This window comes from Armatimonadota bacterium, from assembly GCA_037138755.1.
Lineage (GTDB): Bacteria > Armatimonadota > Fimbriimonadia > Fimbriimonadales > Fimbriimonadaceae > Fimbriimonas.
Map to the genome: position 1 here is coordinate 286,575 of JBAXHT010000001.1, position 57,671 is coordinate 344,245.

General features: G+C 52.9%; 51 protein-coding genes and 3 tRNA genes (1 of these 54 only partly in view). 22 read left to right on the forward strand and 32 right to left on the reverse strand.

What is annotated here, in order from left to right:
- Together rpsB and WCK51_01310 are read right to left on the reverse strand one after the other, a co-directional pair.
- Window positions 1–22: the 5' end (the start) of a 30S ribosomal protein S2 gene (gene rpsB, locus WCK51_01305; protein MEI7575502.1), read on the reverse strand. Its footprint begins 794 nt before the window's first position; only the first 22 of its 816 coding nucleotides appear in the window; the start codon lies at window positions 20–22; its stop codon lies off the left edge, out of view.
- A 572-nt stretch (window positions 23–594) separates the two neighbouring features.
- Window positions 595–942 (reverse strand): hypothetical protein, encoded by a 348-nt coding sequence (locus WCK51_01310; protein MEI7575503.1) that lies wholly within the window; start codon window positions 940–942, stop codon window positions 595–597.
- Between the two features lie 90 nt (window positions 943–1,032).
- Between WCK51_01310 and WCK51_01315 the strand changes: the two genes are divergently transcribed.
- Window positions 1,033–2,022 (forward strand): hypothetical protein, encoded by a 990-nt coding sequence (locus WCK51_01315; GenBank protein MEI7575504.1) that lies wholly within the window; start codon window positions 1,033–1,035, stop codon window positions 2,020–2,022.
- An 18-nt stretch (window positions 2,023–2,040) separates the two neighbouring features.
- Here the strand turns inward: WCK51_01315 and WCK51_01320 are convergent, their stop codons facing one another.
- The 5 genes from WCK51_01320 to WCK51_01340 form a co-directional block, all read right to left on the reverse strand.
- The gene (locus tag WCK51_01320) at window positions 2,041–3,108 is read right to left on the reverse strand and encodes an aminotransferase class I/II-fold pyridoxal phosphate-dependent enzyme (protein ID MEI7575505.1); all 1,068 of its coding nucleotides are present in this window, start codon (window positions 3,106–3,108) and stop codon (window positions 2,041–2,043) included.
- 70 nt (window positions 3,109–3,178) lie between these two features.
- A complete protein-coding gene (locus WCK51_01325) occupies window positions 3,179–3,619 on the reverse strand; it encodes a hypothetical protein (GenBank protein MEI7575506.1) in 441 nt (146 codons plus the stop codon).
- 32 nt (window positions 3,620–3,651) lie between these two features.
- Window positions 3,652–4,548: a DM13 domain-containing protein gene (locus tag WCK51_01330; protein ID MEI7575507.1), complete on the reverse strand. Its 897-nt coding sequence runs from the start codon at window positions 4,546–4,548 to the stop codon at window positions 3,652–3,654.
- Between the two features lie 73 nt (window positions 4,549–4,621).
- Window positions 4,622–5,110, reverse strand: coding sequence for a hypothetical protein (locus WCK51_01335; GenBank protein ID MEI7575508.1), 489 nt, complete (start codon window positions 5,108–5,110; stop codon window positions 4,622–4,624).
- The gene (locus WCK51_01340) at window positions 5,107–6,975 is read right to left on the reverse strand and encodes an ABC transporter ATP-binding protein (protein MEI7575509.1); all 1,869 of its coding nucleotides are present in this window, start codon (window positions 6,973–6,975) and stop codon (window positions 5,107–5,109) included. The genes WCK51_01335 and WCK51_01340 overlap by 4 nt, the downstream gene beginning before the upstream one ends.
- A 47-nt stretch (window positions 6,976–7,022) precedes the next feature.
- Here WCK51_01340 and WCK51_01345 point away from each other — a divergent pair, with 47 nt between their 5' ends.
- Window positions 7,023–7,994 carry a family 10 glycosylhydrolase gene (locus WCK51_01345; protein MEI7575510.1) on the forward strand — a complete coding sequence of 324 codons (972 nt, stop codon included), beginning with the start codon at window positions 7,023–7,025 and terminating at the stop codon, window positions 7,992–7,994.
- Here the strand turns inward: WCK51_01345 and WCK51_01350 are convergent.
- Window positions 7,981–8,808: an AraC family transcriptional regulator gene (locus WCK51_01350; GenBank protein MEI7575511.1), complete on the reverse strand. Its 828-nt coding sequence runs from the start codon at window positions 8,806–8,808 to the stop codon at window positions 7,981–7,983. The two genes, WCK51_01345 and WCK51_01350, sit on opposite strands and share 14 nt — an antisense overlap.
- Window positions 8,809–8,883: 75 nt before the next feature.
- On the opposite strand from WCK51_01350, the gene WCK51_01355 reads away from it, so the two are divergent.
- Window positions 8,884–9,699, forward strand: a complete 816-nt coding sequence (locus tag WCK51_01355) for a phytanoyl-CoA dioxygenase family protein (GenBank protein ID MEI7575512.1) — start codon at window positions 8,884–8,886, stop codon at window positions 9,697–9,699.
- On the opposite strand, the gene WCK51_01360 is transcribed toward WCK51_01355, so the two are convergent.
- Window positions 9,683–10,306 (reverse strand): YciI family protein, encoded by a 624-nt coding sequence (locus tag WCK51_01360; GenBank protein MEI7575513.1) that lies wholly within the window; start codon window positions 10,304–10,306, stop codon window positions 9,683–9,685. The genes WCK51_01355 and WCK51_01360 overlap by 17 nt on opposite strands.
- Window positions 10,307–10,358: 52 nt before the next feature.
- Here WCK51_01360 and WCK51_01365 point away from each other — a divergent pair.
- The 5 genes from WCK51_01365 to WCK51_01385 all read left to right on the forward strand — a co-directional run bounded on the left by WCK51_01365 (window position 10,359) and on the right by WCK51_01385 (window position 13,858).
- Window positions 10,359–10,433: transfer RNA gene (locus WCK51_01365), tRNA-Thr, on the forward strand.
- Window positions 10,434–10,440: 7 nt separating this feature from the next.
- Window positions 10,441–10,517 (forward strand) — tRNA-Pro (locus tag WCK51_01370).
- An 85-nt stretch (window positions 10,518–10,602) separates the two neighbouring features.
- Complete coding sequence (locus WCK51_01375) at window positions 10,603–11,817, forward strand: glycoside hydrolase family 2 TIM barrel-domain containing protein (protein ID MEI7575514.1); 1,215 nt, start codon at window positions 10,603–10,605, stop codon at window positions 11,815–11,817.
- Between the two features lie 41 nt (window positions 11,818–11,858).
- Complete coding sequence (locus WCK51_01380; protein ID MEI7575515.1) at window positions 11,859–13,343, forward strand: helicase HerA-like domain-containing protein; 1,485 nt, start codon at window positions 11,859–11,861, stop codon at window positions 13,341–13,343.
- On the forward strand, window positions 13,340–13,858 hold the full coding sequence (locus WCK51_01385; GenBank protein MEI7575516.1) for a DinB family protein: 519 nt from the start codon (window positions 13,340–13,342) through the stop codon (window positions 13,856–13,858). Before WCK51_01380 ends, WCK51_01385 begins: the two co-directional genes overlap by 4 nt.
- Here WCK51_01385 and WCK51_01390 read toward each other — a convergent pair.
- From WCK51_01390 to WCK51_01440, 11 genes are all read right to left on the reverse strand, one after another.
- A complete protein-coding gene (locus tag WCK51_01390) occupies window positions 13,855–15,036 on the reverse strand; it encodes a sigma-70 family RNA polymerase sigma factor (protein ID MEI7575517.1) in 1,182 nt (393 codons plus the stop codon). The two genes, WCK51_01385 and WCK51_01390, sit on opposite strands and share 4 nt — an antisense overlap.
- Before the next feature lie 7 nt (window positions 15,037–15,043).
- Window positions 15,044–15,733, reverse strand: coding sequence for a prepilin-type N-terminal cleavage/methylation domain-containing protein (locus tag WCK51_01395; protein ID MEI7575518.1), 690 nt, complete (start codon window positions 15,731–15,733; stop codon window positions 15,044–15,046).
- Window positions 15,730–16,272 (reverse strand): hypothetical protein, encoded by a 543-nt coding sequence (locus WCK51_01400; protein MEI7575519.1) that lies wholly within the window; start codon window positions 16,270–16,272, stop codon window positions 15,730–15,732. Before WCK51_01400 ends, WCK51_01395 begins: the two co-directional genes overlap by 4 nt.
- Before the next feature lie 673 nt (window positions 16,273–16,945).
- Window positions 16,946–17,281, reverse strand: a complete 336-nt coding sequence (locus WCK51_01405) for a barstar family protein (protein ID MEI7575520.1) — start codon at window positions 17,279–17,281, stop codon at window positions 16,946–16,948.
- A complete protein-coding gene (locus WCK51_01410) occupies window positions 17,278–17,769 on the reverse strand; it encodes a ribonuclease domain-containing protein (protein ID MEI7575521.1) in 492 nt (163 codons plus the stop codon). Before WCK51_01410 ends, WCK51_01405 begins: the two co-directional genes overlap by 4 nt.
- A 24-nt stretch (window positions 17,770–17,793) precedes the next feature.
- Window positions 17,794–18,369 (reverse strand): hypothetical protein, encoded by a 576-nt coding sequence (locus tag WCK51_01415; protein MEI7575522.1) that lies wholly within the window; start codon window positions 18,367–18,369, stop codon window positions 17,794–17,796.
- Window positions 18,369–18,818: a hypothetical protein gene (locus WCK51_01420; protein ID MEI7575523.1), complete on the reverse strand. Its 450-nt coding sequence runs from the start codon at window positions 18,816–18,818 to the stop codon at window positions 18,369–18,371. The genes WCK51_01415 and WCK51_01420 overlap by 1 nt, the downstream gene beginning before the upstream one ends.
- Before the next feature lie 34 nt (window positions 18,819–18,852).
- Window positions 18,853–19,899 (reverse strand): acyl-CoA dehydrogenase family protein, encoded by a 1,047-nt coding sequence (locus tag WCK51_01425; GenBank protein MEI7575524.1) that lies wholly within the window; start codon window positions 19,897–19,899, stop codon window positions 18,853–18,855.
- Window positions 19,899–21,968 (reverse strand): glycine--tRNA ligase subunit beta, encoded by a 2,070-nt coding sequence (glyS, locus tag WCK51_01430; protein MEI7575525.1) that lies wholly within the window; start codon window positions 21,966–21,968, stop codon window positions 19,899–19,901. The genes WCK51_01425 and glyS overlap by 1 nt, the downstream gene beginning before the upstream one ends.
- Window positions 21,969–22,021: 53 nt before the next feature.
- Window positions 22,022–24,202: a right-handed parallel beta-helix repeat-containing protein gene (locus WCK51_01435; GenBank protein MEI7575526.1), complete on the reverse strand. Its 2,181-nt coding sequence runs from the start codon at window positions 24,200–24,202 to the stop codon at window positions 22,022–22,024.
- On the reverse strand, window positions 24,199–24,693 hold the full coding sequence (locus WCK51_01440) for a hypothetical protein (GenBank protein ID MEI7575527.1): 495 nt from the start codon (window positions 24,691–24,693) through the stop codon (window positions 24,199–24,201). Before WCK51_01440 ends, WCK51_01435 begins: the two co-directional genes overlap by 4 nt.
- Window positions 24,694–24,726: 33 nt before the next feature.
- Here WCK51_01440 and WCK51_01445 point away from each other — a divergent pair, with 33 nt between their 5' ends.
- The 3 genes from WCK51_01445 to WCK51_01455 all read left to right on the forward strand — a co-directional run bounded on the left by WCK51_01445 (window position 24,727) and on the right by WCK51_01455 (window position 27,056).
- On the forward strand, window positions 24,727–25,464 hold the full coding sequence (locus WCK51_01445; GenBank protein MEI7575528.1) for a methyltransferase domain-containing protein: 738 nt from the start codon (window positions 24,727–24,729) through the stop codon (window positions 25,462–25,464).
- A 92-nt stretch (window positions 25,465–25,556) separates the two neighbouring features.
- Window positions 25,557–26,939, forward strand: coding sequence for a hypothetical protein (locus WCK51_01450; protein ID MEI7575529.1), 1,383 nt, complete (start codon window positions 25,557–25,559; stop codon window positions 26,937–26,939).
- Window positions 26,940–26,970: 31 nt separating this feature from the next.
- A tRNA-Leu gene (locus WCK51_01455) sits at window positions 26,971–27,056 on the forward strand.
- Between the two features lie 183 nt (window positions 27,057–27,239).
- Here WCK51_01455 and WCK51_01460 read toward each other — a convergent pair.
- From WCK51_01460 to WCK51_01480, 5 genes are all read right to left on the reverse strand, one after another.
- Window positions 27,240–28,415: a tyrosine-type recombinase/integrase gene (locus WCK51_01460; protein MEI7575530.1), complete on the reverse strand. Its 1,176-nt coding sequence runs from the start codon at window positions 28,413–28,415 to the stop codon at window positions 27,240–27,242.
- Window positions 28,416–28,420: 5 nt separating this feature from the next.
- Window positions 28,421–28,633 carry a helix-turn-helix domain-containing protein gene (locus tag WCK51_01465; protein ID MEI7575531.1) on the reverse strand — a complete coding sequence of 71 codons (213 nt, stop codon included), beginning with the start codon at window positions 28,631–28,633 and terminating at the stop codon, window positions 28,421–28,423.
- A complete protein-coding gene (locus tag WCK51_01470; protein ID MEI7575532.1) occupies window positions 28,630–28,893 on the reverse strand; it encodes a hypothetical protein in 264 nt (87 codons plus the stop codon). Before WCK51_01470 ends, WCK51_01465 begins: the two co-directional genes overlap by 4 nt.
- A 147-nt stretch (window positions 28,894–29,040) precedes the next feature.
- Entirely contained in the window at window positions 29,041–29,712 is a 672-nt protein-coding gene (locus WCK51_01475; GenBank protein ID MEI7575533.1) for a replication-relaxation family protein, read from the reverse strand.
- A complete protein-coding gene (locus tag WCK51_01480; GenBank protein ID MEI7575534.1) occupies window positions 29,709–31,082 on the reverse strand; it encodes a type IV secretion system DNA-binding domain-containing protein in 1,374 nt (457 codons plus the stop codon). Before WCK51_01480 ends, WCK51_01475 begins: the two co-directional genes overlap by 4 nt.
- Window positions 31,083–31,100: 18 nt before the next feature.
- On the opposite strand from WCK51_01480, the gene WCK51_01485 reads away from it, so the two are divergent.
- Window positions 31,101–32,240, forward strand: coding sequence for a hypothetical protein (locus WCK51_01485; protein ID MEI7575535.1), 1,140 nt, complete (start codon window positions 31,101–31,103; stop codon window positions 32,238–32,240).
- A gap of 245 nt (window positions 32,241–32,485) precedes the next feature.
- Here WCK51_01485 and WCK51_01490 read toward each other — a convergent pair whose 3' ends face one another.
- Window positions 32,486–32,734 (reverse strand): helix-turn-helix transcriptional regulator, encoded by a 249-nt coding sequence (locus WCK51_01490; GenBank protein MEI7575536.1) that lies wholly within the window; start codon window positions 32,732–32,734, stop codon window positions 32,486–32,488.
- 139 nt (window positions 32,735–32,873) lie between these two features.
- On the opposite strand from WCK51_01490, the gene WCK51_01495 reads away from it, so the two are divergent.
- The gene (locus tag WCK51_01495) at window positions 32,874–33,815 is read left to right on the forward strand and encodes a hypothetical protein (protein MEI7575537.1); all 942 of its coding nucleotides are present in this window, start codon (window positions 32,874–32,876) and stop codon (window positions 33,813–33,815) included.
- A 10-nt stretch (window positions 33,816–33,825) separates the two neighbouring features.
- Complete coding sequence (locus WCK51_01500) at window positions 33,826–34,965, forward strand: serine hydrolase (GenBank protein ID MEI7575538.1); 1,140 nt, start codon at window positions 33,826–33,828, stop codon at window positions 34,963–34,965.
- A 306-nt stretch (window positions 34,966–35,271) separates the two neighbouring features.
- Here the strand turns inward: WCK51_01500 and WCK51_01505 are convergent, their stop codons facing one another.
- The 3 genes from WCK51_01505 to WCK51_01515 are packed head-to-tail and all read right to left on the reverse strand — an operon-like array spanning window position 35,272 to window position 36,603.
- Window positions 35,272–35,676 (reverse strand): hypothetical protein, encoded by a 405-nt coding sequence (locus tag WCK51_01505; GenBank protein ID MEI7575539.1) that lies wholly within the window; start codon window positions 35,674–35,676, stop codon window positions 35,272–35,274.
- Window positions 35,663–36,178: a restriction endonuclease gene (locus WCK51_01510; protein ID MEI7575540.1), complete on the reverse strand. Its 516-nt coding sequence runs from the start codon at window positions 36,176–36,178 to the stop codon at window positions 35,663–35,665. The genes WCK51_01505 and WCK51_01510 overlap by 14 nt, the downstream gene beginning before the upstream one ends.
- The gene (locus WCK51_01515) at window positions 36,175–36,603 is read right to left on the reverse strand and encodes a helix-turn-helix transcriptional regulator (GenBank protein ID MEI7575541.1); all 429 of its coding nucleotides are present in this window, start codon (window positions 36,601–36,603) and stop codon (window positions 36,175–36,177) included. Before WCK51_01515 ends, WCK51_01510 begins: the two co-directional genes overlap by 4 nt.
- A gap of 254 nt (window positions 36,604–36,857) precedes the next feature.
- Here WCK51_01515 and WCK51_01520 point away from each other — a divergent pair, with 254 nt between their 5' ends.
- Complete coding sequence (locus WCK51_01520) at window positions 36,858–38,561, forward strand: recombinase family protein (protein MEI7575542.1); 1,704 nt, start codon at window positions 36,858–36,860, stop codon at window positions 38,559–38,561.
- A gap of 140 nt (window positions 38,562–38,701) precedes the next feature.
- On the opposite strand, the gene WCK51_01525 is transcribed toward WCK51_01520, so the two are convergent.
- Window positions 38,702–39,571, reverse strand: a complete 870-nt coding sequence (locus WCK51_01525; protein ID MEI7575543.1) for a hypothetical protein — start codon at window positions 39,569–39,571, stop codon at window positions 38,702–38,704.
- Window positions 39,572–40,395: 824 nt separating this feature from the next.
- Here WCK51_01525 and WCK51_01530 point away from each other — a divergent pair.
- Window positions 40,396–41,283, forward strand: a complete 888-nt coding sequence (locus WCK51_01530) for a zincin-like metallopeptidase domain-containing protein (protein MEI7575544.1) — start codon at window positions 40,396–40,398, stop codon at window positions 41,281–41,283.
- Window positions 41,284–41,649: 366 nt separating this feature from the next.
- On the opposite strand, the gene WCK51_01535 is transcribed toward WCK51_01530, so the two are convergent.
- On the reverse strand, window positions 41,650–42,183 hold the full coding sequence (locus tag WCK51_01535) for a hypothetical protein (GenBank protein MEI7575545.1): 534 nt from the start codon (window positions 42,181–42,183) through the stop codon (window positions 41,650–41,652).
- A 499-nt stretch (window positions 42,184–42,682) separates the two neighbouring features.
- On the opposite strand from WCK51_01535, the gene WCK51_01540 reads away from it, so the two are divergent.
- The 6 genes from WCK51_01540 (at window position 42,683) to WCK51_01565 (ending at window position 55,925) form a co-directional block, all read left to right on the forward strand.
- Complete coding sequence (locus WCK51_01540) at window positions 42,683–45,769, forward strand: glycosyltransferase (protein MEI7575546.1); 3,087 nt, start codon at window positions 42,683–42,685, stop codon at window positions 45,767–45,769.
- A 648-nt stretch (window positions 45,770–46,417) separates the two neighbouring features.
- On the forward strand, window positions 46,418–46,840 hold the full coding sequence (locus WCK51_01545; GenBank protein MEI7575547.1) for a Hint domain-containing protein: 423 nt from the start codon (window positions 46,418–46,420) through the stop codon (window positions 46,838–46,840).
- Window positions 46,837–50,571, forward strand: a complete 3,735-nt coding sequence (locus WCK51_01550) for a hypothetical protein (protein MEI7575548.1) — start codon at window positions 46,837–46,839, stop codon at window positions 50,569–50,571. Before WCK51_01545 ends, WCK51_01550 begins: the two co-directional genes overlap by 4 nt.
- A 2,618-nt stretch (window positions 50,572–53,189) precedes the next feature.
- Window positions 53,190–54,743, forward strand: coding sequence for an RHS repeat-associated core domain-containing protein (locus WCK51_01555; protein MEI7575549.1), 1,554 nt, complete (start codon window positions 53,190–53,192; stop codon window positions 54,741–54,743).
- A complete protein-coding gene (locus tag WCK51_01560) occupies window positions 54,740–55,255 on the forward strand; it encodes a hypothetical protein (protein MEI7575550.1) in 516 nt (171 codons plus the stop codon). Before WCK51_01555 ends, WCK51_01560 begins: the two co-directional genes overlap by 4 nt.
- A 322-nt stretch (window positions 55,256–55,577) precedes the next feature.
- Window positions 55,578–55,925: a hypothetical protein gene (locus tag WCK51_01565; GenBank protein MEI7575551.1), complete on the forward strand. Its 348-nt coding sequence runs from the start codon at window positions 55,578–55,580 to the stop codon at window positions 55,923–55,925.
- Here the strand turns inward: WCK51_01565 and WCK51_01570 are convergent.
- The gene (locus WCK51_01570) at window positions 55,897–56,760 is read right to left on the reverse strand and encodes a PEP-CTERM sorting domain-containing protein (protein MEI7575552.1); all 864 of its coding nucleotides are present in this window, start codon (window positions 56,758–56,760) and stop codon (window positions 55,897–55,899) included. The two genes, WCK51_01565 and WCK51_01570, sit on opposite strands and share 29 nt — an antisense overlap.
- Between the last annotated feature and the right edge of the window lie 911 nt (window positions 56,761–57,671).

The window sequence follows — 57,671 nt, forward strand, 5'->3', positions numbered from 1 at the left end:
TCATGCTCAGTTCAACTGCCATATTTGTTTCCAGGTTTCATCCTCCGAAGCCGCCTCCCGATGCGTCGGGCCCCTGTTGCGTTGTGTCGATCCCGTTCAATACGAGAACCTGGCGCAAGGCGAACTTCGTGTGAAATTCGAGTCGTAGTATACCTGGCGGGTTTGAAAGAGGGTTTTGAAGAGCGGCTTTGACGGTTGCGCCCTTTGGAATGGGTTGGGCGCGAGTAGGGTTTGATTGGCAGTTTAGGTTCAACAGGTGGTGGATTTTTGTGGGGCGGGAGAGATATTGCCACATTGGGGTCGTGTGCTGCGTACATCACTTATTAGGCGAAGAAGTTGGGGGGTGTGTCAACCACTTGGTTTGGAGTTTGGACGTCATGTAATGTGGTCTAAGTTTTTGCCTGCGGGGTCGCGGATCCTGAGGCACCAAATAGCTCATCATATCCGATAGCTCACGTTCTATCCTGCGGAACCGAGGATCCCGAGATATCAAAGAGCCGTCGCAACCTAGTTTGGGGCGGGTGTGCCCATCACGTGATCATTGGGAAGAGCGACTTTGCCGACTAAAACTTCCGATGAATTGCCTTGATTCACCTAGGAACTCGGATTCACGTTACTCGGAACGGCGGTTTCTCCAACAACTTCGGACGAACACCCGGAGATCGCGACGGCAGCGATTCCGGCAGTTACGAGTCGGGGTAGCCAACCGTCCTTTGAGAGGACGCCTTTCGCGGGGTGCACGGTGAGGCGCAGGCAAACCCGCTGCATTGAACTCGTTGCTCGGTCAAGCTCCGAGGAGGTCATGCTCTCGCTGTTTCGTACCTGATGCTCGCACTTCTCACAGAATCGACTCCGCTCATCACCGGGCATCTGAGACCAGTTTTCTGAACAAGGAGTAGCGATGTGAATCGGAGTAAGTGAGCTGAATCGACTGATATCCATGAAGAATGGTGACACCACAGGGGGAGATCGTTCAATTGATTGAAGAATTTCATTCTCCACTGATTATCTTAGGAGCAAAATGGAAGCGAAGTGCTGATCGACGCCGTACTATCGATGACAATCCGCCCGCTCCTGCTGGCCCACGTTATGCCGTGGTTCGAGAAGGACGGCTGGCATTGGAAGATGAACGAGCCGTTGCCAGAAGGGCGTGTGGCATCACACTACTCACCCTTGATTGGCGCCTACGATTCGGCGGATCGCAAGGTCGTTGACTTCCAGGTTCAGCTCATGAAGCTGTCTGGCTTTGATGGGGTCATTGCCGACTGGTACGGAACGCACCGTTGGTACGACTATCCGATGATTCACAGGCGCACGGAGTTGTTGCTTGAGGTCGCCGAGCAGGCGGGGTTGAAGGTTTGCGTGATGTACGAGGACCAGACCGTTAAGAACGCAATTAAAGGGAATCTTGCTGATCCAAAAATGTCCTTGAGCTACGCCACGGCGGATGGAGTGTGGCTCAAGCCATGGGTGGCCAAGAAATCTTGGCTGAAGCTTAAGGGGAAGCCAGTGGTTTTCGTATTTGGTCCGCAGTTCTTCGAGAAGCCCGACTGGGATGCTTTTCTGGAGGCAGCAGGTCTGCCGGTTTTGCTTAGCGAGCACAAGCAAGTGCCGTCAGCTGGTGGGGCTTTTGATTGGCCAATGCCTTCTTTAGGGATGAAGTTCACCGAGGATTATCCGGCACGTGCACAGAACTGGGGCATCAAAGTAGCATCCGCCTTTCCAAGGTTCAAGGACTTTTACGAGCAAGGCGGCGGCGGAAAGACTCATGGCGAGCTACCCGACGACGGAGGCAAGACCTACACCGAGACCCTTTCCAATGGCATCGAGTCAGGGGCGGATGCGGTTCAGGTCGTCACTTGGAACGACTGGGGCGAAGGAACGCAAATCGAACCATCTCGGGAGTATGGATTGCGCGATCTGTTGGCGACTCAAGCCGCTCGCCGAAAACTTGACCCGAGCTTTTCGTACACCAAAGGTGATCTCCTGAAGGCCATGAAAGACTTCGCTCCGAAGAAATGATCGCACGCTTCTAGAGTTTCAGCTTTCCCAGAGTTGGTCGAGAAGCGCAAGTTGCTCGGGAGTGCCGATCGTGATTCGGATACAGCGATCCAGCGGCGGTTGCGACGGCTTCCGGATGAAGACTCCGGCTTCGAGGAGTTGGTTCAGGTGTGCCTCAGCATTTTCCTTGCTGCCGCAATCAAACGTGACGAAGTTTGTGAAGCTTTTCAGCGGGGTCAGTCCACGTCGCACTCCCATTTCGTACAAGGCTTCACGAGATCGAGCGTTCTTCTCGCGGACAAGGATGACGTGCCCAAAGTGCTGGAGCGCCATGAGGCCGGCGGCCTGGGCGACTGAGTTGACTCCGAAGTGGAGACGGATTTTGTCGAGTTCAGCGACATGTTCAGGGTGAGCGATCGCATATCCGAGTCGGAGCCCGGCGAGGCCGTACATCTTGCTGAACGTCCGGAGCCGGATGACCTTCTTGGCCGAGGTATCCAAATCGATAGGCGTCTCGTTAACAAGAAACTCGACATAAGCCTCGTCGAGGAGCAGGTAACAGGTCTCGGGGAGAGCATCGATGAACTGCTTGACGGCGGCTTGGTCATGGAACCAGCCTGAAGGGTTGTCAGGATTCGCGAGATAGACCAACTTCGCCGAAGCTGCGGCACACACCAAACCCTCAAGGTCGGGTTTGTCATCGCGATAAGAGATTCGCTGCAGTGTGGCTCCGCTCCCAAGGACGGCAAAGTCGAAGGTCGGATAGCTTCCTAACGTTGTGACAACAGTATCGCCAGGATCGAGAAAGAGGCGACAGAAGAGGGACAGCAATTCGTCAATCCCGCTCCCAAGGACGATTGATTCGAGGAGAACCCCGTGCTTTTTCGCAAGAGCTCCGCGAAGCTCGAGCGCTCTCGGGTCTGCATAGTTTTGAAGTGATTCGAGGGCGGCCTTCGCACCTTTTGTTGCGAAGCTAGAACTGCCAAAGGGACTCTCGTTCGCACCGAGTCGAAGCAGAAAGGGCTTGCCAAATTTTTCTTCGAGCTCCTCGGGCGCAACAAATGGCACCATCGCCGGGATTGAATCAACGATCTTCGAGTACGGCACGACAACCGGAGAATACAGCAAAACACCCCCCGTCCGAAGACTTAGGGGGTGCTCGTTGGTTTGGTAAGGCTTACTTGATGTCGATCGGCTTGGCGAACTTTGCTTCTCCAAGGTTGACTTCGGCGAAGGAGCACCAGATCTGGACGCTCTTCACGCTCTTGATGTACTTCGGAAGAGTGACTTCGAGGTTGGTCTTGTCTCCGGCAATAGTCAGTCTTTTGAGAAGGAAAGCATTGCCGTCCTTGTCGATCACCTGGAAGTGAGGCGAAGGGGTCTTCGGGATCATGAAGTCTTTGCTGAGACGGAGGACGTTCTTACCCATTTCCTTGCTGAGCGATACAGTTCCGCCGTTGACTTCGATACCTGCGAACTTGCCAGAGGTCATCGCCATCATCATCTTTTCCATCTTCATGTGGTCCTGATTGTGGTTGGCGAATGCGGTGGTTGGGAGAGCAGTGAGCGAAGTAGCGGCAACTGCGACGGCGAGGTTGATGAGAGTGAGTGTTTTCATGTTTGTGTTTTCCTTTGTTGTTGTTTGACTAGTTAAACTGCTTCCGATGCTTTGGGCTTGCGTTCTTGATCTGAACGAAGTTCGGCAAATCCGACGCTGTGGTTGGCTTTGGAGTCCCAAATCGTGACGCTTCGGTAGAGCCAGATGTCGAGGTCCTTGCTGACAGGGAACTGAGCCGTTCCGGTAGCAGGTAGAGCGCCTAGGTCGACCTTTGTTGCGGCCATGATCTTAGCGTCGCTGCTCATTGATTCGAGCTTGAGCAAGACGACTCGAAGGTTTTCGCCCTTCACCTTGACGCCCTTGAGCTTCAGGAAGCGCTTGCCGGAGGACTCGACAAGCGCTGCCGAGCCCTTGGCTCCTTTAAAGTTGCCGCTGGTGACGGTGATGTCGGCGAAGAATCCGACGTTAGACAAGAGTCCCGAGAGGTTTGGCTTGTCGGTGTTGACCTTGTAGCTGGCCCTTGGAGCTAACGAGGCTCCACCAAAGTCAACTCCGAATCGCTTGCACCAGATGGCGACGGCTCCGTACTCTTCAGTCTTGGTTCCAGCGGGAAGCGTGTAATTCTGATTCCCTTGGTTCCCTTTGAGGACGCCGAGGTCGAGGAATCCCGACTTGCCAACACTAGCCTGGTCTGGGTTGGTTCCCTTGACGAGGTAGACGTGAACATCCGGTCCGTTTGAAGTTTCGAAGTCCTTGAGGCTGAGGATGAGCTTGCCATCGACCTCAGAGATTAGGGCTGAGCCTTTAGTCTCGTGAGCATAAGACTCAAATGAGCCTTGGCTAATCAGTTTAGTGTTAGCCGATGAAGCTGTTGGGACTACCTCATTTACTTTCTCGTTGATGAAGAGTTTTTCGGGTCGAAAAGCGAACCATCCTCCGAGGAGAAGCGGGACGCTTGCGGCGATTGCAATACGTTTGATGTTGAGCACGATTGGCTAATGGAAAGCCCCTCTACTTCGTTCCAAAATCGTGAAATTTTTGTTTCTTGAACCTAATCAGCGCTCAGCTCTTGTTCCAAATCGGCGCTGATTTTTCAACATCGCCGGTCAGCTTCTCAATTCGATTCTTCATGAGTGCTGGAGTGATGGCGCGGTTGTCGAGAGCAAACGCCATCATCAGAGTGTCCTTTGCTGTCAGGTATGCCTGAGTTGGCTGAATGCGACCATTCAAGCGCAGCAATTCTTTCGTATCCTGCTTCTCATTCAGCGCTCCCAGGCTGACCGTGAGCCACACAAATTGCTTGCTGGGAGAAATCTCTGCGCCAACTGGTACGTTGAAGCCGGGGGTCTTGATCGTGAACTCGAACTTCTCCTTACCGGCTTCGGCATTGATCTGCTTGAGGTCATGTCCAAGATTTGTGAGCATCACCTTGAGGTCTTCGGCCGAGAGTCGTGACGCCTCATCTCCCTGCGCTCCTGCAAAGCCGGAAGTGAAGAATCCGGTTCCGAGCAGGGCTGCCAGAGCGAAAGGGAATAGAGCGAGTCGTTTCATGCCGTTACAGACGATTCCGACGAGAAGGAGGTTTCGGCTGACCGCATCTCATTCTCGTGGTTGAACTGTTCTGTATAGAGTTTCTCGTACAAGCCTTTCTTGGAGAGCAGTTCCGAGTGCTTGCCTTTTTCGACAATTCTTCCGTCTTCAATGACCAAGATCTGGTCTGCACTGAGAATGGTGCTCAGTCGGTGGGCGATAGCGAAAGTAGTTCGCCCCTTCATGAGTGTGTTCAGTGAAGTTTGGATCAGCCGCTCGGAAGTTGTGTCCAAGGCGCTGGTCGCCTCGTCAAGGATGAGGATTGGAGGGTTCTTGAGGATCGCCCGCGCGATAGCGAGTCGTTGCTTCTCGCCTCCGCTGAGTTTGTAGCCGCGTTCACCCACGATCGTGTCGTATTTTTCATCGAGCGAGTCAATGTGGTCGTGAATCGCGGCTAGTTTGCACGCGTCGATGAGTTCCTGGTCAGTAGCGTCCGGCTTGGCAATCCGCAAGTTCTCTTTGACCGAAGTGTGGACCAAGTAGGTTTCTTGAGTGACCATCCCCACGGCCGCCTTTAGGTCTTCCAGGGCGATATCACGTACATCAATGCCGTCGATTTTGACCGCGCCAGCGTCCACATCGTACAAGCGCGGGATCATGTACGTCACAGTCGTTTTGCCGGCGCCAGAGGGACCGACCAAGGCGATGAGTTGACCAGCTTCGGCCTCAAAGCTAATGTTTTCGAGGGTCCAGTCGCTACTCTCCTGGTCGTACTTGAAGCCGACGTCTTCAAACGATACTTTGCCTGCGATGGAGGCCTTGGGCAGGACGGTCGCGCCTGGCTTCTCTTGGATATCGTGCTTCATATCCAGATATTCAAAGATTCGATCAAATAATGCAAAGGAACCGATCAGCTCGGCCTGCAGGCTCATCAATCCGGTCAGCGGGAAGAACATCCGAGTTTGGAGCCCCGAGAAGGCGACCAACATGCCGACTGAAATGTTCTGGTCGCCCCGTGTGAGCAGCCACCCCGCGAGCCAGAAGATCAGAGCCGGGATGATCTGAGTGATGATCCTGAACATGCCGAAGAAGGCGTACTGGAGAACAGAAGCCTTGACCTGCCAGCCCGCAAGAGCTTGGTTTTCGACATCAAACTTTTCTGCTAGGACATCAGCGCGGCCGATCGTTTTGCCTAGTAGGGCACCGCTGACTGAAAGGTTTTCTTGCATCATCGAATTCAAATCGCTGGTCTTCTCCTGAACTCCTTTGCGGATGTCGCGAGACATTTCGCCAACGAGTTTTCCGAAGAAGCCAATGACCGGGATCAAAGAAATCGCAAGCAGGGTGAGTCGCCAGTCGAGCCAGAACATCGTGATGAGCGATGAGACAACGATAGCGATGTTGCTGAGGGCGTCGACAAACGTGTTGGAAACCACGTTCTGAACCCCTCCAACGTCGGAAATTAGTCGCGTCTGGATATCACCCGTCCGTGCGGACGTGAAGAATCTGAGCGACATTCCTTGGAGGTGCGTGAACAAGTCATTTCGAAGCTGCCGCATGATCTTCTGACCGATGATCACGCTCTGGTAGCCGTAAAGCATGGTCACTCCTGCTGCGAGCAGTGTGATGATGATGGTCAGGATCGAGTAGGTCGTGATGATCCCGAGGTTCTTCTTCTGCAATCCTTCGTCGATAATGATCTTCACGAAGAACGGAGAGACGAGACCCAGTAGCGTTCCGACTGCGACCGTGAAAAGCATCACGGCAGTCTCTTTCTTGTGCGGATTGTAGAGTCCGAAAACCCGCTTCATCGTCACTTTGTCGAGCTTTTTCTGCTCGGCTTTCGCCTCTGCCTTTGTCTCGGCCTTTGTCTCGGGGGAACTCACCCTAATCTTTTACTCCGCTGAGACGTTCGATTGCTCATAATCACCCCATGAAGTTCTGGGTGTGGACGAGTATTGACCGAGAGGCGACGGACGAGGCGCTGGTCGCCAAGTATTCGCAGTTGCGTGCCAACGGGATCACGGGGGTGTTTTTAGCGGAAGGGATCGATGATCGCGAGTTTGAGATCATTCGTTCTTCAGGACTTGAGTTGCACTGTTGGATGATCACCACTAACTGCCGAGAACCCGAGGTTCGGGAAGAGCACCCGGAATGGTACATGGTGTCGCGGTCCGGAAAGTCTTCACTGACGGACCCACCTTATGTGCACTACTACCGGTGGCTGTCCCCGATTTTGCTAGAAGTGCGCGACCATATCACGGCCCGCGCCCGCCATTTGGCCGAGCACCCGTTGGTTCAGGGCGTTCATCTCGATTATGTGCGCTACCCCGATGTGATCCTGCCCGTCGCGCTTTGGAAGGAGTACGGTTTGGATCAGTCGGAGGAGATGGCGGACTTTGACTTTGACTACTCGGACCGAGTTCGCGAGATCGTCCGAGGCGATATCGGTCTAGACCCGCTACAGATCGCTGATCCTGCCCACGATCAGGCGTGGCTACACTACCGATACAAGTCCGTAACCCGACTCGTTGATCAAGTCACCCAAGCCGTGCATGGGCAACGGAAAGAGATTACCGCTGCAGTGTTTCCGACCCCTTCAATCGCTCGGAAGATTTGCCGTCAGGATTGGGACAAGTGGTCACTTGACTTGTTTTGCCCGATGATCTATCACAGTTTTTACAATGAACCATTGGAGTGGATCGGGCAGTGCATGCTGGAGAACATCGCGGCCACATCCGTACCCATTTGTGCCGGATTGTACATGCCAGCGTTTGATAGTCCCGAAGATTTCGCCCAAGGATTACAAATCGTCCGAGATCGCGGTGGTGCGGGAGTCTCGCTATTCGGCGATGTAGACAACGATTATTGGCAAGTTTTCCGGCAGTTCGTCAGCTCCGTCTGAACGCCTGAGGTGTGATACCGGCAATCTGACGGAAGCGCTTGCTGAAGTGGAACTCATCACTGAAGCCGAGGGCGTCGGCGATTTCCTTGTTCGATGTTTGGGGTGAGTAACGGATGAGCTGCTTTGCAGCCTCGATTTTTCTTCCGTTGCGATAACGAAGTGGCGACACGCCTGCGTACGAGAGGAATCGTTTGCGAAACGCTTCGTAGCTCACCCCCATTTCCTTAGCGACGGCGTTAAGGTCCACCTCTGTCCGGAGGTCGTAGCAAAGCAGGCTCTGGGCTCTTCCGAGCCAGGTGTTCTGCTCCGATGGACGCATGCCTTCGCCGAGCGCAATCTCGGAGATGAAGGTCATGAGCGCGACCAAAGCCTGAAGTTGTTGCTTTTGATCCTTCATAGCAACGAACCTCTCGATCCACAACAAGAGCCAAGAAGCTTTGTCGTCAATGGTGGAATCGAGGTGTCGGATCGGATTTTCGGGCGATAATATCCCAGTTCGGAACCAAGCATCAAACAGTGGACCGTCGAAGGCTACGTAAACTTCATCCCAAATCTGGCCCTTCTGGGGTCCGTACCAGTGCGGATTCCCAGGAAATACAAGAATGGCGTCCCCCTGTTTAACAGTGTGCTTCTTTCGGGAGCCATCTTTGTACACGCCTTCGCCTCGTGTGACTAATACCAGTGCGGCTCCATCGTAACTTCGGAGTCGGCCCGTCGAGTTGACGCCGTGGCCAAACAGCCACAACCCGCCCAGAAGCAGCGACCCAACGTGGGTCTGAACTGGGGAGGTGACCAGGCGGTGATGACGTTCCATACTTCCCATTTCAGACATGATTCATACCATTATAGCAATGGTATGTCTCCAATTCGGTCTGAGACAATGAAACCTATGAACAACAAACTCCTTCCCTCACTCGACAGCGAGTATGTCCTCGCCGAGGAAACCATCCTTAGCTACCAACAGAACGGCTGGACGCTAGTCCGCGGGCTGGCAAGCCAGGAGGAAGTCGCAGCGTATCGGGATCCAATCACAGAGCTAACGACCGAACATGCCAAGAACTACAAGCCAATGGTTGAACGTGATACCTACGGTAAAGCTTTCATCCAGCACATGAATCTTTGGTTGGTGGATGAAGACGTTCGCAAATTTACGCTGGCAAAACGGTTCGCCGGAGTTGCAGCCAAATTGATGGGTGTCGAGAGAGTGCGAATCTACCACGATCAGGCCCTATATAAAGAGCCGCAGGGCGGACTGACTCCATGGCACCAGGACCAGCAGTATTGGCCGCTCGATGGCGTCAAGTGCGTCACCCTCTGGATGCCTCTAGTAGATGCCACTCAAGAGATGGGAACCCTAAATTTCGCCAGCGGCTCGCAGTCCCTCGGTTACCTCGGCCCTCTCAACATCTCGGATGACAGCGATGTCGAACTAGAGAACAGGATTAAGGACGGGGGATTCGAGGTCGTCTCCGCCGGCGACATGAAAGCAGGCGATGCGACCTTCCACAACGGCTGGTGCATCCATGGCGCACCAGGAAACGCCTCCAAAACAACGACCCGCGAAGTCATGACGATCATCTACTTCGAAGATGGAGCCGTCATCAGCCACCCCGACTCTCCCCAGCGAGAGAACGACCTCGCAACCTGGTTCCCTGGACTCAGAGCAGGAGATTTAGCGGCAAGCGAGATCAATCCTTTGGTTTGAGAATATCTTTGGCCATCCAAAGAGGAATGATCTCCTTTGGTGCCAGTGTTTCTTCCATGGCCACCACGAGTTTATCGTGATCGGCCTTTCTTGAAATCCAGACTTCGCCCGAGAACTGATACTTTTCCGCCGCTGAAAACTCCGTTCGACCGCCGACTGCAAAGTTTCGTAGCGCATACCGGGTAGCGCGCAGAAGAGGTTGAGTTGTGATGAGCAACTCGTACTCATCCATTGCCTTCTTGTCGTAATCGGCGTTGAAGCGCACCCGGCCGGGCTCCCAGGCTACTGCTGTCACCGTCATAATCCCCGCTTTGACATAGGCATCGGTCTTGAAAAATGATTCCACTTCCGCCCGTTCCTTGGCGTAGGCAATCGTTATCCCCCTTCGTAACTGAGTGGGGTCCGACAGCGGACCGGCGGCTAGGAGGTGCCCTGCTGCTCCTTGAGTTTGCAAATTTTTGATATGGTCAGCCTGCATTTTCTCCAGCTCCTTCGGGTCGCTGGGCCGTTTTCCATCTCCCTTCAAAAAGAACATGAACCAGAGCCTAGGCTCAGTAGCTTGTGGTGATTGGGCAATTATAAAGCTCGCAATGAAGCCGGCTAGCATGTTGCCATTGTAGACCAGATTTCCATCTGATGGGTATACTCTTTGACCTTACGCCTCAGTAGCTCAGCGGTAGAGCACTTCATTGGTAATGAAGAGGTCACGGGTTCGATTCCCGTCTGAGGCTCCAGTTTTCTCGGGATGTGGCTCAGCTTGGTAGAGCGCCGTGTTCGGAACGCGGAGGTCGCAGGTTCAAATCCTGTCATCCCGACCAAAAACACATGGGCCGTCTTCGCCCATTCCAATTTTCTGAAAAAGAAGTTGTCGAACAAGTGAGCGAACAACTAAGCTTGCGATTGATGTTCACCGCCGCCATTCTCTCGCTTGCGTTCCAACCTAGCAAGGTCGCCATCGTTCCCAAGGGAAAAGGGTATCAGCTGACCGTTAACGGCAAGCCCTTTTTCGTGAAAGGCGCCGGTGCCCCCGTCGAACGATTCGCCGGTCTGAGCCAATACGGTGCTAACTCTGTTCGGACTTGGGGAGTGGACGAAAAGACGGGTCCCTTGCTCGACGAAGCCCAAAAACAAGGTCTCAAAGTCTGCGTTGGCTTCTGGATGCGAAAGGAAGACGGCTTCTCCTATCGAAAGCCCGAGGACCTCAAAGCACAGATGGAGGACTTCCGGAAATGGGTGAAAACCTACAAGAACCACCCCGCGTTGTTGATGTGGGCTGTTGGAAACGAAGTCGAACTTGGCGGAGAGTGGCCCGAGTGCTTCATCCAATCCGAGGAACTGGCGAAGGTGGTTAAGTCAGAAGATACAAACCACCCCGTCATCTCAGTCGTTGCTGACATGTGGCCCGAGAAGCAGGCAATGATCGAGAAGTATTGGAAGTCCCTGGATGCGATCGGAGTTAACTCCTATCAGGGCCTCCCGACTCTGAGCAAGCGAATGGAGTTTTGGAAGAAACCCTATTTCATCACCGAGTGGCAGTTCTCTCTGCCCGATAAAGACGAAAAGAATCCCTGGGCGGGCTTTGTCGAGCCCTCAAGCGACGCAAAGAATGCTTCCGTAATCAAGAACTACAAAGAAGTGATTCTCAAACAGCCAGGTCGAGTTCTGGGTAGCTACTTCTTCTATTGGTCGAAGAGCAAAACCGGAATCGCGTCGCTCCACGCCCCGTTCCTTTCGAATGAAAAGTGGCAACCCATGGTTCGGACCATGGCGCAGTTTTGGGGCGGAAAGGTCCCCATGAATCGACCGCCTAGCGTGAGAATCGTTGAACCCAAGGAAGTCTTCAAGGTCAAACCTGGACAAGAGTTTGACCTCGACGTTGTTGCTTCCGACCCGGACAACGAAGCCCTCGTTACCCAGTTCGAGATCATCCCGAATGACCCCAAGAAGCGGTTCGTCGGCGACTTCGAAAAGGATCTTGGAATTGTTGGACGGGGAGATCTCAAAGGCAAAACGAGAATCAAAGCACCGACCGAGCCCGGGCTCTACCGGGTGGCTGTCTATACGTATGACCCCCGTTCGGCAGCTTCGGTGGATTCGCGAAGCTTCTTAGTAGAGTAGGCCGATCAGAGTTTCAGTACACTAAGCGAACAGTGGCAAACATTCCCGGCATTCTCGTAGGCAAAACTTCGGATAAAAAACAGGATGACGCAGTCATCCTGCCCAAATTCTGTAACCGCCACGGACTGATCGCCGGTGCCACAGGAACCGGAAAGACAGTTACGCTACAGTCCATCGCCGAGGGTCTCGCTGAGATCGGAGTGCCCGTGTTCATGGCGGACGTTAAGGGCGATCTCGCTGGCCTCTCGCAGACCGGCGGCGGAAACGCCAAGATTGAAGCGAGAGCGGAACAGCTAGGACTTGCTCCGCTGAACTATCGCGCTTCGACCGTCGCCTTTTGGGACGTTTTCGGGGAAAAGGGAACCCAAATCCGGGCCACCATTAGCGAGATGGGGCCATTGCTGATCAGCCGAATGCTCGGTCTGAACGATACACAAGAAGGCATCCTCAACATCGCCTTCAAAATCGCCGACGACGGCGGACTCCTCCTTCTGGACATGAAGGATCTAAAATCGATGCTGACCTGGATGGCTGAGAATGCCGAGTCGATTCGAGGCGAGTACGGCAACGTGACGAGCACATCGATTGGAGCGATTCAGCGCGAACTACTGGTCTTGGAAGAGCAAGGAGGAGACATCTTCTTCGGCGAGCCGGCGCTGAATGTGACGGACTTGCTCCAGCGAGCCCCGGACGGACGTGGGATCATCAACATTCTCGCGGCCGACAAGCTGATGCTTTCGCCAAAGCTCTACGCCTCGTTCTTGCTCTGGCTACTAAGCGAGCTTTTTGAGAACCTGCCCGAAGCAGGAGACCTCGACCAGCCGAAACTGGTTTTCTTCTTCGATGAGGCCCACTTGCTGTTCACCGACGCTCCCGAGGCACTACTCACCAAAGTCGAGCAGGTGGTCCGGTTGATCCGCTCGAAGGGCGTCGGAATCTTCTTCGTCACCCAACACCCGCTGGATATTCCCGATTCGGTTCTCAGTCAGCTTAGCAACCGCTTCCAACACGCCCTGCGTGCCTTTACGCCGCGCGACCAAAAGGCCGTCAAGACTGCGGCGGAGACATTCCGCCAGAACCCGGATTTCGATACCAGCGAGGTCATTACCGAGCTCGGAATTGGCGAAGCCCTGGTCAGCACGCTCGCTTCAGATGGCACTCCGACGGTTGTGGAACGAGTCTTTATCAAACCCCCACTCAGCCGCCTTGGAGCCGTAACCGACGCGGAAAGGGAAGACGTGATTAACGCGTCCTCACTACATCGCCGCTATTCGCAAAGCGTCGACCGAGACAGCGCCTACGAAGAACTCATGCGACGGGCACACGAGGCGCAAGAAGAAGCCCAGCACCAGATTCCCGAACTCAAAGAGGCTCCCGCCCGACGGACGGACTCGATTTTTGAGTCGGTGGTGAAATCAACAATGCGAGCCGCCGGAAGTCAACTCGGTCGCCAGATCGTCCGGGGAGTCCTCGGGAGCATCATGGGCGGGATCTTGGGCGGGGGATCCAGAAGGAGACGGTATTGAAACAGTTTGACGTCGCGCCAATCGGGTCAAACGTTGCGATAGGAACGCTTCTGGCGACATGGGAAGACGGCACCAGAGAGTGGCTGGAAAACCTCGAAGAGCCGTCGGAGGAAGCCATGGTCTGGCAACCCTTCCCAAATGCTCCGAGTATCGGCGGCATCATGTTACACATGGCGTGTTGCGATCTCTACTGGATCAAGAACTTCGTTCGAGCCGAGGAACTTGATGCGGATCACCCAGCTGTCGCCTATGATGCTCAGCTAGATCAGGACAACGTCAAATGGCCCGCCCCTCCTCGCCAGCCGTTTGCTTGGTATGTCGAAGCCCTGCAGAGCACTCGTCGCCAGGTCGTCGAACTGATATTGCAAGAGCCGAACGCCGAGCGAGTTTTTCAACGCCGAAATAGCACAGCGACGTTCCGATGGATTGTAGCCCATTTGGTGGAGCACGATAGCTACCACGGCGGGCAGTGCGTCCTGCTCCACTCGATGTGGCAGAACCGCTCGGCAGCTTAGTCTTGCGACCGGGTCAGTTTCATGTCGCCAATCGACCAAAAGCGCGTCCCCGTTCGGCGATTATAGTAACGGAAGTTGCCATCCTGCCATTCGATTCTTGTTTCACCAGAAACCTCGTCCCGAAATTTTTGACCCGGAAGATAGATGTCCTCGGTTCGCTTAGGCATCGTAACGGCAAAGCTTGCCTCGCTGAACCGCGCGGGGTAGATCGTACCGTCTAACCAAACCTCGTCTTTGCCTAGGACAGGGTAGATCGCCAGAGAGTCGACCGGTCGGTCGCCTTCCTGCTTCCGCAATTCAAGACGATCCGGGTTCTTCATCCTCCGGATCACGACGAGGGCGTCACTGGCGTGCTTTTCTACCACCGAGTCCGAGACGGTTGAGATTCCTCGGTATCTGCCTTCCAGCTTTTCCGCCCATTGGTCCAATCGTGTCGTATCGACGGCGGGAGGGCGATGGAGTAACCAGAATCCTATCGCGAGCGTTCCAACCAGGGCACTGCTCCCGCCGATGATCGGCACGGCCGCGCTGCCGAGGCCCTGGAGAATCACAGAACCTCCAGAATAGGTCGAAGCCAACTGATGCGTTCGAAGCGACACGTTTCCGGTTAAGGGAGAGGGGGGTACCACCGCATCCGAGTTGCCGGCCGAAGCCAACCCCAGGAGCACGGCCAACAACCCTGGTCCCCCCTTTCTCTTGGCCCGATCCAGCGCACGTCCGATGCGCATTTGAGCCGCTGCTGTTGTTAAATTGAGGGTCTGCCCGACCTCTTCGACGGTTAGGCCGTGGAAGTACCGCAGGATGAGTATTCGCCGATCATCGGCGCCGAGTTTGTCCAGCAGGTCGCCCAGTTCGGAGCGATCACTATTCGGCTTGGGTTCGGTCTGATTCATCTCGGCTCCTTTACGTCGCTTCTTTTCGCGGTGGTGTCGTAGCGCGAGGAACCGTACCGTACGCCACATCCAAACGGCGAAGGCCTTCTGATCCCGGATTCGGCGTCCTCTTTTGTGCAAGATGAGATACGCGGCTTGGACAATGTCTTCTGCTTCTTCGGCAGATCGAACATGGACCATCGCCATCCGTAGTGCGGCAGCGTAGGTTGCAGAATGCAGTTGATCAAACGCTTCTCGATCTCCATCCCGCAGGGCTCGGCGTAGCAGAACATCCACATCTTGCATTTCTTGTTCACTGGCCGTCGATGCTCAGACAGGACTTCGTTCCGTTGTGAAGGAGCTCAACCCGATTCTTTTGAGCAGGAATCGTTTTCACATGGCTATCGACATAGATAACGTTGGAAAGTCCCGCATGGCGCGACGTGAAATGATCGAATTCCGGATGGAAGAAGCCGTCATTGGTGCCGCTCGTGTAATTCGTGTCCTGATTCGGCGCGGTTCCTTCCTCGCCGAGCATCATCACTGCAGAAGTGTTCTGAACCCAACTCATCGGGCGCCCCCTTTCTAGACCTCTCGCAAAAGGTGGCTCGGCAAGGCAGCCATTCAAGGCATAACTCTGTTTGGACGTCGTCCCATCCGTGTCACTGGGGCAGACGAATACACCGGCTGACTTGACATACGGGAACACGGAGCCTTTCTCCGGCTTGAAGTCGCCTGCGCTGTAGGTGCGGAAATAATCGATGTACGTCCATCCGCCTTCTTTCTGTTCGCCGCCTAGGCCTTCGGTCATATTTGGAAACCAGTCATCGTTATCCGATGCGTACAGGAGGAAACCCTTTCCGATCTGATTGAGGTTGCTGATGCAGGACGCCTTCTTGGCGGCATCCTTCGCTCTAGCAAAGACCGGGAAAAGGATTGCGGCAAGGACGGCTATGATCGCAATGACGACGAGGAGCTCGATCAGAGTGAATGCCCGTCTCATGCTTGCACCTTCGTCATTCGGAACACCACGTTTGGCTTTACGCTCTTCTTGTCCTTTCCGGTTGCAACGCTGATCTCAAGGTTGGTTCCCACGTTTTTGAATTCGACGACCTCGCAGTACTGAGGATTGCTTCCGACTAGCTTCAAAATCTGGGTTTTGCTAGCCGCAAACCCAGCCAGATCGTCGAATTCGATGGGAGATTCATCGAGGGTAAAAGTCCCCTTCGGGGTGAGCCTCAAGAACTTCGTGATGGTGATGTTTGCGTTCTGGTTTTCTGCGCTCATCGCCTTCCGAGTTGCCTCATCGGCGATGAAGTCAGCGACGAGCCGGTACTCTCGCGCCTTACCATCAAACTTGATGGTTCCTTGCAGAACCGGCTGCTTGCCGTCCGGAAGAAACATCTGGGCGGTACCCGTCCACTGACCGCTCATGCGGTTGAGTGCTTGCTCAAAGGTCGAAGTGTTCGATTCCCGGTTGAACAGAAAAAATGCTCCGGCGCCGACGGCACTGATCACTCCGGCTATAGTTGCGAATCTCATTGGATTTGTCATGGCTTTCGTGGCTCCTTTTTGCCACTGATGCATAACAATCTCCGCTCAGCCTAAGAACCTAACAAGAATTTTTGGTGCTCAATTTTTTTTCGAAGATGAACGGTAGCTTGCGATGCTCCTGAACCCTCCACCGGTTGAGCTGGACCCCCATTCCATAGGATTTCCGACGAGAATCAAGTTAGGAGGTTGACAAACCCCCGACTTCGTTGCCTAGTAGGTGAAGATCGAATATCGAGTGCGCGATGCAAGTCGCGCTTTCGCTTTCGCGGCCCAAGACCTGTCAAGGGAAACTGCCCGTCACCGCCCAACTCATGACCGATACAACACATTTTTCATCCAAACGTTCCCATCAAACTCTCACTACGCAACCGGGAAAAATCCCCCACCGAAAGACACGACTTTCCGGGCTCGAAAAAGCACTTCAGGTTCAAAAGGACACGAAAAACCCGCCACCCAGAGACCACATTTCGCATCCAAACCTCACCGACAAGTCACACCGTCACCGCTAAGGAAAAATTCACCACCGAAATGACACACGATTTCGACCCAAAAGCCACGTTTGAACCTGGAAATGACACATCTTTTCGGGCGCGCACTCCCAAAGATGTGTCACAAGATCGCTGAAGTCCGAACCACTACAAACAGAAATGAACCAGCGACGCTACATGAAGAAGACCAGAAACTCCCCGTCCGGACCCCAGCGGTCGGCGACGTCTTGCAGGCACTCGAGAAGAGTGTGCCAGTCCTCGTTCCGAGGGGCGTTGTGGATGACGAAGGCGAACTTGTTCCAACCATCCAGAGAGAGCCAAGAAAGATCAGAGAGGCAGTCGATGAGCGCGTCCCAATTGTGGCCGAAGTGGGACGGGAATGACCAAGTCACCGCGATGCCTTTCAGAATCTGCTCCTTGGTTTCTGCCGAGGACGCGTCCCACTCGCGGACTTCGTGGGTCCTTTTGAGCCCATCAACTCCGATCTTCGGGAGTTTCCGCCGCCTCATCTCGACACCTTCGTAAAGCTGTCGTAGTGGTCGCCCGTGTACCAAACCGAGCCGTCCTTGCCGATCACCACCCGCTGGGGCCCAGGGAATTTGGGGCTGCGGATTGTATGAACAAACTCGCGGTAGTACTCGCGGTCACTCTGCCGAGGCAGCCGCCGCTCGCGATTCCCGAAGAACCCGCCATCATTCCGATGGTTCAACTTCTCGCCTTTGCGTATCCGGTCAATGGTCGGGTTGATGTCCATCTCGCCGCGATACACTTCGCGCCCGAAGTCAACGACGCGGACATCCTTGAGGATGTCAAGCTTGGTTGAAACCGCCCCGATGTGGGGTTGGCCAAAGCCGCTCTGCAGTCTGGCTCCCCCTACCCCTTTGGAATGGGCAGGGGGTTGGGGGGTTGCGGTTCTCCGCGACAGTCCTTTCGCATAAACCAGCCCGACCGCAAGAGCAAAACAACCCACCGCCAACGCAACCCGAGAAGCACCCATGCTAAATTATGCCGCCTCCACTCATTACCTCTTGGTCTCAGAAGGAATCTTTTCGGCGGCGCAGAACGCAGTGATCGTCGCTTGCGTGTCTTCGGGTATTGCAGACGTGGGGATGATGATGGGCGGGTTCGCCGGAAACTCGAACTCGGTGAAGTTATCCGCGCTTTTGAACCGCAGAAGGCGGTCCCAGCGGTCAACGAACTCACGGCCGGAGGCAAAGCCGAAAGTGATCCACTGCCCCTCGGCAGTGAGGTGGACGACGGGAGAGTCGAAGCCAGCGGCGCGGATTCCATTCAGTTTCTTTCTAAGACCAAGCAGTATGACAAGCATCACTAGTCCGATCATTACGGCAAAAACGACAATTTGGAGGATGGTTTTTCCTAGGAAGTCGGCCACGTGTTTGTAAGGTTCGAAGATGAAGTCACTAAGGATCTGAGCAATCAGGATTCCTATCATCACCGGTCCGAACATTTTAAATTGGCGATTCAGCTCGAAGGCAGTGAACTTCGACAAGTCCGCATGTTCAGCCGAGAGTGTCGAATCAATTGTCGGCGGCTCCGAGCGGAGCGAAAATCCGATGGAGGTGTCAACTCGGCTCATTATTCTCTCCTCGTAATCGGGCTGGATTCAACCTTTGAAGAGGGATCGAAGCCATCGGTGGAATTGCTGGTCTTGAATCGGTGCTCAGGCAGCAGCGCAACAAAAAGTGCCACACCTGCAGAACCTAAGCACATAAAGATGTTCAATCCTTGCTCGTAGTCGATAACATCCTGATATGGCACCCGAGGCAAGAGCCTCTGGATTGTTGCTAGTGCCAAAAAAGCACACGGCGAGCCGGTGTAGAAGTTGGAACGAAGTCCTCTCCTGAAATGAAAAGCTTCAAAGGCAAACGAGCCGCAGCTGACAATAAATGTCACCGCGGCGACCAATTTAAGGAACGCAAGCGGTGTGGGTAACGCCCAAACCTTGAAGACTCCTTCGACACCTAGTCCGAGTCCCAGGAAACTGATGCCCCAAAGCAACCATTGAACTTTTTGTCGCTTCGCCACTGCCCCAGTATAAACCCAATCTGCGCGAAATGTACTACCGGACGACACGTCTTAATGTCGCTTCCATAATCGGCCCGGTCTGGGCGCTGACGCTGAACACAATCGCCTCGCGCAGGACGCGCTGGGCGGGGTGGGTGTGGTAGTTGGCGGCTCCGCTGCTGGCGACGACTCCGGCGTGGGCACAGCGCGTCATGAGGTCGATCGCCCAAGCTCGCTTTTCGAGCCGGAGTGGAGCAGTGTCTTCCGAAAAGTCCTTTTGGTGGGCAACCAACTCCGCGCGGCACTCCTCGATTTCTGCGTAAAGCTTTGTGGCGGTTTCTTGGAGGAAGTCGAAGCTCTTTTTGTTCGCGACGTCTTGAACAATATCTGCCCCGGCAAGGGCGCAACCAACCGCAAAATGCCCCTGAACAACGATGTTAAAAGCGTCGTTCTTCCGCATCCAATCCTTGTCGTTGATGAAGGCGACCTTGGAGGTCGGCAGGAAGTACTGATCGAGTCGAGCGGTCACGGTCTGGCAAGTCTCCATCGCAGCCAGGCGCATTGGCTCGCTCATCGTTTGCCCTTCGGCGTTCCGGAACGGCATGAAGCCGAAAACGGCACGGCCTTCGGGCAGTACCGAGCCGATGAGATACTCGTCGAAGAATCCAAACCCAGTGATCCAGGGGACCTCGCCGTTCAAAAGGAATCCACCATCGGTTTCTACGGCTTTACAAATCGGCTCACCCGTTCGCCTGAGCTGCGAGAAGCCAATTCCGACGGTCTTTGGTCCATCCATCAACGGCAAGTACTCGGCCCGGATCTCCTCCGACGCCTGCTTCGCGATCATGTTGACCGCGCTTTGGTGCTGGGTTTGGAGGAAGGCAAACGAGCCACTCGCGCGGGCAACCTCTTCTTGGTAAGTTCGGAATTCGGCCTCGCTGATCGCCGGCCCACCGTACTCAGCGGGACGCTTAAGCGCCATGAGCCCCTGCCGCTTCATCTCATCAAAGGCTACGCCCATCGCTTCGATCGAGGTGTCAATCGCATGCGCGTTCGGCGCGACATGGTCGTGAAGAAACGCAGTGGCGGCGTCGAGGCTCACTAACCCTCCAGCTTGGTAAAGTCTCCGGCAAGCAGCAGAGTCTGTGATGTGAGTTCTGCGAGTGCGAGGCGGTGAAAACGCTCAGTTGGATCTTCGGACATCACCATCGTATTATCGAAGAAGGTGTTGATCAGCGGCAACAATTCTCGGACTATTGCCACCAACCCAGCTACGTCAAAACTGGCTAGCACTGTGTTTAAATGAGTAGTCTTGCCTGTCAGGGCTTCATGGAGCTGCGTGCCTTCAGCAGAGTTCAATCCCTCTTTCGCAATTTCGTCTATGGCCCCAATCTTTTCTCCCTTCTTTTTTGCCGCAGCAATCAAATTAAGGGGGCGAGTCGAGGTTTGAACTTCCTCGGGAGAGAATTTTGACAACACCTGTGTTCTAAACCAGGCCATTCGAGGATGGTCTGCAGCTCCAAAAAGTTCGGTTCCAGTTGCCGCGCTGATAATGTCAGCCCTAACCGTCTCGCCCCACAGTACGGGGTATCGACTGTCAAAGATTTCCCTAAGCGAGTGGTAGGCAAAGCTATCGTCAAGTGTGAATCCTTGGTTTTCGTAGCACAACTGAGCAGCGTCCAGCTGCAAACCAGGAGCACTCTTCAGGTCTGTCCAATCTCTCGTATCGTTGATGATTGTTGTAACCGCGCGTCTCAGCCCGAAAGGGTCGCTTGATCCGGTAGGAACGATTTTCAAACCTAGGTAGCCAGCGAGCTTATCAAGTTGATCTGCCAGTCTGAGCCGAACTGCGGTTCGTTCAGCTGCATTGGTAGGGTTCGGAACAGTGGGGCGGTACTGCTGCGCCATCGCATACGAAACTTCCGGCGGGAGCCCGGCCGCAGCAGCGTAAGACGCACCAATGACTCCTTGCAAAGAACTGAGTTCTGATACGAGTCCAGTGGCAAGATCGGCCTTCGCGTACAACCCGGCTAAACGGGCGTACTCTTGTTCAGCTTCGTCAGCACCCGAGTGAAGCGCAATAGCTTCTGCCAAACTCGCCAGCCGATCCGCGCGCTGGCGAACAGAACCCAGCTGAGCCTGGAAAACCACGCCCTCCGTCTTCGCCAAAAAGTCGTCAAGCGTCAGCTTCTGATCTTGCTCATAGAAGAAGCGAGCATCGTTAAATCGCGCTCCAAGCACCCACTCACATCCCTTCCGAACCGTCTCATCATCGCCGGAGTTCCGGATGAAGATGAACTGGTTACTCAGCTTGCCGGTGTTAGAGTTGCGAATCGGGAACATGCGCTCGTGCTTCGCCATTGCGGTCACGAGAACCGGCTCTGGAAGCTCCAAGTACGACTCGGGGAACGAACCCAAGATCGCCGTTGGCCATTCGGTGAGGAACGTGTTTTCGTCCAACAAGTCTTCCGTAATCTCTGGAACCCCATTAGAGATCGATTTTGCCTGGGCCAGGATCGACGCCTTTCGGGCTTTCGAATCGACTTCCACAAAGCGATTCTTCAGTTCAGAAACCAATGCTCCGAAGCTCTTCGCCTCGAAAGGATCGGGGGCGTAGAACCGGTGTCCATATGAAATCAGTGCCGCAGGAACTCCTTCGACGTTAAAGTCCAGAGCCCGACCATCGTAAGCCGCCAGAATCCAGCGAATCGGACGGGCAAACCGAGCCCGAGATGCGCCCCATCGCATCGACTTTTCAAAGTTCAAACCAAGGATGATCCTAGGCAGAATTGATTCCAATAGCTCTGAGGTAGGCAAACCCCCAACGTGCTTGGTGACCCAAACATATTGCTCGTCTCGGCGCAAATCAGAAGGCTCAATCCCCTGCGATTTGCAGAACCCAAGTAGTGCCTTCGTCGGCTCGCCCGCCGCGTCAAAAGCCGCCTGAAGCGAAGGCCCGCGCTGCTCCTTGACCGAATCCTCTTGCCGATCTTTGAGATTAGGAAAGTGAACTATCAGCCGACGCGGCGTTCCGCAAGCGGTTGCTCCGCCGCCACAAACCCCAAGCTCCGTCAGCTCCTTGCAAAGCGCATCGCGCAAGTCGCCATAAGCCTTTTCAACAAAAGACGCGGGGAGTTCTTCACAACCGACTTCGAGCAAAAACTCAGGCATGGCGAACCTAGAGGATACCCCTCTGAGAGCTTTCAGCCTTCAAGATTCAGCCTTCAGCGGGCGGGTTTGATCCTGAACTTCAGTGCCGCATAGCCGTCAATTTGGAAGTGGTGGATGGTCACTTTGTGAGTGCCTGCCGAGAGCTTGATTGTCTTGCTGTAGGTGGTTGGCCCTTGGTAGTGCCATTCATCACATACGACAATATCTTCATCCACCGTACAAACGATGCCGTCGTCACCCGTCACTTCGAGAGCGTAGGTTCCTTCCGGAACCGTGAACTTGCCGGTAGCGATTGTGCCGAAATGTGTCTTCGGGACACCTTTTTCAAAGCCTCCATAACCAGTGTAGTCAAGCTTGGCTGGCGTGGCATCCCAGCCCGGGCGAAGAACTGAGGCCTCATCATACGCTCTCGCTTCGGTGCGTGGATCACTGCCAGGACCCCAAGGGAAAAAATGGACGCTCCACTCCTCCTTGACCTCAAAAGTCTCATGAGTCAGAGTGATCGGAGTTCCTGCCGGAGCCACGATCCCTCGGTGATCGACAGTCTTGCCACCGGTGTAAACAATCTTGAGTTGCCTCTGGGGGTCCGACTTTTCTGCATCCGGGCGAATCCAAATGGAGCCAGGAACTTGTCCTCCAATGCTGTTCTTTATCTCGAACCCATCGCAAACCTTGACCTTGAACGTTCCCTTCGGACCCAGAACGGACAACTTCTGCCAACCATTTTCTACAACTTTCGTCGGAACGATCACCGGCGCTCGGTAGTCCACCGGACCCCATTGGTCGATTCGCAGATCCGCCTTACTACCTCCGACAGTGAACGGCATCATTCCACCCTTCAGCGGCTCCGGAGAAAGTTCCTCCCACACATCCTCGTCGTCCCGAGGATCCCATTTTCCTACGGTGCGGGAAGCCAATGGCTTTTCGCACTCGTTTCCTACAAGCGAAAACCTCTCTGGAAGTCCGCCGTTAGGAAGGTCGGTATGCAGACAGTTCTTCGCAAACCTCACGTCCTTGCAGGATGGGTCGATAGCAAACAGCGTGTTGAAGGAGTTGTTGCCTTCGAAGAGTACGTTCTCGGAACGGGTCACTGACAGCCGAAGGTCGCCGATCGCATTGTCCTTGATCTGCCACCCAATGCTCCGGGTATTGCGAGCCTTTGGGTAGCCCCAATTGGGGTCTTGCTTCTCGTTCGCCCAGATTCGGAGGGCGTTGTTGTTCCCGAGGAACTGGTTGGACTCAACGGTGATGTTCTGGCCGTGTTCGTGAGCGATTCCATCGACGTTGCCCGAGATATGGTTTCCGGCGATCAGGGTGTCGTAGCTGTAGCCGGTCCAGAAGCCGTGCCAGCAGTTATCAACCCGGTTATTGACGAACTTGTTTCGACTGAAAGTCGCCTCGATCCCATTGGTCGGAGCGTCGCTAAAGTCATTCCCGTACAGCAAGTTTTCGTTGCAACCACCCTTTCCTGTGTCCATCGTGGTTTGACCCGCCCACAGAAAGAATCCATCCCCGCCAAAGCGCGCAGAGTTGAAGGCAAAAACGTTTTTGTTGCTCTGCTCAAAAACCAGGATCGCTGCCGAATCCTGGCCCCGGTTGTAAACCCCGTGCGAATACCCCCGAACGCAATAATCCAGGTTGTTATGCATGATTCGGTTGTTGGACGACCGGTACATGCCAATGCCGATTGCGCTCATGTAGTTGATGTTTGAGTTCCAAACCACCCCTTTCTCCGAGCGGTTCATCATCAACCCACACTGTCCGCCATAAGCCTTGAGGCCCTTGACTTCGAACCCTGTCACACCATCCAGATAGACTCCAGCACCGTATCGAAACCACTCGCGCTTCTCGTTGCTGTGAAAGCTCATCCAGTCGTTTAGGTCTTCCTTTTCAGGCGTGGAAAGCAGTCTCTGCTTCCAATTCCAACTCACGTCACAGTTGATCAGGTTAAGATTCTTGCAATTCTCGGCAAGAATCCCGACCTTGTAGCCAGCAACAGTCAGGTTCTTGATTGTGATGTTAGAGCCCGTGATTCGAACTCCAATACCCTTGCGCTGATCAGGATCGACAGTTTTCGGAGTCCCGCGTAGCACGACGCCTTTGAAGTCGAGGGTGATGTTGTTGCCTGAAACCGAATAGGCTGGAGACCGAAGAGCGACGTCGGACGACTTGATGTAGTCCCCTGGGCTAGTCGGAATGGTTTGAGCTAGGGCGAAAACGAGCGAAGAAATCATGGTAAGCGTGCGTCGTGATAGTCTTGGTGGCGATTCATGAGTTCACAGACATGAACAGGGGAAAGTCGTCCTTCCAAAAGATTGCCCCCGCAACACTCGTCGTCGTTCACGTGTTGCAAGTAAGCGCGCAGTGAGGCTCGTCTTTCGCGCCACTGGTTCGCAGCGGTTTCTAGGTTGACCTGTCCCGAAGGGGCAAACATTTTTGGCATGAAGGCGGTCTGATCTGCCGGCTTTTCCATTGCCTTCATGATGAAATTGTAGAAGAAGGTGACTTTGGGGCGCTTCCCTGCCATTTTCGCACCCACCTCTTTGTTAATCATCTTTAGATAGATCCCCTCTGTGATCATCATGTGCTCCAGTGCGCTCTCAGGAGGCATGCTTTTTCCCACCGGGGAAGTTAACAACTCAGGAGACAATGAACTTATCCGGGAGATCATTGCCTCCATTCTCGCATCAAGCGCATCAAACTTTGCGGCAAGCTGTGGACTCACAGCCAAAGTCTACACCTGCGGTACCCTGAAGGGGTGAGCGGAACTTCTCGGTGGCGTGAATTCTTCGACGCCCAAGCAGCGACATATGATGAAAACCCATTCGCTCAGCACACCATCGCCGAAGTCGATTTCCTTCTGAGTCTCTACCCTGTGCAACCCGGAGCCACGATTCTCGACATCGGATGCGGAACAGGGCGCCACTCAATTGAACTGGCTAAACGGGGCTACAAAGTTACGGGAGTCGACTTCTCCCCAAACATGATTGAGCAAGCAACAGCCAAAGCACCAAACCTAGAGGTCGAGTTCATCGAGGCTGACGCCAGGGACCTCACCCTCGATAAAGTCTACGATCTCGCCATCTGCCTCTGCGAAGGTGGTCTCGGACTCATCGAACGCTCGGAGAACCCCTACGAACACGATCTCGCGATCTTCCGATCTGTGCATAACCACCTTCAACAAAACGCCCCTTTTGTCCTGAGTTGTCTCAATGGCTATTCGGCAATCCGTCAAATGAAAGATGAATTCACGGCGGACGGTCGGTTCAACCCTGCCACCATGGTCAGCAATTACACTGACGAATGGGCACTTCCGAGCGGCGTTCAGCAGTTAACCATTCATGAGCGACTTTTCATCGCTCCAGAGGTAACCCGAATGCTTGAACAGAGCGGATTTCAGGTTGACGCCGTTTACGGCGGAACGGCTGGCTATTGGGCCCGACGGCCCCTCAGCCTCGACGAAGTAGAGGCAATGTTCTGTTGTCGAAAGAAGTGACCCAAGGCACCTTCCGGTGGTTCTTTCCCTGGTTCCTTCTTGCTTGGTTAGTCACTTCTGCCCCCCTATTCCTATACCATTCGGTGCCGGGCGTGGACACTCCAAACCACCTCGCCCGGCTCCAAGTCCTGGCTACCCTTCACGAAAGACCCTTGCTCCAGGACTTCTACCGAATAAACTTTGTAGTTCTGCCGAACCTGGCGATAGACCTTCTAATCACGCCGGTCCTGATGCTCACCAAGATCAACGCCTTGATCTTGATGAAGATCTTCATCGCGAATATGATCGGTCTCATGGGCTTCGGATTCGCATGGGTCAACCGCGAGATGACCGGAAAGTGGTCCGCCTACGGCCTCTTCGGCTTGTGCTTCGCCTACTCCTACATCCTCGCTTTCGGCTTCATCAACTATCTGTTCGGCATCGCGTTGGGTCTGATCTGCTTCGCGCTGTGTCTGCGGCTAGACCCCAAACCGTTCGTGCAGAACGTCTTTCTCGCCATCGCGGCTCCACTGTTGGCAATCAACCACCTCATGGCTTTTGGGCTTTTCGCTCTGAGCTTCGTTGGGCACCGATTCTTCAAGCCCGACCACCGCTTCCAAGGTTGGCCAGGGCTCGGAGTTGGGACACTTGCGGTTCTGATTCTGATCAAGCTCTCGCCGGTTGCAGAGTTATCTCGCGTTTACTGGAGACCCTTCGGTGAGCATCTCTATCGTCTCGGTTCACCTCTCGTCTTTGGGATCGAATGGCGAGATGCTCTCTTTCAGGGCGTCTTATTCGCGCTGATCGGCTACGGAATCTATAAAGAGAGCTTTAAAGTCCCTGTCGAGGCGAAAGTGACCGGAATTCTATTCTTGGTCATCTCGCTATTTGCCCCTCACCAAGCATTTACCAGTGCATTCATATTCGCTCGAATTCCGGTCTGGCTCATCATGATCTACTTCGCCTCGGTCGAGCTTCCTCTTCGGCGATTGAGTGTAGTTCTTACAATTTTGACTCTAAGATCGCTGGATATCGGCTCACGGTTTCTAGGCATGAACGCCGAAATCGATCAACTCAAAGCTGACCTTCGTCAGATTCCCGAAGGCTCGCTCGTTTATCACTCGATTGCCCAAGGTGCCTGGCCGTTGGTGCCGAAGGGGTGGAATCCCTCTCTTCTCCACGCCGATTGCCTACTTCTTCTGGAAAAGGACGTGTACATTTCAAACTTATTCACGATCAAAGCGCAGCAACCGCTGCTGGATCAGCCCGGAATCGGTCGGCCCTGGCGAGATCACTACTTCCGAGTACCGTTTGATTCTGGGGTTCAAAGAGAGATCACTCTCTTAAGGGAAAGACTCAAGTCTCTGCCGAACGTAAATCTCCGAGTTCGCCCGGCCTACCTGCTTGTCCTCAAGAACGAATCCCAAGTTCCACCTGGGGTCCCGGAGTCACCGATCGTCGACCGGCCCCGCTACGCTCTTTACCGGCTTCAATAGCATGTGGTATTCTCTTTCCTCACTCTCGTGTGCGCGGGTGGTGAAATTGGTAGACACGCTACCTTGAGGTGGTAGTGCTCACAAGGCGTGAAGGTTCGAGTCCTTTCCCGCGCACCAAAGCTAATTTAGGTTCAAATTTCACAGATTGCTTCAGTTGGTTTTCCCGAAAAGCGCCTTCAAAAATTAGGTGACTCTCAAATCGACTCTCAATTCGGACCCTGTGCATTCAGAGCAGTTTCCTTGCGCATACGGGAGCTTCGAAAAAAAATGCTCTCCGAGAGCGGGAGAGCTTCGAGATGCCTATGCGAAAACCCGGTCTAGGGATTCCCGCAAGATGCTCTGTGCGGCAGTCAGTGGACGGGTGTAGTTCGCTTCGGTAACACCAGCTGAGGCGTGACCGATATGATCTTTGAGAGTCGTGGGAGACACCTCAAACATGAGCTTTTCGATGATGTTTATGTGAGTCAGCCTACAGTCATGTGGAGACATGTCATCAGGCAGACCACAATCGACTACGATTGATTTCCAAACTTCGTATACCTGCTTCTTCATGCGAGGCTCGTTGAGCGTCGCCTTTGGCCACAAGAAGGCTTCTGGGGGCATCTCACTGACATGTTCGAGGAGAATCGACTTCAAACGTTGGCACATGACCACATTTCTCGTTTTCTTACCCTTTGGTAGGCCGAGGCTTTGCTTTCCACCGAAAGCCACAAGAACGGCTTTGTCAACAACAATCAAATTGTCATCAAAACGAAGCTTTGATACCTGCATCGCCATCATCTCCCCAAGCCTCAATCCCCCTAGAAGAAGGATTCCTAGCAGAGCACGGCGCGATGGGTCTAGCGCTTGACAAGAAGTGGCCGCTCTAACCTGGTTCGGTGCGAGCGCAACAGCTTCTCTTGGTGCCGGTTGAGGGACTGACAGACGAAAGGGGTTGGCGGTGGTCATTGGAATTTTCCCGTATGGGACAATCGCTTGGTTAAAGGCTCGTACTAGATCGGCCCGCACCGAGATCACCAGCGTTTCTTTCGCCCCGTTTGCCCGGAGTTCCTTGTAAAATGCTCGCACCTTCATCGGATCGATTTTCGAAAGCGGAATGCTCCCAAAGTGCTTCGCTGTGTACTTCCTGAACCTACGTTTCCTTTGTTCGATTGTCACTGAAGCCAATGATTCTGGCCAATCATTCTCTGCTAGCCAAGAAAACCATTCTTCCAGGGTCAATTCGCGAGATTGCCGAGCGATCTCAATCTTTGTCCCCCTTTGAAGGGATCTAAGGAAGTCTTTACCTTCGGCTTTCGTCTTAAACACCCTAGAAAGGCGTTGCTTTTGTCCGGTAGCGGTTTCAATCGTGTATTGAACCCGCCACCGTCCTTGTTGTCTGCCTGTCAAGATTTCACGGCAAGAACCGTCGTTGTTATCAGCTCGTTTAGCCATGAACCCAACATCCCAACATGTCGCTCTTACATCAAATTGCATCGCAGCTATGCAATAACTTCTAATTGGCCGTGACTTGTGGCTAGCATCACGAACGAGTTTAGTTGTTCAGTTGTGATTCGTCGGCTACGACCTATTTTCACGAACTTGATGTCACCCTGATTCATCAACCGATAGATTTGGGCACGAGACAGGGATAACAACTTGGCTGCCTCCGCCACCGTGTATGCAAGTCTGGGCGAAGGAGTTGTTTCTTTCATCTGGAACCACCTCCCTCCGAGCCTTTGAGCCGTATCGATCTCACCGTCCTTTCGATGTGCTGGTACGGCACATTTGTGGTGTGCCAGTGGTGCCCGATCACATTACTCGTCGAGTTGATTTTTGTCTTCTCCTTCAAGTCTTCGAACTCAATCGCTCTCGCTCCGTACCTTGCCGCAATGAGGAGGGCTGCAAGTTCTGGGTTGGACTGGGCAATGACTGCCAGCGCTGGACCGAGTGCGGCTTCATCGTTCCGGGCCAAAATTTGAGTCTGTGCAGGCGCAATAGTTTGCGACTGAGCTGGAGGTGGTGGCGGACTAATTCGGTCCGAGATCGTCTGGAGTTGTTCTCTCAGACTTGTTGGGAGACTGTGTAGGTCGTTCATGGTTTTATCCTTTTGTGTTCGAGGTCAACTCCAACCGCCTACGGAAGTGGCTCCAAGTTCTTGAAACGTGGTCGTCAAGAACTCGAAGTCAGCACCTGTGGGATGTAGCTGACGAAGGTGACGAGCCCGGCCGGGGCCGGTGGTGACGGTCACAAGTCTGAAGTTCTCGAATGGATAGCACTCGGAGCAGTTGCTTCTCGTAGCGAGCATTTGGTAGCCGAGGAGCTTGGCTTTGTACTTCTCCGCCGAGACGTGGCCAAGGTCAACCTCGACGAACATCGGTAGCGAGGAGGTTAGGGCGAGTCCATCGGGACGGATTTCGTGCTTCCCAAGCTTGCGCCAAAGTTGCTGTTCAAATCGCCATTCGGATGCACCTTTGCTGATCAGCGCAAGACGGACATTGGTGACGCTAAGCGCATGCTGGATGAAACGTGGTGATGAAGTTCTGCTTTCGATCAGCGAGCCAACTTTGTAACCCGCGACTTCAGGAGCAATCCTCCCCGCCATGTAAAGGCTCTGTCCGTAAAACGGAGTTTCAAGACGGCGAAGGAGTCCAGATTGAACCAGTCCGCGAAGTCTCGTATTAGCCCGTGTTACTGAGCCGAAGTAGCCGAGCTGGATAATCTGGTCTCTGGAAAGAAGGTGACTAAGACCAACATCCTTAACGAGTTTCGTGTCGCGGGAAGTGAGCCTCACAGCCAGTCCCCCAGATCGCCGTCTTTCTTCGGCTTCTTTTGTTTTGGATCGTCTGAGTCTGGTTTGGGCGTTTCTTCCTCTTGGGGCGTATGCTCCTCAAACTCGGGAATTCGCTCGCTCAGATCGCTGAGAAAAAGATCTGCTTCCGGGCTCCGAACACCAACATCTTTGAAAAGTGGTTCGTTGATCTGAACGATGAAAGGCTTCTCCGAGCGGCGCGAAAGAATTGCCTCACCGACTGGAAGTGTGGCGATATCGAATGCTTTCGCGTCTCCCGTAAGGTCTTTGCTAAGAACCGCCCCATCCTCGCGCCCCGAGCGAAACACAACCTTGACACCGACGTTGTTGAGGATCATGGAGCGGACTCTCGTGTTAAGCTGAGCGAGTGTCTGGTGAGCCAAAACTAGAGACAGACCGAATCTGCGGCCTTCAGCCAAAATATCTTCAAAGATGTCAGTCCCGAAATGTTCAAACTCGTCGATGTAGAGACGCACCGGATTTCGCTTGCTTTCAGGGATGCCGATTCGAGAGAAGATTTCCCGGCAGACGCTACTGAGCAGGAGGGACCCCATCATCTTTCCGGCTCCATGAAGCTCGTCAACTGCCAGCGAAACCAGAGTGATGCTGCCGGGAGTGTTCAGATGCTTGCCAAGGTCTAGCGGAGCCTGATGACCGAGAGTTCTGCGCAGAGATTCGGTCGCGAACAGAAGGCTCACTTTGTTGAGAACTGGTGTCGCTAGGGAGTTTTGCTTGTCGTCCGAGAGCTGTCCGTATCTGACCCAGAAATCTCTTACCGACTCAGTCGAGCAACGAGAAGCTAGGGAATTTCTGAACCCACGGTCGTAGAAAATGCGCTCTAGCTTCGTGAGTGGCTCAGCAGATTCAGCCAGGAGCATCACTGCGTTGCGTAGAGTCTCCGCTAGTTGCACCCCCCACGACTCGGATTCTTCGGCGATAACCTCTAAAACGCCGAGTGCCCTGAAGTACGCTTCACCGGCGCCGAACAACGGGTTAAAGCCCAGCGGCTTTTGCTTTTCCCTAAGGTCGAACAGTGCAACTTCATGTGGGTGAACATACTCACATGCAAGTTCAAGAGCCGCATTGACAAGATCTCCCCTCATATCGATAATGACAAATGACTGCCTCAGAAGGATGTCTTGCGCGATGAGATGGTGGAGGAAATTGGTCTTTCCGCTTCCTGTGGCTCCTATGACGAGCGCGTGGGTTTTGAGTTGTTGCGGTGGAAGCTGAATCAGGTCATCAATCCATACGTCCGACAACTTGGACCTTTCTTTGCGAACCCCAATCCAGTGGTTTGGAATGCGCTTCGGCTGTTCGCCGGTTTCCTCTGCTGTCCTCGTTCGACTCATATAGAGGATCATTTACTAATGGCAAAAACTCACGTGACGGGCGAGCTAGATTATTTAGTCCGGACTAAACTTCCTGAAAATCCAAACTCCTTCGAGTACGTGCTCAGAGAAGCGTTCTTGCTGGAACATCAGTGCACCAAAGGTGCAGAGATTGCCAAAGTTCTTGGGATTACGCCGGGGCGTTTCTCACAAATCCTCTCCTCACCGTCCACGCTGAAACCGGAGACAATACAGCATCTGCTTGTGCGCCTTTCAGGTCGCCAGACTCGCAAACGGCTTATTGCCGCTTGGACAGCGGAGTGCTTTGGCGAATCGATGGGGAACTCATTGTTTACCGGCAAGACGGTCTCATCAAAGACGTTGAGGCGCGTGGATAGGCAGATCAGGGAGTCAAGGCTTGTCACGGCCGCACTGACGGCTCAAGAAGCCGCCGTGAAATCGACCGATTGGGATTTACGTCAGCAGTTCTTAGACAGGGCGTTCTACGCAAGGCGTCATCTTAACGAGCCGGGACGCGCCATGAGTATTGCAAGGATCATCGCGGCTGATGCCAAGGAGCAAGGCTCTAAAGCCAGACTGGCGACGGCGCATTTTTACAAGGCAAAGACCCTGATGATGAATCCGCTCTGCAAGCCAGAGTCCTTCCACCGATGTATCGGTGAAGCGGTTCGATTGCTGTCCATGTACAAGAATGAGGCCGATCGTTTGCTGAAGTGCGCGCTCATCGAGGCGGATTCAGTGCGGAGATTAGAACTCAATGCCACTCTCACGTTCATGGAGAGGGGCCTTGATCCTATCGACAAAGAATTCCTCGAAACGGAACGTGCCTCCGCCCAAGGTAGGGCGAAATCGGCAAAGACGTATCAGTCAAAGTTCAACAACCTCTTCACTGCCGCACGAATCTCAGTTTTGCTTGGAGAGACTTTTCAAGCAGCTGAATTGCTGGAATCGGCATTTGGTTCGGGAGAGTTCAAGAATCTCCACGCCCAGGAGCAGTGCGGAGTGATCCACTCCATGATTTTGGAGCAGACAGAAAGTCCAGCAGAGGTCTCGGAACATCTTGTCAAAGCCATTCTCCTTTGCGAAAAGTCGTGCGACTACTATCACAAAGCGATGCTTGAGACCCGGCTTGCCGAAGTCGAGTCGGCACGGTTTTAGGGCGGCCAGAAGGTAGGTCAGGACCCCGACCAACCCTGATCTACCAATTTGAACCTAAAGTCCCGCATTTCTAACCTAACCCTCCTCTTTCTAAGAGTCGCATTCCTTCTTCGATTCATCCTCCTCGCTCCCGTTCCCGCTCCTCGTCTTCATCTCAGAACTCATGCGCCACTTAGCAAGACTCGGCGGGCACCGGGGCGAAGACCAGTTCAATGTTTAAGAGAACAAAGTCATTTAAGAATCTTTTAAGATTTGAACTGACGACGAACACGCGTGGATTTGCTTTCCACTGCAAGTGAATCCTCGTCTGCGTTCAAGAACTCGGTGAGCATTTCGGAAGAATCCAGTTCAAGAATCTTGCAGACGGCAACGAATTCCAAAACTCTCATTTGCCGTTCCCCTCTTTCGATTTTCGAGACGAAACTCTGCGGCATTCCAAGTTTCTGAGCGAGTTCATCTTGCGAGAATCCGGCGGCGATTCGTTTTTTGCACATAAACGATCCGAGTTTTGCGTTCTCAGCGACCGAGATTCCGGGGAACTTTGCACACACGTGCGTACATTGGGAATGACAAATCAACCCATATTGGGTTTATAATAAGAAAAAACCGATTACAGGTTTTTTTGTGACTCTCATGGTGACTTCCTCTATTTCTCGAATTGTCTGCTTTTTCCTTCTCAGCGCATCGCTTCTCGCCTGCGGTGGAGCGGGAGGAGTTGGCGCAAACGGTCCATCGGTTTCGCTCTCAGCGTCCAAACTCTCCATCGCTTATGGTCAGCCAGTGACGATTAGTTGGAGTTCTAAAAAGATTTCGTCAATCGAATCTTCCAACTTCAGAGTAGGCTCGGCCAGTGTCGATGGCTCCATCACCGACACGCCCGGCTCGACCACGACCTACTCCATCACCGGATACGGGGAAGATGGGAACAGATACACGGGTTCGGTAACTGTTAGCGTTGCCAAAGGCTCCAAATCGATTCTCGTCGTAGGCGATGTCGCGCAATCCGGGGTCAACCAGATCATCGAGCAAATCCAGGCCGTTTCAAGTGCTACAGTCCAGGTCTTAGCAACCGTCCCTGCGACAATCTCATCCGACGTAGTCGTTTTGCTCTCAGATTCAAATGTGACTTCTTCGGATGTGAACAAGATCAAGAGTCAACTGAGCCGAGGAGGTGGAGTCGTCCTCGTTGGCAACTCAAGTAGGCTTCTCGCTACCGGAAGTGCTTCAAATACAGACGTCAGTCCCATCGGCAGTTTTTGCGCTGGCGTAACGGAATGCGTTGGTGATGACCTGAATTCGTCATCCCTTCTGATCAGTCCTGTGAGTTTCCCATACGGCGCTACTGTCTTGGACAGAGAAGTGAGAGGCTACAGCATGAGTCCCATCAGTGCAACGGCGACACCGCTGACTCAAGTTAGCCCCTGGCAGTCAGGTGGCTACTCAGGCTTCCTGTATTCGCCTTCTACAGGCGGGAGGGTCGCATACGCTGGCAGTGCTCCCGCAGATAATTCTGAATCAAGCGCGGCGATGAGAGCCATTTTCCTTTCCGAAGTGCGATGGGCATCAGGCGAGTAACATGAGGCCAGTGAACAACTTCGGATTTGCACTGTCCACTCTGTTTCTCGCAATCTGCTCGGCGCAGGCACAGTCCGGCGGTCTGACGACCAGCCCAGATCCGTTCGTGGCCAATTTTATCCGCCAGCGCGGAATCAAGGGCGCATCCCTAACTGTTTGGAACCGCCAGGGAACGATCATCTACTCGAAGGGCTTCGGCACGACGGGAACTGGTCCATTCACGCCAGACACCGTTTGTAGGGTAGCCAGTATCTCGAAAATTTTCACCTCGGTTGGGATCATGCAAGCGGTCAAGGAAGGCAAGATCAATCTGGATGCTCCGATCAATACCTACCTGAAGTATCCAAAGCTCGGAGATCCACGGCTGGCAAAAGTGACCACCCGCCTGATGCTACAGCATCTCTCTGGGATGGAAAGCAAGTCAACTCCGATTGTCTCGCCAAGTCAGGTTAGCGACAAGCTCCCACTCACTCCACAAGCTATTACCGATTGGGCAATGACCAAGAAGCAGCTTGACCGGGAGCCGAATACTGCTTACGGCTACTCCAACACGGCGTACACGGTACTTGGTGTGATCCTAGAGAAGGCAACCGGAGTTGATTACGAGACCTACGTTAAGCGGCTGATCTCGCCCATGGGAGTTTCCAAATCCAGAATCGGAAACACTCTCAAGAGTGGGACGGATGAGACAACGTACTACGATCTCGGGAACCGAACGAACCACTCCAGTTTTCAGTTCGGCAGCTCCGTTCCCTCCGGCTCAATGCCGTTCCCGTATGGAGGAGCCTTTGTGCTTGAATCCATGCCCGGTGGGGGTGGTTGGGCTTCTACGAGCAACGACCTTGCAAAGCTAATGATTGGGACGTTCGGCTCCTACCGGTTCTTTGATCAGAATCTTCAAGCTCAAATGATCGCAAGACCCCCTGCAATTAGCGACAGCTACTATACAGGTTTGGGTTGGAATCGTTCTTTAGCTGGAACGTTCCGGACCGGAAGTCTTGAGTGTAGTAGCGCGTGTATGATTTGGCTCAAGAACGGCTATGGCTACGCCTATGTCCAAAACACCTGCACTCAGAACGACAAACAGGAGTTCGGCGCTGGAAAGTTTCTCGATGACTTCACGGTGTGGATGGGTCAGAACACTAGGTAGGTTTGAGACAATAGTTCCCGCCCTCCCGCCCTGTCTTTGTGAAGTTTTTGTTTGCGACCTTCGGTAGCGAAAACCCCGGGATGATGCCCGGGGTTACTTTGTTAGGAAGCCGAGTTGTGGATATCTGAGCCGCCTGCCGTTGTTCTTTTATTCTTTTCTTTGTATTGTTGCAGTTCGCTTTTCGAAAAGGTTTTGACGGCTTTTGGTGGTGAGATTTGCCTGAATGCAACGAAGGTGTGGATAAGTCCCTTTTGCTTCAGAGCCGTAATCGCCTTGCTGAGCGCTTCGGTTTGGCGGCCAGTTCGCTCATTCAGGGATTGGTAGGATAGTGTCACCCAACGGCCCTCCTTGTTCCATCCGGTCGTCTGTCTCAGCAGGATGAGGAGCATTCTCAGTTCGGTGTCCTTGAGTTTCGGTAAGAGCTGGTCTATCAGTACGTTGGGGATCTTTGTCCATGCTGAGTTGGTTGGTGGCAAAAGCAGCTTTATTCTTGGCATAGTAATACTCTTTAGGGGGTGAATAGTCGTGGCGGATTGCATCTACGATGAATGCTTCTGGACGCTTGGCCTTGCGGAAAGGCATGAAGCTGAGTTGTCGCTTGATGCGCTCATGCGGAAAGCTAAGGAGTTCAACAACGCCAGCGTGGCTGACGCCAAGCTTCATAAGTTCAACCGCAATCTGAACTGCAGGGTCTTCTTTAGAGTGAGTCATTTCGAATTGAAGTTAGGAATGAGATGATGCGAAGTGAGGCCGCTTTGAGTCCAGTGAAGTAGGCATAGTCCACTTCACCACTTGGTCGAATTCCCAAGCTGTACTTTGCAAGTAGCCGGGCCAGTCTCTGACCGTCTACGACCTTGATCCGAGCTCTGGAATACTTCGGAAGTTCTTCACCAGCTGAATCACAAAGGCCGAACGGTGAGACGATAATGCCAAGGTCCGCTTTAGATCGATCCACTTCACCAACTAGTTCGCTTAAGTGCCGGATGCGAACGGTGTCGCGGACCACCTTGATGATGACTGTCTCTAGTCCGAATCCGGTCCCCTTGCGGCAGACGAGGTCGTAACCTCCATACCGAGATTTCTGCTTTGACTTGCGACGGTGCATGATTTCAATATCTCCAAACCCTTCCCGGCTGAGGGTCATTTGGAGCAGCATCTCAATCTCATGTAGTGAGCAAGTCTGGAGCATTTGAACAAGAGCATCTAGCTTCATCTCGCTCCTTTCTTCGATTCGTATCCCCTCGGATACCGGGAGGTAACCCAGGTTCCGGCAGGCAAACCTTTGAACTCATCTTTGACGTTTCCAAACTCGTCAATCGCCCGCTCTGGCAGGCATCCGGTACAACCGACCAAGTCACAGACAAACCGAGTAGCGAACCTACCGGCTTCTGCTACAAGCTCACGGGGGTCTATTCGCCTGCCAAGCTGCTGCTCAAGAGCAGTGGTTATCTTGGCGACGAGCCGGAAGGATGGATTCATTTTCCCGTTAATCAGCCGGGAGACTGAGGACGCGCTAACCCGGGCGTCCTTTGCGAGTCTAGTGACGCCGTTAAAGGCGTACCGATCTAGATGAGCCATCACGTCGGAAATCCGGTTGATGGTCGGTCCGAAGACCTGTTTAGGGGTTTCTTTTACCATGCACTCATTAAAAAATGAGAGGCATGAAACCATCATGAAATGTTGCAAACACGCAACCGTTGCACGGATGCAACAAAAAACGGAGCTGTCCTTGCGGCTCCGCTAGCATGGCGACATGTGGCTTCCAACTCCTACCGCTGAACATGCCGAATCCTTTAGGGCTTTAGTCAAGTCCGAATTTGGGTTAGAGTTGAGTTCAGACGAGGCGCTGGACGCTGCCACCCGCCTATTACATATCCATTTCATCCTCACCTATGCGTATCGCCCTTTACGCCCGAAAGTCCACGGAGCAAGAAGACAGGCAGATTCAAAGCCTTGACGACCAGCTTCGAGAACTAGGCAAACTCGCCGAGCGAGAGAATCTGCAGATCGTGGAGACATTCGTTGAGTCCAGGTCGGCCAAAACTCCAGGCGGACGCCCTGAATTTGAAAGGCTTGTGCAAGGAATCGAAGAGGAGCGATTTGAAGGAGTCCTTTGTTGGTCAATGGACAGACTTTCAAGGAATCCCGTTGATGGGGGCCGAATCGCGTACGTGCTACAAACGGGCAAGCTCTCGTTGATCCGAACTGTCGAGAGAACGTACCGACCAGAGGACAACGCACTTTTGTTATCTATCGAGAACGGAATGGCGACTGCTTACCTGCAAGACCTGAGTAGAAACGTTAAAAGAGGGATTCGAGGAAGAGTTGAGCGAGGCTGGTGCACGAGCAAGGCTCCAATTGGATACAAGAACAATCCCGAAACGAGAGAGGTTGACAACGATCCTGCCCGGTTCGACATCGTTCTCGGGGGTTGGAAGATGCTTCTGACGGGTGAGTGCTCTGTTTCAGCGGTGCATAGACACTTCATAGCGAAACGGCTAACGGTCCCATCGCGACGTGGCTCCGTAAAGCTGATCTCTCGCGCTGGGGTTCATTCTCTATTTAAGAATCCCTTTTACAGTGGACGTTTGCTTGTCCGAGGAGCCGTCTATCAAGGGAAACACTCCGCGATGGTTTCGGAAGAAGAGTTCAACCGGGTTCGTGAGATTGTTTCACGAAAGTCAAAGCCGATTAAACCGATTGCTGGCTCATTTGCCTTCAAGGACGTGTTTAGATGCGAGCAGTGTGGGTGTGCATGTGTCGGCGAGCGCAGAACCAAAACCTATCCCCGAACTGGCCGAACCGTTGAATATGTCTACTATCACTGCTCGGGTTCTAAAGGTTGCCCGAAGACTGCGGTGCGACAAGATGCCCTTGAGAAGCCATTCCAGGAGTTGGCTGAAGCTTTAGCAATCCCACGCTCATTTGCTTCCTGGTTAGAGGGTGCGACGGTAGAGGCTCTTGAAAGACGAGCGGCAGGTGACCTTGGCCCCGTCGCGGATGCCGAGTCCGAGATAGCGTCAGAAAGAGCAAGGCTGAAAGCACTTACGGAAATGCGACTCAACGGAGAACTGCCCATGAGCGAATACTTAGAGTACCGGTCAGAAATTGAGAAGAGAATTGTGCTGCTAGAGGAATCTAGGTTCAGCTTCACTAGGTCGGCCACGAGAGTTCATCAACGAGTGAAGGAACTTCTGAAGTGCGCCGCCGATGCTGGAGAACTCGCGGGCGGCTACGGTGATCCGTTCGCCCTCGGCGCGTTTGCAAGACGATGCGGATCCCATTTTCTCAATCTGGGCCAACCTGAGATTAGGCTTGATCCAGTTCTACAAAAAATCACCACCTTCGAACCACTCAGAAACGGCTCTGAGAGGCCAAAAGGTGGTGACTATGTGCCTTCAAATTCAATTTGGTGGAGCTTGGTGGACGATATTCTCAATCTGGCGAGAATTGCAGACATGCAAGAGTTTGCGTCTTTCGTGCAATTGAAGAAGGAGAGCGTGTTGCGTAAACTTGCCACTTCGCTGCACCGACCTCATGGTGCGTTGACTAAAGTGTCGGGAGGCTCGCTAGAGAGAAAAGAATTTGGGTTGTGAATCGTCCGCCGATTGACAACATCTTTTTAAATAAGCTCTGGAAGTCAAAGCTGTGTACCGTTTATGCAGAGCGGGTCCAAAACAGAGGTCAGGCGACACGAAACATTGTCACCAATCCGCTTCCAGCCGGAACTACGCGATCACATTATTGCGGCTAGCTGAAACACACTCTCGAAAGAAACTTCCTCCAACTGAGTTCTGGACGCATAATAATCTCGCCAATCATCGCAAGACTGCTTTCCGAGCAAAGTCATAAAGGCCATTCCTTGAATTTCACCCTCACTGAATCTGAAACCGAGAGAATTTTGAGGTTCACACGGGTCGCTGATAAGTACACGCTGTAGAACGAGCCCTGGTTCAGCTACTACAGTTACAAGTACTCCAGAATTGTTAGCTTCGATCAATTGTCGGATCAATTCAGACTCCTCACCCTGAATTCGGGTTTCCAAGAAGTCCCAAAAGAAGCTCCACCACCTCACACAACTGGACCTGTCCTTGAACATGAGCTTTATACTCAGGGAACCAGTCTGCAAATCGTTAGACCTGGGGAGTAAGCCGATTCGGGTGGCAACTTGCTCGAGAATCATCAAACCTCGAGGATCATGAAATATGCCCTTCGGAAGAACTGCGACAATCTGGTTAGAGTTAAGAACTGCTCGCTTTAGGGCGACAAAGTCTCGGTCTGTACACGCCAGGCTCAACTCATGCACCTTGGAATCAATCGCAAGAATGGTCTCACATGCATCTATCAGCTCGGCTCGAATCGCTGGATACTCGGTTAAGAGGCGAGCCTCTATATAACGTAAAATTGCTCTAGCTACTTCGGGGCTGCACTTCCTTTTTCCACTCAGTATCTCGCTCATCGCGGAGACCATACTCTTTGGACTTGCATATCCGGTCGGAGCAAACTGGTAAACGTATTCTGATAGCTCTGCAAGCGATGAAACTACCTTCTCGCCTGATGATAGTCGGAACTTTGAGATTGATGTGTTTTCGGCAGAAACAGTCATGAACGAACCCCTAGTTCTACCATGAATGCTTCAAGGTAGTCAATGAATTTCGAAAGTTTGTTCCAGTCGTGAATTTTTTTTAGATATTGTTCGACCCGTGAAATTTCCTTGTGAAAACTGGCAAAATTGCGATATAATGGAGGGTGAAATAGGAAAAGAGCCCTTCACGAGGAAGAGCCCTGGAGTTACTGTCCCAATGTTTGAAGCAGGGAACAGGCAGCACTAGGCGGCTTTAACAACATACACCCGTTACCCGCGTGGTGTCAAGAGGGGTTCGGATCCTTTTCAAAGGAATCTAATGTTTGCAAATCGCATCCTCATCATCTCGACACTCTCACTCCTCTCACTCCAGGCTAAGGCTGAAACCATCGTCAGATCCACAGTCATCGTTCCTGCAGCAAGGTTTGATGCTACGCTGAGCTTCAACGCGAACGGTTTCAACACAAACATACGCGTCCAAGGAAGCCGAAATGGTCTGACGTATACATACAATCCATCGTATCCCACTTCGTGTACAAGCGCCATTAGCTCTGGAGACAAAATTTACTTGTCCTTTACTACCCGAAGACTCCCGACCGGACTCAGTTACTTTTTTTGTGGAAGGAGCAATATCGCAGACATTTACAAACAGTCGGATAGGTCGCCTGTCTTCGGCCCAAATACGACCTGGGTGCCTGCCACGCTCGACCTGACTAAGCAGTAGGCTTCACGATTGCGTGAAAGAAGCGAAAGTCGCGCAGTCGGGCCAGAAAGCTGATGATAGACCCCCGGCACTAGTCCGGGGTTTATCATGTTAAGCTCCCCTCTAATGAAGGAGGATTGCCTTGGCGCAAAACCTCTATGAACTCGTCACTTCGAAGATCATTGCCGCGCTTGACCATGGAGTAGTTCCTTGGAAAAAGCCGTGGCATGTCCAAAGTCAAATTCCGGTTAGCCTCACCGCAAACAAACCCTACCGAGGCGTCAATTCACTCCTATTAGGACTTGCGCCGTACGAGGATCACCGCTGGCTTACTTTCAAACAGATCGGAACGCTTGGGGGCCAGGTGAAGCGCGGAGAGAAATCAACTCAGGTTGTCTTTTGGAAGTTTCCAGAACCTTCATCTGATGATGAGGAATCCAAGAAGGCGCGAGCGCCGCTATTGCGGTACTACTCGGTCTTCAACGTTGAACAGACCGAGGGACTCAATGTTCCAGCGTTACTAGACCGAAAGCCGGTGGAAGAGCGAGAGCGGATTGTGAAGGCAGACTTACTCGTGAAGTCCATGCCGAATCCTCCTCGCATAGAAGAGACCGGAACAGCCGCTTGGTACAAGCCATCTCAAGACCTTGTCCAAGTGCCGAAGATCGAAAACTTCAGCAGCTCAGATCAGTTCTATCTCACGCTCCTTCATGAACTTGGGCATGCTACTGGTCACAAATCCAGGCTAAACCGCAAGGGAGTGACCGATCAAGTGCACTTTGGCTCAGGAGAGTATTCCAAAGAGGAGTTGGTGGCGGAGCTAACAGCCGCGTTCTGCGCCGCTGAAGTCTCGCTCGACAATTCGCTCATCGGAGATTCTGCAAGCTACATTGCATCCTGGCTCAAAGTTCTTAGGAACGACCCAAAGGCCATCGTCTTTGCCGCTGCCCAAGCTCAGAAGGCTGCTGACTACATTAAGGGAGCCCAATACGGTGCTTCCAATCCATCTCAAGCTCTCACACCTTCGTGAGAGCCTTTTTAATACAAGAAGGCGAACAACGTCACGAGTAGCACCATCAAAACCAGTATCCCGACGTGCTTCCAGAGTTCGTCTGTAAGTTGCCTCCGATCCAATCTTTGACCACAAAATGCACAGACTACTCTCATTCCATAGTGGGATTGGACCATATGAGCAGTTGGACGTTGATAGCGTTTGCGGATCCATTCCCCGGTTTTGACTCGTCTTCTCGCAAGCCTTGAGTCCGAAGGAATGGCCCGGCCGCAGATGTAGCAGTTTGGCATGTCTCATAAATACATCGAGCAACCTCCAATCGCAACTTGTGGCTAGACTGTGCAACAAAAAGAGACTTCCAGGTGGAAGTCTTGGGATAGCTGGTCAGGATTCCCCGAGAAGCTTGATGACCTGCTCGACGAGCCGGACTCGGGTTGCTGGCGCTGGATCATCTAAACCAGGTGCAAGCGAAATCGCAAGATCAGTTGTTGGATCGAACTCGTATCGCCACCACCTTGCCAACGTAAACGGTTCGCGATTGAGATGTTCACCAAGATGAAACCTCAAACCGCCGGCCAGAACCAGGATTCGACTTGCTCCCCATTTGAGAGGCATCGTCGCCATCTCTCGATGAGCCTCGCTATGGATTCCACAGACGAGTGTGAAGCCATCGAGTACCAACTGTTCAGACTCCCGCCTGATACTTTCGATATCTGGCTCCCTCGAACGGAAGTCTAGCATCGCTCGCTTGATTCCTTGTCCGAGCAGCTTCTCGTTTCCCGTGATCCAGAGAGGCCCTTGGCCAACTGCGTCTGCGACGGGTTCCAGAACCAGTCGCCTGGGCGGGCTGAGAATTGGAGAAACTCCATAAGTTGGAATGTGAGGTTCGGTGACGCGGAAGTACTGTGATCTTGCCATACCCCTTAACGATCTTCGCACTTCGGATCGATTCCAACTACGCGACCGTCCGTGCAACGCACGTTGCACAAACGTCGTTGGGTTTCACTGTGCGTGCTGGTGCCCTTATCCTAGCGAAGTATGAGTCGGTCCGCTTTTGATTTCACCGTTCACGTCAATCCGAGTTTCTGTACAATCCAAGCAGAAACTGAATCTGCCCTTGCAAATTTGCTAGAAAACTCTCACCCGGAAGAGTTCATCCATGAAGGAGTACTACCTGTAGAGCATCGCTACATCGAAGAAGTTTGTAAATGCCTCCTTGAATCAGGATTCTCGATCCAGAAGGATGGACTTTGCATGTTGCGAAGTTCTGAAGGAGATCTGGTGTTGGAGTAGAAGCCTCGCAAGTGAAGCAAGGAATCTCATGACCTGCAATTTTGCGGGTCATTTTTTGTTACGCTGCTGACTTGTGTCCGGTCTACACCGCTGAGCGCACTTTGCTCATATACTCATATGAATCATGCGACTTTGCGCCGCTATCTGTGTCCACACTGACAACCAATTCCTGGCAGCTACGCTGAGGTCGCTGAGCGATGTGCCTAAGTTTGTTTTTGTCAGTTCGGTGGACTGGCAAGGCGAGTCTCATGATGTTAGCGAGACGAAACACATCGCCAATACGGAAGGAGCCACAGTCATTGAGGGCGATTGGCCGGACGAAACTACTCACCGACGAAGTGCCTACCAGCACCTGCGCGAAGCAGGCTGGGACTACTGTCTGACCATTGACTCGGATGAAATCATTGAGCCAAGTTTGCTGGAAAAGCTGATCGCAATCGCTGAGTCGGGTTCGGCGGATAGGGTTCACGTAGAGTGGGACACATACTGGAAAACTCCTGAGTACGTCATCAGGCCAAGAGAACCCTTTAAGCCGTGTGTGTTAATCAACCTCAGTACGGCGTCGCATGTTCACATCAGAGAGTTCACTGGAGGAACGCAGCTCTTGCTCACTGCTGAACACGGCATAATCCACCACTTCAGCTACGCGGGAGGCGACGAGCGGATTTGGAAGAAAATCACGACCTGGAGCCACCGAGATGAGATTGTGCCGGATTGGTGGAACAGCGTCTGGAAGGCATTCGATCGGAATCCGCTACTTCGAAACTTGCACCCTACTCATCCGGGTGCGTACCAATTCGCCGAGCATAAGCAACCGCCGGTCGAAGTTGCGGAGCTACTTGGTCTGGAGACGAAAGAATCTACAGCAATCCGATCGGCGGGAGACATCGGAGTTGTCATTCCCACGTTCAATGGTCAAAACCAGCTCAATGACTGCTTGAAGTCTCTTGTCAGATCGGAAGTACGTCCGAGAGAGATAATCGTGGTGGACAACGGTAGTGAGCCACCCATCGAAGTACCAATGGGAGTTCAGTTAATCAGGTCTGAGACAAATCTCGGCTTTGCCAAGGCAAGCAATCTCGGAGCGGCAGAATGCACCTCTAAATACGTGCTCTTCCTGAACGACGATACGGTCGTCGCAAGCACGGCTCTTGGCCGAATGACGGGCGTGATCAGTGAATCGGGAGATATTGCAGCGGTTGGGCCGGTGAGCAACAACTGTGGGCACTTCCAGCGGATCGACGTCACTTACACTTCCCTTGAGAATCTAGACATGTTCGCTGAGCAACTCCAAGTCCTGGAGCCGCAGGTTGAGGAGACAGATATGCTCGTGGGGTTCTGCCTTCTCGTTAAGAGAGAAGCATTGGATCAGGTCGGACCATTCGATGAGTCGTTTGGGATCGGGATGTTTGAGGACAACGACTTGTCGTACCGAATACGAAGAAATGGATATCGGATGCTCATTTGTAGGTCTGCGTTTGTCTACCACATCGGATCGCAGACGTTTGCCGCTGTCGATCCCACCCATGCCAAGACTCAGCGACTACTCCAACAGAACCAGGCTCAGTTTCTTGCCAAATGGGGCGATGATGTTTCGTCGGGTTTTGCGTCGCACCTAAGCGGAACCGCTCCTGGGCGCATCGTTTTTAATCAGGAGAAGAACCCCGACAAGCGGCTCGAAGCCGCCAGAAGAAAAGCGAAGGCTGCGAAGATATCTCTGTGTATGATCGTCAAGAACGAGGAGCGGGTCCTAGCCGATTGCCTCCGCTCGGCTACCCCGTTCTTTCACGAAGTGCTCGTCCTTGACACCGGCTCCGAGGACAGGACCAAAGAAATTGCATTGAGCTTCGGTGCTTCGGTCTCTGACTTCAGTTGGTGCAACGACTTCTCCGCCGCAAGAACCACCTCAATGCAAAGTTCCACCGGAGACTGGATCATGTGGCTTGATGCCGACGACACCTTGCCACTTGAATCAGGAGAAGTCATCCAAGAAGCTGTCCTGAACGCAACTCCAGATGTACTTGGCTTTGTCGTACCCGTCCAGTTTGTCGAGCAGGACGGCGTGGGCACCTCAGTAGATCACGTGAAGGTGTTTCGCAACTTGCCAGGACTCGTATGGGAAGGGCGGATTCACGAGCAGATACTTCCCAGCCTTAGGAGAACAGCCGACGAGCTTGGATTGCCACACCATAGTATCGTTAGGCTCCCGGCAAGAGTTCTTCACACTGGATACGACACCAGCGCCGAGGGACAGGCGAGGAAGCGGGATCGCGACGACACTTTGCTCAAACTTGACCTTGCAGACCGGCCTGATCATCCGTTCGTTCTGTTCAACCTGGGCATGACCGAGCACTTTCACGGCAATCACGAACTGGCAGTTTCGTGGTTGACCCGGTGCATCCAGGTCTCACCAGTCCAGGAGAGCCACGTCCGCAAGGCGTATGCACTGATGATCGGCTCTCTTGTTCGACTTGGAATGACTGACGAGGCAAAGAGCGCACTTGATGAGGCCCTGCTTCACTTTGATGCAGACCCTGAACTCCATTTCCTCTATGGACAGTTCTTAGCCGCGCAAGGAGATGATCTCGGAGCAATCGTTCAATACGACAAGGCAATTGGATCGGATGCATCCGGTCACTTTTCCAGTTTCGATCCTTCCATCCAAGGCTACAAGGCCCTTCATAACAAGGCTCTCTCGCTTCAGCGACTTGGCAGGGAACAAGAGGCAGCGGATGCGTGGAAACGGGCATTCGAGCACTCACAAAAGGGCGAAATCCTCGAGGCGATTCACAACTGCGGACTTCGCCTGAACAGCATTAGCGAAGTAAGGCTCGCAAATCTCAATGCCGGAGTGGTTCCGAACCGCACGGCGATGACACTTGCCGTAAACACTCTCAAAGCCGTCGGCCTAGACCCGTGCGCTTATCTGACTGGCCTTCTCGCGATGGATAGAAGCAACGGCGATGCGCTCAAGATGCTCGCGGTAGCTCTGATGGAACAAGGACAAGCCGACAGGGCCGTACCATATCTCATGCAACTCGATAAGGACGGGCAACCAGAAGGAGCGTACTTCTTAGGGATTTTGGCTCAAGATAGCGGCAACGCGGTCGTCGCCAAGCAGTGGCTCGAACGTGCACTTGCGCTGAATCCAGAGCATCTGCCTACCCAAGAAAGGCTCCAACAGCTTGGATCGGCGAAGTTGATTAAGTGATTCTTGGAAAATGTGGATAACTTTCTATAAAACTCCAATGGATTCTCGAAGATTTGTCATATAGTAACCGGTAGGAGTGCGAGGATGTTTTCTCAAACTGCATTGGATCACATTTCGAGTCCGCGAAATGCGGGACGATTCGATTCATTCACGCACTACGGCTGTGGAGGAGTACCTGGTGATGGACCCTACGTGGAACTCTGGTTTCAATTAGAAGGTTCAAAGGTCATTCGGGCTGGGCAGGAAAGTAACGGTTGCCCATCAACAATGGCCTGTGCAAGTTACATTTCTGCAATTTCAGTCAACCGCGAAGTCGAGGCAATTCAAAAGCTAAGTTCATCCGATCTCATTCTCCTCCTGGGTGGTTTGCCTCCGGGAAAGGAAAGGTCAGCAGAGCTCGCAGTCGAAGCTTTGCAGCACGCGCTAGCCACTCGGTCATCAACAGAAAATCAACAAAAAGACGGAGCCTAAATGAACCTTCAATATCCCGTATCGAGCCCTTCAACCTGCGGAGTAGACCCTGGTGGACCCGGAGGCCCTTGCCCTGTACCGACACCATCACCTGCCCTAGGTGCTTACTCTTCTCTGCCTACCAGTGATTCGAGTCTCTGCACACCTGCGCCTATCGTGCGTCCCAGTTCGGGTTGCGTGAGTGTTGATTCAAAAATCCGCCTAAGTGATGGAACAGAAGTCAAAGCCAGTGAGCTGAAAAAGGGAGAGAAATTGCTCGGCATCACAGCCGATGGAAATGAGCGTGAGCAGGAGGTTGTAAGCGTCGTTCTAACCGAGTCCGTCAGTGTGAATGTAACCCATGCAAAAGGACAGTTCTTATGCTCGGAAACCCACGCAATACTAACTTTAGACAGCGATCCTCGTCCAGCAGGAACACTTCAACCGGGAGACAGCGTGTTGTTACTGAATATTGGTGAATCTGAAGTCACTGAAGTAACCAGCGTTGGATCGCTACCAGTAATAAGCATCACGTGTGAACCGGACCATACGTTTTATGCAAATGGCGTTGCATCACACAACACGAAAGTGATTTGGCCAGTAGGAGAAGCATATCTATGATTACAGATCGAAGCGGTGTTGAACGATCTTCCAGTTTGGGTGCTCGGTTCAACGAATATACTCATCACCCCTTCCAGCCTATCCCAGAAGCTGACGGTTCGCTCATCATAGATCCGGAAATAACGCTGAAGGCGCAGCAATTCAATCTGGCCATTAATCTTTCTTACTCCTCCGAATCGGCAGTAAATCGGGAGCTTGGAATTGGTAGGTCAGCAACAATTCGGGCCTACATTTACGACTCCAACGATATCGAAACGCCCACAAAGACGGTCATTCGAGGTGATCTTCAAGGATATGCGCTCGCTCTCGCCAGTACCGTTGGATCCGTCGAAAACTATGTTGGTTCGACTCAGACCGGCTATAAAAACACTCTGTCTTACGATACTTCGACCGGCCTATGGACAGAGTATTTCCCCGACGGTCTCAGAATCGAGTACACGCAACACGTGACTTCGGGGCCGACTGATCCAAAGAAGTTCGAGATTTCTCGCGTGATTCACCAAGGAGGCGCGGTTCAGACTTACACTTACGGATCGAGTAGCGAAGCCGGACTTATCAAAAACATCGAGGTGGTGGGCGGCCGAAAGGTCACGCTCGGCTATACAGCGGGCTCTCCTGTTCCTCTTCTAACCACGATTCAAGATTGGGGTGGAAGAACGTGGACACTAGCCTACGATGGCTCTCGATATCTGACAACGTTTACAGCTCCGAACGGTTGCGTCACGAAGTATTCGTATGCTGCCGGTCCGTCCGGAAAAACTCTGATCTCAGCCATTGAAGACCCGCGTGGCTATCGAACGAGCTATTCCTATGATTCCTCCGACAGAGTTACGCAAATGGTGGCTGGAACTGCGACATGGACTTACGCTTACGCGGTCAACCAGCAAGTATTAACTTCTCCGGCGGGTGCCGTAACTACGTTTAACTTCGGAACTGGCGGAGATATCACTACCATCGTTAAGCCCGAAGGCTACACTGCAACTTATACGTACGATACCAACCACAATCAACTGACTGAGACGCTTCCGAGTGGAAGGACGTTTTCTCGTACATTTGATGCTAGTGGCCGCATCACAGTTGACGAGGATGCACTTGGCTTCCGAACCACGTATCAATACGACTCCGTCGGTAACCTAACCACCTTAACCAACGCACTTGGACAGGTTACGACGCTAGTTTACGACGCAAGCCGGAACAACACCGTACGTGTAGATCCGCTTGGGCGAAGAACGACGAATACGTTTGATGCTTTCGGTCAGTTGCTCACAGCGAAAGACCCTAGAGGCTTGGTGACCACTTACGCTTACGACTCCTTCGGAAACGTTGCGAGTGTCTGCTACTCGGACGGCGGAATTGTCACGTACGCCTACGACTCGCTGAACCGGCGAACGAGTCAGATTGATCAGCTTGGAAGGACCACGACTTATACGTATGACAACGCAGACAAGGTCACTTCGGTCAAGAATCCGCTGAACGAAGTGACGACCTACGTCTATGACGGTTGCCTCCTCCAAGCGGTCATTGATCCGCTTGGGAACCGAACGACTTACACCTATGGTCGCTTCGACAAGCAAACGTCGGTGACGAACCCGCTTGGTCAGGTTACGACGGTTAACTATGACAACATGGGTTACCAGATCGAGGTCGTAGATCCTCTTGGTCGGATTTCCACGACCGTTTACACGAGTGCCAAACAGCGTCTTGCAAATATCGATCCTCTCGGTAACCGAACGACATATTCATACGATAACTCGGGCCGTCCAGAGACGATTAAGGATGCACGGGGCAATGTCACGACGAATGTCTACAATGCCAGGGACCTCTACGCCACCGTGGATGCCCTCGGTAACCGCACAACAATGACGTTTGATGCTGTTCGGCGAAGAACCGAGACGAAGAATGCCAGAGGATTTGTCACCACCGACGTCTACGACGCGGCTGGGCAACTTCAAGCAAGCGTTGATGCGCTCGGCAACCGCACGAGCTACACCTACGACCTTGCGGGCAACCCGGAGACGGTCAAGAACCCACGCGGGTTCGTCACGACCTACGTCTACCAGAGCAATACTAACCGTCGTGAGGCAGTCGTGGATGCCCTGGGCAACCGGACAACATACGCCTACGACATCGCCGGACAGCAAACCGCCGTCCAAGATGCCAAAGGCAACCGAACAACCTACACCTTCGATGGCGCAGGAAGGGTGCAAACGGTTAAGGATGCGCTCGGATTCGTTTCCACCTACGGCTATGACGCCGCAGGGAAGCAGATCACGACAACGGATCCACTTGGTAGAGTCAGCACGACGGTCTATGACAATGCGTCTCGCCAAACCGTGGGCATCTCGCCGATGGGCAAGCGAACAACGTTCGCATACGATGCAGCCGGTCAGCAGACCGCCGTCACCGAGCCAACAGGGGCGATCTCCACGAGCGTTTACGACAACGCAGGAAGGCTAAATGCCACCATCGACGCCCTTGGTAACCGAACCACCTACAGCTACGACGCGATCGGAAACCAGACCGAAGTTCTGGACGCGCGGGGCAACCGGGCGACGAGTGTGTTCGATAACCTGAACCGGGTTCAGGCACAAATTGACCAGCTTGGAAACCGCACGACGTACACCTACGACGAAGTCAGCAACAACACGGTCATCAAGGATGCCCGCAATGGCCTCATTACGATGAGCTACTCGGCGCGGGATGAGATGCTTGCCATCACGAACCAGATTGGCAAGATTACGACCTACACTTACCTCAGCACGGGTGCTAGAGAGACGAGGAAGTTCCCAACTGGCGATGTGACAACCTACGCCTACGACGCCGTAGACCGTCCGACAACGACGATTTACGCCGACGGAACCCGAATCACTCTGGCTTACGATGCGCTGGGTCTGCGAACCACAATGGTGGACAGCACCGGAACGACAACGTACGCTTATGACGCGGTAGGAAGGGTCATCGACAAGACCGATCCCGGCTCGGTTCGCCAGCAGTACGTGTTCGATGCGGCAGGTCAGCGGACGAAGCTGACTGATCCTGACAACCTGGTCACGACATGGACGTACGACACCGATGGTAATCAAACATCGTATGTCCGTCCAACTGGTCAGATCACAACTTCGCTGTATGATGCGGGCGGCAGAGTCACAACGATGCTCTATGCCAGTGGTATTTATCGCAAGTTTGCCTATGATCTCTTGAACCGTCCTACGGGCAAGGTTGACATTTACTCGACGAACTCCGCCTTCCAGTGGCTCTCGTTCACATACGATGCAGTTGGTAACCCGAGCTCGGTTTTAGATCTCTATGGAGCGAACACTGCGTACGGCTATGATGCAAAGAACCGGGTGACGACAGCGATCTACACGACCGGCGGTGTGAACACCACGTACACATATGGCTATGATGCGGTGGACAACAAGACCTTTGATAGCTTCACCGTGCCGACAACGTTTGCCTATGACCTTGCCGGTCAGCTGGTGACGAGCGTTCAGGGCGGGTATGTGACAACGTACACCTTTGACGCTAACGGCAACCAGACCAACCAGACATTGCCGACCCAGAAGACCACGATGTCTTACGACAAAGAGAATAGGATGAAAACGTTCGCTGAAGATGCGGTGGTTCAGACTTATACTTACGATGGCGATGGGTACAAGCGGTCTGAGAACAAGAGCGGAGTTGTGACAACTCTGATCTGGGATGGAACGGATTATCTAGGTGAGATCTAATGGCAATGAAGAAGCGTTTCTATACGATGAACGGTGAGATGATGGCCTACGATGAGGGTGGAGTCACTAAAGACCTCATTACAGATCATCTTGGTTCGATTACCGCTGAGATTAACCAGTCTCAGGTTAGAACGTACGACACTCGCTATTCAGCCTATGGACGTAACATCTGGTCCACAGGCACGGGTTGTGGGTTTGGCTGGGTAGGAAGCTACGGCTACCGTGAAACCGGTCTGTTCCACATGAGCCACTACGTCAGAGCAAGGCACTATTCGTACCTGACGGGAGCCTGGAGCACCGTCGATCCGCTATGGCCGGACGAGAGTGCCTACGGGTATGTCGGAGGAAGAGCGACGACTGACACGGATATTCAAGGTACGGGATGCAACATAACCATAAAGGGGGTCCTTAATAACTTAGCATGCACTGCCAGTTGTGGGTGGAATTTCATCTGCCCCAATTATTGCGATGCTCTCGGGAAGTGGCACTTGAGACTAACTATCCAAAGAAAGGGCTGTACTGGGTGCAAATTGTATCAATGGTTTCAAAACAATAGCGGGAAGTGGCGGAGGGATATCGCGCCTCCGAGGAACAGTTGGCCTGTTTTTACGTACAAGGACGGAGAAGTAGAAAACGAATTTCACGACTATCCATCTGACCATTGGAGTCATTATGGTTGCGAAACGCACTCCGTTAAGGTTGACTTCATCACTTGTTTCTGTTGCAAGGAAGGCGCAAAGTGCGTTTCATGGGGATATTCCAGTAATTTCCCTGATTGCAAATCTGCCAAGTGCACAAAATACGGTCCGGTATTGGTCGCTCCATCTCTTTCAAAACAAATTTGCGATTCGACGGCAGGGGGCAGGCTTTGACGAAGAAGGTGTGGCGGACGAGTTTGGTTGTGATGGCTACGATCGGAGTTTGCGTCTCCGCTCAATTTGGGGTGTACCTACTGACCCCGGGTTGGAGATCCTCCTTCTATCCACCCAAGCCAGAACTTCAGGAAGCTGCAAGGCGCAAAGATCTGATATCTGGTTTTGTTGGACTATCAATTGGAGCCACACTGACCCTCGCCAGTCTTGCTCGTCTTCGGCGCGACCGTCAAAACACTTGAAGACACCAAATTGGGATGGAACAGATTATCTCGGTGAGATCTAATGGCAATGAAGAAGCGTTTCTATACGATGAACGGTGAGATGATGGCCTACGATGAGGGTGGAGTCACTAAAGACCTCATTACAGATCATCTTGGTTCGATTACCGCTGAGATTAACCAGTCTCAGGTTAGAACGTACGACACTCGCTATTCAGCCTATGGACGTAACATCTGGTCCACAGGCACGGGTTGTGGGTTTGGCTGGGTAGGAAGCTACGGCTACCGTGAAACCGGTCTGTTCCACATGAGCCACTACGTACGGGCAAGGCACTATTCGTATGTAACGGGAGGCTGGAGCACAGTCGATCCGCTATGGCCCCGGGAGGCGAGTTATGGATATGTCTTGGGAAGGGCGGCGAGGATGGTAGATCCAAGTGGACGGGGATGTGAGTCTGCCTCGCCAGCGGAGCGAGACAGGGTAAACGGGGTGATACCAAACTGGGAGGAGATGATTCGTAAGACGGTCGAAGCGGATCCCTGCTGCCAAGCACTGATTGGTGGTGATATCCCAATTCATGGAGGTAACCCGGACTTGGTGGAGAAAATGAAGGAGAGAGTGCGCTGGCTCAACTCTATTTTTTGGTGCATAGGCTGTTTGGAAACAGACTATAAACGTAGCCAGTGCTACGGGCCCCACAAGGATACTAACTCTACCGCTGTCGGACCAATGGGCATTGTGGAAGACACTTGGGGTGATTACGGGAATGGGAACGTCAATAATCCGAAGGACAATCTGCGGGCAGCTGTTCGACAATTCTGCAGAGGAATGTGTTTGGCGACTAAATGGTGCAAATGTGACATACCGAAAAACGGAGGGAACCAAGGCCGCATCGTACCTTTAGGTAGGCCAAGTACACGGCTATGGCCCCCGCCCAAATGGTGGCCATACATGCCCGGAGGCACTGACCCAATTGGGAAGCGAGAAAAATTTGTAACTTGTATGGAGAATAAGAACCATGGTGTTTCTGAATTTCCTCGTTAACCCTTACGACGGAGGTTCTGCAGAAAAGCAGCAGCCATCGATGTTACTGGGGGGTGCCAGGTACAGCGTTGAAATACGGAATGCTAAATCAGAGGGTGTCCAAGAACTATGGATCGCTAGAAAGAAGGGCGGGGCAGTTCGCCGAAAAAGGATAAGTTCAACACAGGGACACTTTACTCGTCCCCTCCTGCTAAGTGGTGGAAAGTACGTTGTGCTATTTTTTATGGATAATCGTATGTTGGAAGGTTCAGTAATCGACCCGCGGCTCGGCGTTAGCCCCGTCCGTACCGGACTTAGTCATGATGATTCTTGGCTAAGCTTTACCCGTCATACTGCTATATTCGAAGATACCAGGTTGTCTCGAACTTCCTTTGAGAACGTAAAGTACATTAAGTTTGATGCGAAGCATCTTACTTGGTATCCTGTGCCCAAGCCTCGCAGCGTTGCCAACCGAGCTGGCACGAGTTATAGATAATAGTGATGACGAGCTACATCGATACCGCAGGTCGCATTACGACAATTCAACGTGACTCGGCTGGACGGATCACCACGACCACGTACATCGAGAAAACGAAGCGAGTCGTTCAGTACGACAGCCTCAATCGTCCGACGAGCCAGATTGACTACTACTCAAACAACACGGAAATTCAGAAGCTCACTTACACTTACGATACGGTTGGCAACCCAAGTGGAATCCTAGATGGAAGTGGTGTCTACACGGCCTACGGTTATGATGCCAAGAACCGGGTGACGACGGCGATCTATACGAATGCAGGAGTGAACACCACTTACTCGTACGGCTACGACGCAGTTGACAACAAGACGTTCGACAGTTTCATCACTCCGACGACATTCGCCTACGATCTCGCGGGTCAGCTCGTGACGACCTACACTTACGATGCCAACGGCAACCAAACGAATCAGGCACTTCCGACGCAGAAGACGACGATGTCATATGATAAGGAGAACCGGATGGCAACATTCGCTGAGGATGCGACGTTGAACACCTACACCTACGATTCCGACGGCTTCAAGAAAGTCGAGAACGTGGGCGGGTCGCTTTCGACCATCATCTGGGATGGAATGGACTATCTGCAGGTTCGGGGTCAAAGCACCATCAAGACGTTCCACACCGTGGAGTCTCAGATGATGAGCTACATCGAGAGCACGCTCCGCTACGACTTCCTCACCGACAACCTAGGCTCCATCACCGCCATCATGGACGGCAGCCAGATCCGAATCTTCGACACCCGTTACTCGGCTTATGGACGCAACAACTGGTCTACCGGAACAAGCTGCGGCTTTGGCTGGGTTGGAAGCTACGGCTACCGTGAAACCGGTCTGTTCCACATGAGCCACTATGTTAGAGCAAGGCACTACTCATATCTAACTGGTAACTGGTCAACAGTTGATCCGCTGTGGCCGGATGAGAGTGCGTACGGGTATGTAGGGGGAGGATCTCCTAAATTTGTCGATCCGACGGGACTGGCAATAGTTCCCATACTTTGCATCGGAGCATGTGTTGGTGCGGGTGGTTGCGGGCTTGGTCTTTACATTGCATGCAAAGACTGGTCTCCGGGCTACGATTCGTTCGCAGACTGCGCATTGGACTTCGTTAAGGATCTGCCGGTTCATTCACAAGTCGGTTGCTTGGTATCGGCTGCAGGTTGTCTAGCCTGCATCGTCAAGTACGGCAAGGAAGCATGCAAAAAAATATTCGATGGGACTTGCACTGAAGCAGAGTGGGCAACTTGGGAAAAGGCTATTCACGCCTCATGCGATTTGCCGAATAGTTGCGACCCAAGAAACAAAAAATTCCCCTTGCCACCCTATGACAAAAAGAAGATGTGTGATTTCATCATGCCCCGTTTGGAAAATGGAACTGCGTGCTTGGCGGCAAGGGTAGGAAGACAAATTGCCTGCTTCAAGTCGGATCGGAACCCATCGGGACATCACAAGGCGATCATTGATCAAGGGATAAGGACAGGAGGCTGTCTTACGATGGCGATAAAGTGGGGTTGCTTAAAGAAATGACCGAATCGCTTGAATCTGCTCGACAAGAACTTGTGGGGATAATCATACAAGCATTTGGGGTGGAGCAATGGGGTGCGATCCGGAACGAGAAGGCGTGTAATTCTTCAACTCCACCATTTGCGAACAAGGTTGACAGAGGCAGGACACATTTCAGTGAGAATGATCCGAGAGTGGCCGAAGCCTTTGACGATATGGATCCTGCCGCTAAACTTTTTTGGTTGCCTGACTATTTGCTAAACTCGCTCGCAGAACCGTTCTATCAAAGACATTTAGTGGATTTCTTATTGCTGGAACTTGGAGAGCCTTCAGCACGCGTTTTCGGGCTTGACGACCTTCAACAAATCCGCGCTATCGAGAAATATTGTGATTACCTGATCTCGACAATTCTAGACTTACCTTCAGAGCTACGGCCGTTCACCGAAGTCTCCATTGCTACGCTATCGAGCTTGAAAAGCAAGTGTCTTCTGCATTTTAGACGAGCCGGGGCTAATGGCACTACAACCGATGAATGAAACTTCATAGCAAGCTGTGCCAATGAGAAGCCAAGTTTGAATTTGCAGCAGTTTGCTCAGTCGTATGACAAGGAGATTACGATGAAAACCATTGCTGATGATGCAAACATTCAGACCTACAGCTGTGATGTCGACGGCGAGCTATTTACGTTGGTGGGGAAGGCAAAGGAAAAAGGTGTGGCACAGATAACCGCGCCTTAAACACATCTATGTCCTCTGACGAATAGGCTACAAGTGAACCGGCTTCGAACTTCCTGAGCACTGGATTGACTATGCGAATCCTTACCTTTTGCAGAATCCGTCGTATGATAAAGAGAACCGGATGGTGGTTTTCCATGAGGGCGCGGCTTTGAATACCTACACCTACGATTCAGACGGCTTCAAGAAAGTCGAGAACGTGAGCGGAATCCTTTCGACCATCATCTGGGATGGAACGGACTATCTGCAGGTTCGGGGGCAAAGCACCATCAAGACGTTCCACACCGTGGAGTCTCAGATGATGAGCTACATCGAAAGCACGCTCCGCTACGACTTCCTCACCGACAACCTCGGCTCCATTACCGCCATCATGGACGGCAGCCAGATCCGGGTCTGGGATACCAGGTATTCGGCGTATGGACGCAAGAACTGTTTTTTTCAGCCTAACCAGACCGACGTCTCAGCATCGTAACAACTATCCCGACGGTGAGCACTATGACTGTCCCGGGCTCTGGAACGGGCGAAGTTGACACCCACATCAGTGCTTCTGTCGAGCCGTCAGTGTGCCGACCATATCCCACCACATAGGTTGCATTTGAGTCTGTCCAGACCATTCGGGCCCCCGACGATTGAAACTGGCCTACCGGCAGAAATGCGGTCAAGTTGACGAAGGAGTTGGAGTTCCCCTGCCAAAGTGCCGCCCGAGCCCCGGAACCGTAGTCTGCTTCTCCGACCTGCACTCCACCGGCAGTGTAGTATGCAACCGAAGAGATTGAACCAGCCGGAGCCAACGAAACAAAGGAACTAGCCGAGCCTTGCCAAATTCCAGCATGGTTGCTCGAACCAAATTCGGCCTTGCCAACCTGAACAACGGAATCTGTATCGTAGAGAACTGAACTGCTTGCCGAACTGGGTGTTAAGTCCAGAACGGCCGAATTGTTCAGCCAAAGTGCTGCTCTTTCACCGCCGGAAAATGACGTTTTGAAATACCCAACAGTGGCCCCTCCTCGCACTCCAAATGCCTCGGCAACAACAGCGCTAACAGGAGTCAGATCTACATAACTCGAAGCAGATCCCAACCACTTGGCCGCTCGAAACTGTCCACTAAGTTCGGTTGTGCCAACTTGGGTTACGGAATCAGTTGCCCAAACCCTTGACGCTGAGATGCTGGGATCAGCCGGGTGGAGGCTCTGCCAAGATGCGGAGCTTCCTGTCCACAGCCCAGCTCTGCTCGTTCCGCCAAAACTCGCGGATCCCGCAAACTGATTGCCACTTTGAGCCGAAATGCTGGAAGAGGTAGCACCCACTGGATTCAAGTTTACGTAACTCGACGAACCGTTCCAAACAGAGGCAAAGCTCCCTGAAGTGGTTATCGACGTACCGCCTTGGCCAGCCATACTCACCCCGCGTGCAAACGAACCGAGTGCCCCGGTAGGGTGCAGTGAGACGATACTCCACTGCGCGTTAACCATGCAGGGTAGCAATAGACAGGAGATGAAAGCCGTGCAAGTTGAGAACACTTTTTGATTCGCTAGTACCATAGCTTAATTTTATCTGCTAGTTTCATACAAATGCTTCCCAGTTGGGTAACCCAAATTAGACATTGATGGTTTGAGTTCGCAGGTGGGGCACGCTGGTCGAGATGCGTGCTTAAGTTCTGGAGCGCGGCCAAGTATTGCGGAGCGATTCTTGAACTGCGGAGGTGCCACCGAAGCTCTTCCGATGCCTGGTGTCCTCTACCCCGCATACCAAAACCCCCGACTCGATCCCACGATTTTGTTTAACCTCGGAATTCTGACTAACAACCTCAAGGTGAGGAAGGGATCACCTTCTGAACGATAGTTAGGGCAGTCTGAAAACGTTCCACACCGTGGAGTCTCAGATGATGAGCTACATCGAAAGCACGCTCCGCTACGACTTCCTGACCGATAACCTAGGCTCCATCACTGCCATCATCGACGTAAGCCAGATTAGAGCGTGGGACACCTGCCACTCGGCTTGACTTCTCGCCATTTTCTTTCCGGCTGTTAACTGCAGAATCGGCTCTTTTGTTGTCTTGTTGGTGTGCCAGACCTTTTCCCCCTACGACTTTCCTTACTACAGTTGCAAGCTTGCAGATTCGGAAAGGCGCTTAAAGTGATCTTCCGAAGAAAACATCACCGCCGGTTGGACGTAAAAACTTCTTCGACGGAATAAAACTGAGACCCTATTGCTGAAA

Excerpts from the sequence above, each read along its gene's own strand:
- WCK51_01390 (MEI7575517.1), bottom strand. The coding sequence starts at position 15,036 with ATGCAAGATGTGGATGTTCTGCTACGCCGAGCCCTGCGGGATGGAGAT.
- WCK51_01375 (MEI7575514.1), top strand. The coding sequence starts at position 10,603 with ATGTTCACCGCCGCCATTCTCTCGCTTGCGTTCCAACCTAGCAAGGTC.
- WCK51_01310 (MEI7575503.1), bottom strand. The coding sequence starts at position 942 with ATGGATATCAGTCGATTCAGCTCACTTACTCCGATTCACATCGCTACT.
- WCK51_01490 (MEI7575536.1), bottom strand. The coding sequence starts at position 32,734 with ATGTGCAAAAAACGAATCGCCGCCGGATTCTCGCAAGATGAACTCGCT.
- WCK51_01395 (MEI7575518.1), bottom strand. The coding sequence starts at position 15,733 with ATGAGACGGGCATTCACTCTGATCGAGCTCCTCGTCGTCATTGCGATC.
- WCK51_01555 (MEI7575549.1), top strand. The coding sequence starts at position 53,190 with ATGACGAGCTACATCGATACCGCAGGTCGCATTACGACAATTCAACGT.
- WCK51_01520 (MEI7575542.1), top strand. The coding sequence starts at position 36,858 with ATGCGTATCGCCCTTTACGCCCGAAAGTCCACGGAGCAAGAAGACAGG.
- WCK51_01350 (MEI7575511.1), bottom strand. The coding sequence starts at position 8,808 with ATGGAACGTCATCACCGCCTGGTCACCTCCCCAGTTCAGACCCACGTT.
- WCK51_01435 (MEI7575526.1), bottom strand. The coding sequence starts at position 24,202 with ATGATTTCTTCGCTCGTTTTCGCCCTAGCTCAAACCATTCCGACTAGC.
- WCK51_01360 (MEI7575513.1), bottom strand. The coding sequence starts at position 10,306 with ATGCTAGCCGGCTTCATTGCGAGCTTTATAATTGCCCAATCACCACAA.
- WCK51_01560 (MEI7575550.1), top strand. The coding sequence starts at position 54,740 with ATGACCGAATCGCTTGAATCTGCTCGACAAGAACTTGTGGGGATAATC.
- WCK51_01525 (MEI7575543.1), bottom strand. The coding sequence starts at position 39,571 with ATGACTGTTTCTGCCGAAAACACATCAATCTCAAAGTTCCGACTATCA.
- WCK51_01515 (MEI7575541.1), bottom strand. The coding sequence starts at position 36,603 with ATGGTAAAAGAAACCCCTAAACAGGTCTTCGGACCGACCATCAACCGG.
- WCK51_01505 (MEI7575539.1), bottom strand. The coding sequence starts at position 35,676 with ATGACTCACTCTAAAGAAGACCCTGCAGTTCAGATTGCGGTTGAACTT.
- WCK51_01460 (MEI7575530.1), bottom strand. The coding sequence starts at position 28,415 with ATGCAATTTGATGTAAGAGCGACATGTTGGGATGTTGGGTTCATGGCT.
- WCK51_01485 (MEI7575535.1), top strand. The coding sequence starts at position 31,101 with ATGGCAAAAACTCACGTGACGGGCGAGCTAGATTATTTAGTCCGGACT.
- WCK51_01415 (MEI7575522.1), bottom strand. The coding sequence starts at position 18,369 with ATGAGCCGAGTTGACACCTCCATCGGATTTTCGCTCCGCTCGGAGCCG.
- WCK51_01540 (MEI7575546.1), top strand. The coding sequence starts at position 42,683 with ATGCGACTTTGCGCCGCTATCTGTGTCCACACTGACAACCAATTCCTG.
- WCK51_01355 (MEI7575512.1), top strand. The coding sequence starts at position 8,884 with ATGAACAACAAACTCCTTCCCTCACTCGACAGCGAGTATGTCCTCGCC.
- WCK51_01565 (MEI7575551.1), top strand. The coding sequence starts at position 55,578 with ATGGTGGTTTTCCATGAGGGCGCGGCTTTGAATACCTACACCTACGAT.
- WCK51_01550 (MEI7575548.1), top strand. The coding sequence starts at position 46,837 with ATGATTACAGATCGAAGCGGTGTTGAACGATCTTCCAGTTTGGGTGCT.
- WCK51_01465 (MEI7575531.1), bottom strand. The coding sequence starts at position 28,633 with ATGAAAGAAACAACTCCTTCGCCCAGACTTGCATACACGGTGGCGGAG.
- WCK51_01480 (MEI7575534.1), bottom strand. The coding sequence starts at position 31,082 with ATGAGTCGAACGAGGACAGCAGAGGAAACCGGCGAACAGCCGAAGCGC.
- WCK51_01535 (MEI7575545.1), bottom strand. The coding sequence starts at position 42,183 with ATGGCAAGATCACAGTACTTCCGCGTCACCGAACCTCACATTCCAACT.
- WCK51_01510 (MEI7575540.1), bottom strand. The coding sequence starts at position 36,178 with ATGAAGCTAGATGCTCTTGTTCAAATGCTCCAGACTTGCTCACTACAT.
- WCK51_01335 (MEI7575508.1), bottom strand. The coding sequence starts at position 5,110 with ATGAAACGACTCGCTCTATTCCCTTTCGCTCTGGCAGCCCTGCTCGGA.
- WCK51_01410 (MEI7575521.1), bottom strand. The coding sequence starts at position 17,769 with ATGGGTGCTTCTCGGGTTGCGTTGGCGGTGGGTTGTTTTGCTCTTGCG.
- WCK51_01405 (MEI7575520.1), bottom strand. The coding sequence starts at position 17,281 with ATGAGGCGGCGGAAACTCCCGAAGATCGGAGTTGATGGGCTCAAAAGG.
- WCK51_01495 (MEI7575537.1), top strand. The coding sequence starts at position 32,874 with ATGGTGACTTCCTCTATTTCTCGAATTGTCTGCTTTTTCCTTCTCAGC.
- WCK51_01400 (MEI7575519.1), bottom strand. The coding sequence starts at position 16,272 with ATGAGATTCGCAACTATAGCCGGAGTGATCAGTGCCGTCGGCGCCGGA.
- WCK51_01325 (MEI7575506.1), bottom strand. The coding sequence starts at position 3,619 with ATGAAAACACTCACTCTCATCAACCTCGCCGTCGCAGTTGCCGCTACT.
- WCK51_01345 (MEI7575510.1), top strand. The coding sequence starts at position 7,023 with ATGAAGTTCTGGGTGTGGACGAGTATTGACCGAGAGGCGACGGACGAG.
- glyS (MEI7575525.1), bottom strand. The coding sequence starts at position 21,968 with ATGCCTGAGTTTTTGCTCGAAGTCGGTTGTGAAGAACTCCCCGCGTCT.